Origin of the sequence: Bacillus silvicola, assembly GCF_050524305.1 — a bacterium.
Classification (GTDB): domain Bacteria; phylum Bacillota; class Bacilli; order Bacillales; family Bacillaceae_G; genus Bacillus_A; species Bacillus_A cereus_AT.
Genome location: NZ_JBNGVC010000017.1, coordinates 288356 through 346026, shown reverse-complemented (window position 1 = coordinate 346026; position 57671 = coordinate 288356). Strand labels below are relative to the sequence as shown.

Sequence of the window (57671 nt, the reverse complement as noted above, 5' to 3'; positions counted from 1 at the left end):
GCTTTTGCCGTCATATCCTTAGGGACATTTCTGTATCGATCAAGCTTCGTTCTTATTTTGATCTCGTCACTCCAGCCTGATGATCCTTTTGTATTCGTTGCTCTTACTCGATAAGAATGTTCTGTATCAGATGTTAAACCTGTATGAAGATAGGATGGTGCTTGCCCACTATCACTTGACTTAAACACATTTGTATGAACAATACCATCAATCATTAAATCATATGTTGTATTCGAGCCATCAACCTTGTTCCAATTTAGTTTAATGTCTCGATCAGTAGTGTTAGCCTCATCAGCTTTTATCCCTGATGGAATCGTTGGTACTTCTTTATCTACTACATCTTTCTTTTCGGTATTATCGAAGCCATCAACTGTAAATGTTATTTTATTTTTCGTAATATCTGTTTTTCCAACCTTAATATATAATTTTGGTGATGTAACAATCTCAGTCTGTTCAAATGGTGAGCCTTTTGTAGAATTTTTGTTCAGGTTGGGCTTTTCATTATAGAAGTACACGTTCTCTGAATTGTTATATTCCTCTTCATTCGTAACTTTCCTTAATGCAACATCTTTGTTTCCAACTTTAACCTTTATATCCTTTGGACTTACACGTGTATTGACAATCGCTTCTGTGCCCCTATTTTTAACCATCCCTTTATAGCCTTTTCCTTTTGCGATATCAACGGTTATAACAGCTTTTTCCTTGATTACCTTTGAAGTGACCTTCGTTGTTGTATTTTTCTTTTCCTTATACTCAACAGTTTTACCATCATCTTCATATAGAGTAAACTCTGATTCTCCCGATGGATAAACATCAAATATTCTATTTTCCGAACCATTTAATTCATTAATAGAATTATTTTCTGGTGCCATTGGAATAATTGCACCAGCCTTAACAAATACAGGGGTCTTCCACACTGGGGCATTAAAATTATGAAGGACCGAACCTCCCTGATATTGCTTACCTGTAAAATAATCGATCCAAACTTGATCTTTATCTGGAAGATAAATATCGTTCCTTACTTCAGCATCATTAGAGTTTCCATCATATATTGGCGCTACTAATAGATTTGGCCCCCACATATATTGATACTGTGTTTGTGTCCCGTACGTATATGGATCCTTCGGATACTCTAACATCATCCCTCGAACCATCGGCATGGATTTTGATGTAGATTCCTCAGCAATCGTGTAGATATAAGGCATCATTTGTGACTTTAATTTTAAATACATCCTATTAATCGATGTATAAGGTTCACCATAATTCCATGGATTTTTAGATTTACTGTAATCATTGCCTCCTGATGCCCAGCCATCCATATCAATTTGGATTGGCGTGAATGCCTTCCATTGGAAATCACGTGTCTGCACTTTTGGATCTCCGCCAAATATACCATCCATATCTGATCCAACGTTTGGATTTCCTGATAATCCTGCACCAATGTAAGTAGGGATATGCATTCTGATGTACTCCCAATTACCGCCATATTGATCACCTGACCATAATGTAGCATAACGCTGCGTACCAGCCCACCCATCTAGCGAAATAACAAATGGACGTGCACCACCTGAATTAGCATCTTTTTGAATTCCTTCTGCTGCTTGGCGTGTGGCATTTAAGGCCATAGAATATCCTTGCCAAACCCATGCAACATCCGTTTTTATTGCTCGAATACCAGCTTTAACTTCCCCGTCAAGGTCTCTGCGTAAAGGGCTATCTCCAGGTAAATTAGGGTCTGGATAGAGATTGCTTTGAGTCCATAAGCCTACCTCTACTTTTTGGTCATTTGCTTTATCAACAAATTGCTCCAAATTATCCAATCCGCCATACCCGCATCCATACCCGTCATTTGGTAAAATCCATCCTAAAGGCATATCGTTATCTGCATATTGATTTAATGTATTTACCCCATTAGTTAGGAGTGTTCGTTGGTCCTTATGACCATTATGAGTTCCATTAAAACAATCAGCATGTCCTAAATAAAAACCAGTTTTTGGCATGAGGGCCGGTTTCCCAGTTAATTCTGTATATTCGCCAATGATGTTTGGAAGGGAATCGTCTACAAAATAATAAGCATCAAATCTGTCTTCATCGTGAGTAAAGGTAGACGTTTTGGTAAAATCATAAACACCCGGCTTAAAAGTATTTCGCATGACTCCGTAGCCCTCAGTGCTTAAATAGAATGGGACTGGACTTGATGCAGCTCCTGCATCCCAACCTCCCCCGACTGCAATATTTATGGAATTATTCTTATGGGCATAAAACCCATTCTGTTGACCTCCACCATAAAAATATTCACTTTCTTTTGTGTCCAGGGTTTGAACAGTACTTCCACCCGAATGTTTTAGTGGTTCACTTTCACTCCAAAGAATCTTTGCTCTTTTTTTATCGTACAAGCTCATCTTTGAAGTAGCTTTATCTACTTTTAACTCTAAAGCATTAGTAGATATTTTATAGGCATTCTTATCTCTTTCATCGACCTTAATGTTAATTTCTCCATATTCCTTTTTGTAATCGCTAACATTTTTGTCGATAATTTTCGTCTCATGCTCAGGTTGATTAGGAGTTGGATATTCTTCAAAAACACCCTTTGGGTCCAAATGCAATCGAAAAACATTATTTTTTAGAAAGTTAATTTTTATTTTTTCTCCTGTTTCTAAGTCAAAGAATACGTTATTTCCTTCTTTCGTAACCTTAGTAATTTTACCTATAGTCTTATAGGTTTGATTGTCAGATACATTATTAATGGAGTACTCCTTTTTAATTGCAGTTGCAGATGCTGTTGGAAGCATAGTAAGCAACATACCCACTGATAAGGATAAGGTTACCAGTTTTTTAAACTTAGCTCGACGTCTTAGCATATTCTACCTCCGAATGTAATAATGGTTTACCGAAAATGAATACTAATAGTCTTTAACTCTTCGTATGGATAATTGGCGTACCAATTTCTAGTGGATCCAATCGCAAGAGAAGAAAGACAGTCCCCTTAAAAACTTAAAAGCTTGCAATTTATCCTGTTTATGAATAACGATCTTTTTTTGACTTGCAAAAAATCATTTATAACACTATCCCTTATATGTTTTTTTATCCGAATATATAGCAATTTTGAGTAAGACCTTTATAAAGTCTTAGTTTGAGATTATATATGGTGAAAGATAAAATTTGGTATACTGGAAGATTACGTAAAATTTATATTGATAGGGAATTTGTGATTGAGAAAGATTGTCGATGTATACTAGAGGAATGTGTTGTTATTATCAATTCAGCCCTTCGTTTCTTTTTTATTTGTAATGTCCTTTCTGCTTATTGGGATGCATTTTCTGTTTTATTTCTAATATAAGATTTATCATCTCCTCTGTTCTAATTATAATTAAGTGAATTTTCTAACATTTATAATATATAATAAATCGGGTTGATGGGTCAACCCTTTAATACAAACATTCTGATAGGGGGATCGTCACATCGCTATCAAGCTTAACAATTGTATCTTCCCGCGGATAAGGATTCTTTACGTAATGCCTGTCATGGTTTCGACTTCCTTATATGTATGTGTCTCAAGCAGTTTTAAATCATCTCAGATTCTCTCCTATTTGATACCGTAATAAAGCCTATACAGCCTATTTCTTATCAATTCATTAGCGTTCAATTCTTTAAAAACAAACACCCTACATTCCCTCCTATTATGTTACAATAAAACCACATATCAACATATTTTCACTTGTAATCTAGAACATATTTAAGATGAATAATAGAGGTGATTTAATTGGATAAAGACACCAAATACAAATGGATTACAATCAGAGTAATTATAGAAAAAATGTTGATTGAAGCCTTTATGTTAGGATTAATCACTTTCATTGTATATAACGTCATTAAAGACATATATTCTATCAATCTGTTTACATCAATATCCTCTATTCTAAAACCAATTCCTTCAGAAGCTCTAACTATTATTTTTATATTGATAATATCTAAAAATTTCAATAAGCGTTATAAGTTTCATAGAATGCTAGATGTTTTAGAGAATAGCAAAAATAAATATGAAAATCCAAAAGCTCGTATTGAATGGAGTATCGCAAATTTAAATGGTCAGATAGATTCATTGAAATTGAAGGTGGATATATTAAAGTCATTTTCTCCAATCCCCATTCTCATTCTCTTTATAGGCAATTTGTTTGAAAAAGGAACTTTTATCAACTTAAACTCCTTTAGCATAACAGTTTTAGTGATTATATTAGTTTATTTCGCTTGGTTAATGAATGCTTATAATCAATTTGTCACCATTAGAAAAGTACTTGTTCATTTTGAACAAGAAAAAATCAAATTAGAAAATAAAAATTTCTTTGATCAAAAAATTCGTACACCTAATTATCTTCATAAAGACTTTAAAAAACTTGAAAAAAGTTTAAGCAAATTAAGAAAACCTTCTTTTTCAACAGAAGAAAAAGATAACTCCAATTAAGTTTAAATAACATTTACAATTCTCACTTGTGGATTAAGAACAAAATCCCACCGGGAATTCCCAATAAATCTATAGCTTTTTATATCGGTAATAAAACATAGCTATACGTATTGAGCTCATCTTGTATACTAACCCTGAAACATCACATTTACCCTCAAATAGGCTTTTAAAAAGAGATAGAACTCTCTAATAAATAAAGATTCACAAATGCATACCATATTTAATCTATTCATTTTCATATTCCTGTAGTAGACTAAAAGAATAATTTTTAAGCTAAATTTTTTTATAATTCACAACAAAAATCTGGTCAAGATTCTAGTGAAGAAATTTCTTTTTTCCACTTTATAACATTTGTATAAAAAAATATAGAACACCCTATAAACACTTGATGTAACTAACTCTCCGCTCGATATTCCAGGAACGTAAAACATATGTTTCTTACCTTGAAAGGGTGAAGGTCGTGAGTCCAAGCCCCTACGGAATCATAACTTTTTAAGAGACCGTATTCTACAAGGGATTGCAGGTACTAATGTTTTATACTTTACACACCAAAAATCACCCTAGTGCTGCGGTCATTTACTTTTTAGGATACAAGTCATTCACGTCTTCTTATACGGCAAACCAAATTACCGATATAGGGAGGCGTTTTATTTTGTCTAGAACAGATAAAAAAGGAAAAGCAAGGTTAGATCTTACAAACAGTGAATTTACACAAATTGAAACTTTCACGTTCCAAGAGTTATTTAATATTTATATGTTCGCAAGAGAAACTAAAGCTCTTGCAAGAAGAACACTTGAAAATAAGAAGGGATATTTCTTAGTATTTCACCTATATTTAGAAGAACATCATGAAGATGTAACACCTAATACACTCGATACAAATACTATTAGAGAGTTTTTATATTAATTGAAGAATGACCACATTAAGTATAAAAATAACCATTTTGTTAAAGAAGAAAATAAATCTGTTGGTGGCGATGCCATATCCCCCACACCCCCCAAATTAGAATCTCTTAGTAGTTTTATAATAAAAAAGACCCCCTAACTGTAGGGAATCCCTAATAGATTAACTTTTAAAATGTATTAACACGAATTATCGCACTCCTATATAAGAAAGATGGAAAATTTCGTTAATCTTTAAGGATTCATTTCCCTTCCGATTTTCTCTTTTTTCGACAATCCTTGGCAGAAAGTAGAATTAATGATAATCACAGATTAAATATATTCTATCAAAATAAATAAACTGCGAAGTAAAAGCGATACGTTCTTTTACTTACACAGTTTATTGTACATGCCAACTAAATTTGTTTGCATGTTTTCTTTATAAAATAGTTCTCTACTTCAGGATTTTCAAAATAAACTCTACATCCACTTATCCCTCTAGTTAATAAGAGAGGCTCTTAATTAAAAGCCTCTGATACTCCAATACCTCCACCTTTAAACTTCTTAATATTATATACTGTGCAAGCGGAGCAGCCCATTTAGCAATGTATTCTTTATGAATCCATCTTGTACAATAGTTCTTTTTAATTGTATGCTTGAAATGAAAATGTATAAAGTATACAATTTCCTCTTTAAACAACGCTTTAAGGTATCCTACTACTGACTTTCTGTTTATCCTTGTATTCTTTACAATAGTATCGTTTTATGTAATTTTAGGATAGACTCGAAGGAATAACTGTGAGTATGTTAACAATGAATAAAACTAGCTAGGTAGGACTATAAAGGTTCTACCTCTTTTGTTTGTATTGATGAGGTGGAACAACACGAATAGTACCTAACTGAGTATACCCTAAGAGTATTTCACCTTCTCAGGTAGAGCTAAATAGTTATAGTTTATACCCTTTATAGTTCCTATGTTGATGTACTGAAAAGTGACCACATCGAGGCGGGGGTTTTACTATTTAGTAGCACCTGACAGTTACTTTAATTGGTTAGAGATTACACCTCGCTCACTTCCTTTTAGGTACATCGCTCCACAGGAAGAACCAACTCCCTATAGCTACAACTAACAAGGCGACCGACCGAGCTAGCAAAGCACTTGTTCATTACCATCTCCATAATATCCATTATTTCCCTACCTCCCAGTTGCTACTTTATAAGTTGTTCTCTTGTAGGTACTTACATGATACACTCTAAATCGTATATTCATCCCAGTTAATTTATTTTCAACATATAGAGTTTTGTATTTCTTATTAAAGTTAGCTATAAAGTTCATTGCATCAGCACCTATGAGAACGACTCTATCGTCACCGATATAAAACTCAATAGCAGCCTGATCTAGATTATCGTGCTCGTTAACCCACTTCTTAAACCACTTAAACATTTTATATTCCCCCTCTTAGTTTTCATAAATAGTTATTCTATTTATTCCCAAATTTTTCCCTATCAATACCACCTGAGGAAGCTAACTTTTGGACGTACTCTACAAGCTCCTCACGAGTACTAGCTCAGTAAAAAGAAATACAAATAACTACTGAGATAGCCAATAGAGAAGTAACTACCTAGATATCCTCCTCGGTGAAACCGAGAGTAAGACTAGGTAGTAAACTACAGAGTTACCATCTCAGGCTTTTGTATTTATGTTTTGAGAAGTTAAGAATCTATGAGGGCGAAAACTGTGGAGGTCGTAGCAAAAGAGGGCTAACTAAATATTAAAACTACTTTAGTATTTTCTGTAAGAAACTCTAACTAAAGTGGTTCTCAATGAGGATAATAACTTGAGAGCCTTGATACATATAATTTTTACTGATCCCAAACCTCTACAGTCCACTGGGAAGTTCTCTTGACAGGGTGGAGGTCGCTGGTTCGAGGCCAGTCGGGATCATACTGATAGAAACCGTGTCAAATTAACGTTTGATGCGGTTTTTATTTGTTTAATCTCACACTCTACAACAGCTGTGGTCACAGAATTGGTCACATTATCTACAAAATCTCTTCTATTTTATTAACTGCATCTTCTTGCATCGTTGGCAATACATGTGAGTAAGTGTCTAATGTAATTTTGATATTACTGTGTCCTAACCGTTCAGAAATCACTTTCACATTCACACCTTTAGCCAATAATAGAGTTGCATGTGTATGACGTAAATCATGAAAGCGAATCTTTGGCACAGCTGCTTTCTGAATCAAAACGTTTAGACTTCTTCGAACATTAGCAGGATTAATTGGTGTTCCAGAAGGAGTACACATCACCAAGTCATTGTCTTGGTATTCCTCACCTTGACTCAGCTTCTCTTTCAATACGACTGCTCTATGTTTCTTTAGCTTTACTACTGTTGATGCAGGTAATAGTAGTATCTTTCTTAAACTTGATTTTGTCTTTCCTCCAAGCTAGAACGTCTTCCCATCGTGACTTAACGTTTGGCTAATAGTTAAATGTCCCTTTTCTAAATCAACATCTTTCCACCGCAACCCTAGCAATTCACCTTGTCGCATTCCAGTCACAAGAGCCATATGAAAGACAATGGAATACCTGCTATCCTGCGCAGTTTTTAAAAACAACTGTACTTCCTGTTCATTCCACACGGTTAACCCTTCCTTATCGACTTTAGGCAACTTTGTTTTAGCTGCAACATTTTTACTTATTAACTCTAAATCTATTGCATGTTCAAGTGAGTTCCGAATGATATTGATTATCTTCTCAATTGTTCCCCTCTTTAAACCTTCGTCTCGTAGTGAATTAACGTAGTTTTGCATATGCAATGATGTTTTAACTTGGCTAGTTTAATATTGCCTAGAGAAGGAATGATACGGCTATTTAAGTATCCTTTCAGTACTCTTGCTGTCTGAATACCGACACTGTGCTTCTTCGTATTAAACCCACTCTCAAGATATTCACCATAAAGTAGTTTACTAGGTTCTACATATGTCCCTGTATGAACTTCTGAAAGCATGATGGTTGTATGAGCAATAGATAGTCCGCGTTCTTCCATCATTTCCACCAAATCACGAAAACTGAGGCTGTACCGTAGGTAACATCTCACGGTTAATAAAATAATATCAGGCTGATAATGTTTCCATTTGAATTCTACTGGTGTTTTCATACCGATACACGTCCTTTTTAGTTTAGTAGTATCAGTATGTCCAAGTTTACTAGATTTCTTGCACCAGAACCTCTCAGCATTACTTGTATTTATGAGCTTAAAAGAAGATCCCCCCAGATTACTGAAGGAGATCTTCTTTTGTATTCAAATAAATACAGTTATTATATCTAACTTAGATTTAGTTAATATTAAAGAGTTCTATTTAAAGTAGCATGCATTATAATAATATCTTTCGGATTTCTTCTATACTTAAATCTATGAATTTCGCAATGTCTTCTAATGGCATGCCATTCTTATGTATACCACAAATTAATTGGGCTTTACTTTTTTCTAGCCCCTTTTCCAGACCTGCTTCAAAACCTTCTTTGAGTTAGGAAAATAGTAAACAATTTTTCGAAATAGTGAGGAAAATGGAGGGTGATGTTGAATATTTTTTATTTTAGTGATTATTCAAACTATTAGAATAATTTTCTAGAAACATATCACAATTTAACCTATAATAGTAACATTCAGCTTTAAAATTGAGGAGGGATAAAAGGAAATTTAGTCTTTGTGTTTCAAAATAATGGTTAAACAAAGACTGTAACTTCAAGAAATGACAAGCAAAGAATTTAGAAATCGAGGGGGGAAAACGAATTGAAGAGAAAGAAACAACATCACATGCGATTATTTAGTATTGTAGCAGCCTTGATTATGGTATTTTCATTATTAACACCCGGACTTGCGAATGCTGAATTAATTGAGAGATCATCCCGTTATGTAAATGATTCTGAAACTGCTGCGAAAGAAAAGATGAGTAATCGTTTACTAGCTAAGTTTGAAAAAGATGACAGAGTAACCTTTTTAATTAAATTTAAAGAAAAAGCAGATACAACAAAAGCCATAAACCAAACAAAAGATATTGCGAAGAAAGAAAAACTATCTGCGAATAAAGAAAAGTTTATGCAACGCTCTGCAGTTGTTTCTGAATTAAAAGCTACTGCACACGAAGAACAACAAAGCGTTGTAAAATATCTTGAACAAGAAGTACATAGAGGGAATGTCGAATCTTTTAAGTCCTATTTTATCGTCAATGGTATGGCTGTTACAGCAACGAAAGAGGTAGCAAAAAAGATAGCAGCCTTTTCTGAAGTTGAAAAAGTATTACCAAACGAAACAAGACAATTATTTGTTTCAACAACTAAAGAGAATAGTCTTAATTCAAATCTAGCAAATGTAGAGTGGAATGTTGAAAGAGTTGGAGCTCCAGCTTTATGGGAAAAGGGGATCAACGGCACAGGTGTAGTTGTAGCAAGTATTGATTCCGGCGTTCAATGGGATCATCCCGCATTAAAGGAAAAGTATCGAGGCTATAATGCAGCAACTGGAGAAGTTAATCACGACTTTAATTGGTTTGATGCCACTGCTGGACGATCTGTGCCATATGATGATTTAGCACATGGCACACATGTGACTGGAACAATGGTCGGTAGTGAACCTGATGGATCAAATAAAATAGGAATAGCACCCGGTGCAAAATGGATTGCTGTTAAGGCATTCTCAGAGACTAGTGGAAGTGATGCGAATTTATTGGCGGCTGCAGAGTGGATTTTAGCACCAACAGATTCAAAAGGGAATACTCGAGTTGACATGGCGCCAGATGTGGTTAACAACTCATGGGGTGGCGGACCGGGACTTGATGAATGGTATCGAGATGTAGTAAAAGAATGGAGAAATGCTGGGATATTTCCCACATTTTCAGCTGGAAACACGAGCATGACTAATAATGGCGGACCTGGATCAGTCGCCAATCCAGCAAACTATCCTGAAGCATTTGCGGTGGGAGCAACCGATAGTAATGATATAGTTGGAGATTTTTCATTACGCGGCCCTTCACCATATGGGGAAATAAAGCCAGATATTTCAGCGCCTGGAGCAAATATTCGTTCATCAATACCTCGCAGCGATTACGAAAGTGGATGGGATGGCACATCGATGGCGGCCCCCGCTGTATCAGCAATTGTAGCATTATTATATGAGGTTGATGCAAGTTTATCAGTTGATAAAATAGAAGAAATTTTAATAAAAACAGCAATGCCTTTAACAGATAAGGAATATCCAGAATCACCGAATGATGGGTACGGGTATGGATTAGTCAATGCATACAATGCTGTATCATCTATTAGAGAAGGTCTGGGGATTTTGGAAGGAAAAGTGGTTCAAACAAATGAGGGTTCAGATTTGCCGATAAGAGGTAAAGTAAGTGTCCTTGAAAACAGACAGTACGTTAACACAAACCCTGAAAACGGCGCTTATAAACTCGCACATGCTATCGGTAATTATACAGTCCAAGCTGAAGCCTATGGATATCAATCTAAACAGCAATCAGTAACATTCGAAAAAGATAAAGTACTACAAGCAGATTTCACATTGAAAGAAATCCCTAAAGGAACTGTAAGTGGTGTCATTACGGATGAAAAATCAGGGGAAGCTGTCGAAGGTGTGACATTACTCCTTATTGAAGATGCCAATATTGCACCTGTGTCGACGGATAAGGACGGTAGATATACTCTCACAGCTTACGAAGGTACTTATACATTGAGGGCAATGAGAAGTGGCTATCACAGTCAAGATGTTAAAATCACAATTAATGGAGATAGCCACGTAGATATCGATCTTAAGCCTTTTTTCACGTATCCGGGTGGCGAAATTGGTTATGACAATGGAATTGTTGATGCTGCCAGTATGTATTTTGGCGGTGGAGCTGGATGGGCAGTAAAAATGTCATTGCCAAAGGATAAGAAATCAGCCATTGTCACAGATGGTGTGTTTCGCTTCAAGAACAAAAAATACTCAGACACGGTTGGAACGGAATTTAGTGTGGAAGTATGGGATGCTTCTGGAAGCAATGGATTACCGGGTAAGAAACTTGCTGGACCGATAACTGCTGAAGCCGTATTAGATGATTGGACGGTAGTAGATTTAAGAGATTACAATATCAAGGTTGATGGAGATTTTTATATGGTATATATCCAAACACTGAATTATCCAATTGCACTTGGTTTAGCAACTGATAATGGTAACCCATATATGGAGAGAAGCTATCAATATCTTGACGGTGAATTTTATCCAGCATTTGTTGAAGACGGTAACTATATGATTCGTGCCCGTGTAAGTTATGAAGTAGACACTCCTGTTATTACTTCTCCAAAACATGATGAAGTATTCAAAGACAAAAACATCATGGTAGAAGGGACTGCCTCACCGACAACAACGATTAAGTTGATGAATAATAATAAACAGGTAGGTACTGCAAAAGTTGGTGATGACGGAAAATTTACAATCCCAACGAAAATGACAAAAGGTGAAAATAAATTAGTAGCAGTCTCAATGTTAAATGGTAAATTGACCGGAGAATCGGATCCAGTTACCGTTTCACTAATAAAAGAGAAGCCCGTCATTAAAGATTTAAAACCAGCAATTGACCAAAATGTGTTCCCAGGTGAGAAGGTAGAAATATCTTTCCAAAGTAATGTAATAGGCGGCGAAGCAAACTTTGAAGTGAAACTCCCTGCTCAAAAGAATGCGCAATCTTCTTCTAAAAATAAAATAGAAGAGGTAGATCCAGGAGTTTATAAGGGCGTTTGGACCGTTCCAGATGTAAAGATTAAAAATGCTATTATTCAAGTGGAATTAACAGATGCCGATGGAAATAGAGTCACACAGAAAGCGCAAGGTAAACTAACTATTAATTAACCTGAAGTTGAAGAAGTGAAAACTGGCTGGAATTTTGAGAACGGCAATTGATATTACTATGATAATAAAGGTAGTAAAGTAACAGGCTGGCTGAAAGAAGGAGCAAAATGGTACTACCTAGATAAGAGCGGAGTTATGCAAACAGACTGGGTAACGATTTCTGGAAAACGATACTTCTTCAATAGTAGTGGAGTATGGGTTAAATAATCCGACATAGTTAAACTGAATGATAAAAGAGAGATTACAATTGTGAAGTTGTAGTCTCTCTTTTTGTGATTTAAATTAAGGTGCTACCCCTAGTATCAGTATGTCCAAGTTTCAGAGGTTAGTTACATAAGTCTTATACGGGTATGTACGAGATAAGTCCAAAAACGGCCATATAGATGGATATTAATGTAAAATTATTTTTTGGGAGGTCGCTGCATGTCTATAGATGGCCCCTATTGTTCTTTACCTCATGCACTTTTTCGATATGATCAACTGTGTTCCAGTTAATAGAAATTCCGCCCCAGCCTACATACTTCATATCAATTTTCACTTTCTCACCCGTTTTAAATACTTGCCCTTTTGTTAAGAACACGTCAATAATGTCTTTCTTCCCATTTAGTGATGGTTACTCAACTACGACGTATTTAGTAGCACCGTCCCCCTCATCTTCCATCGTTCCTACTTTTGATACTTCACCAATCACATAATCAGATTACCATAAGCAAACAGAAAAATAGATAAAGCCCTCTATTATACGGGGCTTGCAATTAAAGAGGGTTTTAATCTATATATTTTTCAATCGTTTAATTTTTACTCTTTTCATAATCTGAATTTCCAGTACCTTGTTTGCTGCAGCTGCCTTGGCAATTATTTTCATTTTCTTCTTGTTCAATGCAGGCAATATAATTAACTCTATTGTATGCGCAAGTATTCTTATCCTTTTATCCGTCCTATCCATTTTGGTTGGTAGAAAGGAATCGAAATAAAAATCTTCAGCTAAAAAGGGGTGCTATCGCACCGTAGTGGGCTTTCCAGTTCGGAAAATCTGTAATTGTTTTTCGAAGTGAACGATATGGCATCCCTTCTTGCATTTGGGATGTATAAAGTTTACTCCAATAATATAAAAAATTGGTGGTTCTGGAGCAAAAACGATTGCAAGTAACATCGTTTTTGCTCCAGAACCTTTATTTTCATCTACTCCTTTTCTGGCCAAATTTTCGCGTTTGGTTCTAATAACCACTTGTGGTCTTCCTCCATGATACGATCATTCCATGGATGATTCTCGAGATGTCGAATCATCCAACAAAAATACATTGCATATCCAGGCGCAGTTGCTTGCGGGTGGTCTAGCTCACCTGGAATCGTAATAAAGCTATTATGTACGACGCGATAAGCATCCTCACCAACCATTGCACACCCAAATCCCTGTGGCTTGTTAAAGCGATAATAATATACCTCTGGTTGGTCGTGATGATGTGGCGGATAACTGGACCACCGCCCTGGATAAGAAATAACTTCTCCTACTACCATATTAGAATATGCCGCATTGTTATAGTCAAAAATTGTACGAATAACACGCTGCGCTGTTCCCTCCCATACCCCTTCTCCAGCTACAACACTTTGGCAATCATTTGGAGTATACAACTTGGACGCAAATTCTTCGTCATTATCCGTTTTTTGAACAAGTACTTCACTGTCTGAAAGAGCAGTAATTGTAACCTTTACATTTTTCGCCACATGCAAACACCAAGGGTTTTCTTCAAAAACAGACTGCCTTTGAATAACTTGTTCCATTCCTTCCCACTCTAAACGTATTGCCCCTTCTAGTAACAGTACTGCCGTTTCATTCTTATTATCAAATAGCAGCTCTTCTTTTCCACTAGACATCTTATATATGCCTATATACATTAACATATCACTGCATTGACCGTTCATTTCTGTTAATACATTAAACCCTTCTTTTAATTCGCCTAATTTTCCTAACATGACATTCTCCCCCTTGTTAAATGGATACTCTATAATTCTCTACCTTTTTCAGCTAACTAAATTTCGAATTTCTTCTAATATTAATGAAGAAAGCTTTTCTGGTTATACTCTGTTTTCACTTCCGAATATTCGCATATGATTTTTAACGTTTTCGTATGCGGCCTCAATAACATCCTGATGGTACGTAAAGTAATCTGAATAAGGAGTATTTAGAGCAGCAGTGTTAACCGCAGCAATTACATTCTGAAACGTGGCTGTTGCTACATTAATTTTACGAACACCATGTTGAATACATAGCTTGAAATCTTCTGGACTAATGCCAGAACCACCATGTAATACTAGTGGAATACGAACTACCTCATTAATTTCTTGTAGGCGGTCTAATCGTAAATCAGGATCTCCATTGTACATACCGTGCGCATTTCCAATCGCAACAGCTAACGCATCTACGTCTGTTTCTTCTGCAAATTGTTTTGCTTCTTTAGTACTTGTCAGCAACATTTCAATATCTTCTGATCCGTCCTCACTACCACCAACTCTGCCAATCTCAGCCTCTACTGTCGCTCCGTACTGTTTCGCAAGCTCTACAATTTCTTTTGTCTTTTGGATATTCTCTTCTAACGGATAGTGAGAGCCATCAAACATAACCGAACTAAAACCAATTTCTAACGTCTCTTTAATCTTTTCAAACGTCATACCGTGATCAAAGTGAACTGCTACTGGGACAGTCGCCTTTTTCGCCGCAGCTACCATCAAAGGACCAATCAGATGAATTGGCGAATGATTCAAACGAACTTCCGCAATTTGTAGAATAAGCGGCGAACGCAACTCTTCAGCTGCTTTAATAGCTCCCATTACCATTTCCATATTAGCGACACTGAAAGCTCCGATCCCATAATTCTCTTGATTTGCCTTTATTAAAATATCTTTCATTTGAACTAATGGCATTACACATTCACCTTTTTCAATATTATTTATTACATGAATAAACAAACGTCTCGTCTTTTTACTCCTTATGCAATCTCACAATGCGGAAACTAAAGACCTGCTTTCTCTTGTATAAATCTCCGGGCTTTTAATGCGTATTCAAAAGGATTCGCTAAAGCCGGGTCTTGCTCTGCTTCTACCACAAACCACCCCTTATAATCAGAGTTTGCAAGGATAGTAAACACTTCATCAAATACAATTACGCCATCTCCGGGAACTGTAAATGCACCATTCTTCACTGCCTGTAAGAAGCTGAAATTGTTTTCCTTTACAGCATCTACTACTTCCTGGCGAATATCTTTTAAATGTACGTGTTTAATACGAGGTAAATATTTTTTCAAAATATAAAGCGGCTCTTCTCCTGAAAAAACAAGATGACCTGTATCAAAAAGCAGGGATACAAGCTCTGGATCAGTCATATCCATTAACTTTTCAATTTCTGCCGTTGTTTGAACACCCGTCCCCATATGATGATGGTATACAATATGTAGCCCCTTTTCCTGAGCCAATTTACCGAGGTGATGTAACCCATCCGTAAGCTTATCCCACTCTTCTTCTGTAAAAATAGGCTTGTTTTTAAATAGCGGTACATCCATTAAACCTTGAATACTATGTCCTTGCTCTGAAACAACGATGACTTTTGCACCCATATCATGCAAAAAATCTCTATGTTTAATAAAAGCTTGTACTGTCTCTTCAAGCGGCTTTGTTGTCAAGAACATACTAAACCATGCGCTAGCAATCTCCAGGTTTCGTAATTCCAAAGATTTTTTCAATACAACTGTATTTCTCGGGTATTTATTACCTACTTCACTTCCATTAAATCCAGCTAGTGCCATCTCACTAATACATTGTTCAAACGTATTTTCTGCTCCTAGCTCCGGCATATCATCATTTGTCCAAGCAATTGGTGCAATTCCAAGCTTAATTGTATTTTCTTTAAACATCCCCTTGTCTCTCCTCTTTGCAAAATGTTATAGAATTTCGTCAAATTCTCTTATCTGTTCGTTAAAAAGAGAGCTTCCTAAACAATATGCATGTAGATAAAAAGCTCCCTTTGTGTCCTACTCTAATAAGATCTTGCCTTTTGCAAGTTACTTACTTTATCCTCATATGCAGCTTGTACACTTTGACTATTAGATACTTCTGCAACACCTACATGCCACCATGACTCGTATCCATCTGTCATTGTTTTTGGTAATACTTTAATATCAATCAATGTAGAAACCGTTTGGTTTTTCGCATCTTTAAGTGCTTCCTGTAATTGTTCTATCGATGTAACACGATACGTTTTCACGCCATATCCAGCCGCGCTAGCTGCAAAATCAATTTTCATAATAGCACCGTTTAACTTACTAGTTTCCTGGTTTCGGTAGCGAAACTCTGTTCCGAAGCTTCCCATTCCGTTGCCCATTTGTAAGTTATTAATGCAGCCAAATCCGGAGTTATCAAACAATAAGACGTTAATTTTCTTGTTTTCTTGAAGACTTGTGACGAGCTCAGAATGAAGCATTTGGTAACTACCATCCCCTACCATTGCATATACTTCCTTCAATGGTTCAGCTAGCTTTGCACCAAGTGCGCCCGCAACCTCATAGCCCATGCAAGAGTATCCATACTCCATGTGATATGTATTTGTTTTTCTCGATACCCACATTCTTTGTAAATCACCCGGAAGACTGCCTGCCGCACCAACGATGATTGCATCTTCATCAAGTAATGTATTGATTTGTCCAATGACTGCAGTCTGTGTTAATTGTGTACCAAGTGCGTCCACATACTCATTTAAATTTTCATCAAAATGACCTTCGACTTCTGGCGTGAACTCTTGACCTGTAAAGCGAATATTATGTAGACGTGCTAATTCTGTTTCCCAAGCCTCTTTTGCATCAGTGATTTCTGCTGTATAACTAGATCGATAATCAATTGCTTGCAGTTCATCTATTAGAGCAAGAAGCGCTTCTTTCGCATCAGCTATAACCTTCAACGCATCGAGCTTGTTTGCATGAAATTCTGAAATGTTGATGTTTAAAAATTCAACTTCCTCATTTTGAAATAATTGTTTAGATGCCGTTGTAAAATCAGTAAATCTCGTCCCGATTCCAATAACAAGATCCGCTTCCTTTGCAATTGTATTGGCTGCTAAATTTCCAGTTACCCCAATGCCGCCAAGATTATATGGATGACTGCTTTCAATCGCGCTTTTCCCAGCTTGCGTCTCTCCAAATGGAACGTGGAATGTTTCAGCAAACTGTTTAAGTTCCTCTGCCGCTTCTGCGTACCTTACACCACCACCGCAAATCATAACTGGCTTTTTCTTTCTCTTAATCATTTCAACCGCATCCGCTAAGCTGGCTTTTGTAGGTAGACGACGTTCAATTCGGTGAACACGTTTTTGGAAGAAGTAACTTGGAAAATCCCACGCTTCCCCTTGAACATCTTGTGGTAAACAAATTGTTACAGCTCCTGTATCTGCCGGATTCGTTAAAACACGCATTGCCTGAATCATAGCTGTCATCAATTGTTCAGGACGATTTATCCGGTCCCAGTACTTACTTACCGCACGAAAAGCATCGTTCGTAGAAATAGATAAGTCATGTGTTTGTTCAATTTGTTGAAGTACAGGATCAGGTTGTCTCGTTGCAAATACATCACCTGGAAGTAGTAAAACGGGAATATTATTTGCAGAAGCCGTTGCAGCAGATGTAATCATATTTGCTGATCCAGGGCCAACAGAAGAAGTACATGCCATAATTTGTTTTCTATGTTTTTGTTTTGCAAAGGCCATCGCAGCATTTGCCATCCCTTGTTCATTTCTCCCTTGATATACTTCTAATTCCCCTGCGTCTTCTTCTAAAGCTTGACCTAGGCCTACTACATTTCCATGACCAAAAATCGTAAAGATTCCCTTAATAAACTTTTGTTGCTCTCCATCAAACTCTACATATTGCTGATTCAAAAATTCCACCAAGGCTTGTGCCGTCGTCATTCTAACAGTTTGCATATTGTTTGCTCCTTTCTATCTCTATCAGTCATTCTGCATATGAAAAAGGAGTATCAGGAATTTGATAGACTCCTAATACTTCTTTCTTATGTTTTCATACTTCCGTTACTTTCGCTTACGAACAACTAGAGAGATTCTACTTCTCTCTTAATTATTACTTTTCCCAACGAGATGTAAGCATTTTCTTTCTTGTATAAAACTCAACGCCGTCAGTTCCGTTCGCATGAAGATCACCATAGAAAGAGTCTTTCCAACCGGAGAACGGGAAGAATGCCATTGGTGCTGGAACCCCAACATTCACACCTAACATGCCTGATTCAATTGTTTCACGGAACTGACGTACACTTGCTCCGCTATCTGTATAAATGCAAGCTCCATTTGCAAATCGAGACTCATTCGCAATTTCAATTGCTTCATCCAATGATTTCACACGAACAATTGATAGAACAGGAGCAAAAATCTCATCTTGCCAGATTTTCATTTCTTTTGTAACATGGTCAAAAATTGTTGGCCCAACGAAGTATCCAGCTCCTTTTACAGCTGTATCTTCGCGTCCATCACGAACTAATGTAGCGCCCTGTTCTACACCTGAATCGATGTAACCAATTGTGCGCTCTTTATGATTATCACGAATAACTGGTCCTAAAAATACATCTTCATCAAGACCATTGCCGATCACAATTTTATTTGCTTCTTCTACTAGTCTTCCAACTAATTGATCTGCAATTTCTTCTTCTACTGTTACAACAGAAGCAGCCATACAACGCTCACCAGCTGAACCGAATGCAGCACTAATAATTTGCTTTGTTGCTAGTTCAAGATTCGCATCATTTAATACAATGGAATGGTTTTTCGCACCTGCTAATGCTTGAACTCGTTTTAAGTTTTCTGTTCCTTTTTTGTATACATATTCTGCAACTGGCTGAGAACCTACAAATGAAATTGCCTTCACTAATTTATGTTCAAGAAGACCATTTACTACATCGTGTGCACCATTGACGATGTTTAATACACCTTTAGGTAAACCAGCCTCTTCAGCTAATTCGGCTAATTTTGCCGCTAGAAGTGGTGTGCGCTCTGAAGGTTTTAACACAAATGTATTACCACAAGCAATCGCAAGTGGGAACATCCAGCATGGAACCATCATCGGGAAGTTAAAAGGTGTAATTCCTCCTATAACCCCAATTGGATAACGATACATACCAGACTCAATACCTGTCGCAATATCAGGTAGCTGTTTTCCCATCATTAATGTAGGAGCACCCGCTGCAAATTCCACGCACTCAATACCACGAAGAACTTCACCGTAAGCTTCGTTATAGCTTTTTCCATTTTCAATCGTAATAAGTTTCGCTAACTCTTCCCAGTTCTCTACTAGTAATTGTTGATATTTAAATAGAATACGAGCACGTTTTGGTACAGCTGTTTTAGACCAATGTTTGAACGCTTCATTTGCTGCTAGTACAGCTTGTTCAACATCTTCTTTTGTTGAAAGTGGTACTTGAGCGATTACTTCTCCTGTTGCAGGATTATATACAGCTTCCATCTTAGTTGAAGAGGATTCTACCCATTCGCCGCCAATATAGTTTTTTACAATTTGTGCTGTTTGTACTGTCATATTCATTCTCTCCCTTTTATGTAATCTAGAAGCGTCCATAGGATACGCCCTTACTTGATTATTAGTTAATGATGTTTCTATACAATTTCCTCAGCCGTTTCCATAAATGCAGAAATCTCTACACTTGTTGGCATTGCATCAGAACAGCTATGCTTGGAAATAACAATGGAAGCTGAAGCGCCTCCTAATCGCATCGCTTGAGGAATCTCAAGCCCTTGCATTAAGCCGTAAATAAACGCAGAAGCATACGAATCACCAGCACCAAACGTTTTGAGTACCTTAGTTTTAAAGATACCGCCGCGGTGAGATTGACCGTCTCTTGTATAAGCGATTGAACCATTACCGCCGTGCTTTATTACGACGATTTTCGCATGATGAGAAAACCATCTCTCAGCCGTAACTTGATCATTGGATTGTTCGTAGTTTAATAGTTTTTCCATCATATCGAATTCTTCACGCGTTCCAATAATGACATCAGACTTTTCAGCAGCTAGATTGTAATACACAGCCGTTTCAGCCTCTGACTGCCATGTATAAGGACGGTAATCAACATCAAAAAATACGACTACATCATGCTTACGCGCATATTCTAGCGCTAAAAATACCGCCTCGCGAGAAGGACTTTTCGCTAAAGCTGTTCCTGAGATTAAGAGTGCCTTTGATTGTTTAATATAGTCCTCATATACTTCTGTTGGATCAAGATTTAAGTCTGCGACATTGTCACGATACATTAAAATACTGCAATCTTCAGGGCTTTTAATTTCTGTAAAAGCTAGACCTGTCACTGCACCAGTACGATCAATACATATCTGATCTGTATTTATATTGTTGTCCTTTAGATACCCTGTAATAAAGCGGCCCATTTGATCATCGGACACTTTTCCGATAAATCCCGTTTGTAAGCCAAGACGTGCCGCACCAATCGCGATATTTGCAGGAGACCCTCCCACATACTTAGTAAACGTTCTTGTTTCTTCCATAGGGCGTTGTGTTTCATTAGCATTTAAATCAACGCATAAACGTCCAACCGCAATTAGGTCTAATGGACGATCTTCTTTAAAAATAAGTGGATTCATTGTTACTACCTCCCGTGCATTATGTAAAGGTAAATGATATGGTTAAGAAATTTTATGGCCATACTATTCACGGCTCTTTAACTATCCATAAGTAAGCGCTCTCTTTATTGGTTTAAAGCAGGCTGTTTATGTTCAATTTGAACAGGTTTTCCAGTTAGTAAAGATTCCTTCGCAGCTTTCGCAATTCGTTCTGCCTGTAACCCATCATTACCACTACAAATAACAGCTTGTCCTTCTATAATTGATTTTGTAAATTGTGTTACTTCTTCAGTGTAAGCCTGCGTATAGCGCTCTAAGAAGAAATAAAGCGGCTTATCTTTTACAACACCTTCTGTTTTCGATACTTGTACTGTTGTCGGACAGCAATTATCCGCAGCGACCGCTCCTTTTTCACCAAATACTTCAAGACGCTGGTCATATCCATAAACAGCTTGGCGGCTATTATCAATTACCCCTAAAGCTCCATTTACAAATTTTAATGTGACAATCGCCGTATCAACATCATTTACTTCCTGAATGGACGGATCAATTAATGTTGTACCATATGCAAATACTTCAACAACTTCACTATTCATCACATATCGAGCCATATCAAAATCATGAATCATCATATCCATAAACAATCCACCTGAAGAGCGAACATATTCTATACTTGGCGGTTGTGGATCTCTAGACGTAATTTTTAAAATATGTGGCTGTCCCACTTCGCCTTGTTGAATAAGATCATAGACTTTTCTGAAGTTAGGATCGAAACGACGGTTAAAACCTACTTGAAGAGATACGCCTTGTTCTTTTACCACTTCTAATGCTTCTAATGTTTCTTCAACCGAGAAACTAACAGGCTTTTCACAGAAAATATGTTTTTTCGCAAGAGCCGCTTCTTTAATAATTTGCGCATGTGTATTTGTTGGTGAACAAATAAAGACAGCATCAATTTCTGGATCTGCTAATAACTCCTGATAGTTAGTTGTCAAAGTGGAAATCCCTTTGTCTTGAGCCCACTTTTCTAAATGACTAATCACTACATCTGAAACCGCTTTAATTTTTACTTGTGGCATAAGCTGTAAATTATCAACATGCAGTTTTCCAATTCGTCCAGCACCAATAATCCCAATCGTTAAAACATTCATATGATTTCTCCCTCTTTATTAAAATTTAAGAAACGAAATGAAAGTGTATTAGGTTTAGCACATTAAATTTAGTTAAGCGCTTTCCCTATTTTTCTTCATTATACACACTTGATTCTAAATTTAAAACATTTTTATTTTTTTAAATACTTTTCTTTTCATCCGAATTACAAATTCCCTCAATAAACGTACTACATCCAAATACAAAGTAAAAATAAGAAACAAATAATCTAAACAGCTACAAATATACTCTTTTAAAATACTGATATAACAAAGAAAATCAATCCTTTAAAATACTAACATCCCAGCTATAAGTTATTTCTTTCTATTCATACTCACGTTTATTTTAGTGTCCAATACGTAAATAGATTGCATCCTATGAAAGAAAGTTGTAAATTGTCAAAAAATTTCATTGACGACCTCATAATGTAAGCGTATACTTTTTTTATCAAAAAGAATTAAGCGCTTAACCAAAAATAATCTATCGGTGGTGGGAGAATGAACGCAATTAGTTCAAACAAAACATTTATGGACAAGATTGGTATCCCTTCTAATTTAACTTGGGGATACATAGGGATTATTGTTTTTATGATTGGGGATGGTTTGGAACAAGGATGGTTATCCCCTTATCTCGTTGAGAATGGCTTAACGCTAGAACACGCTGCTTTTCTGTTTACCATTTACGGAATTACTGTATCTGCTTCTTCCTGGTTTTCGGGGGTATTTGTACAAATGTGGGGACCAAGAAAAGTAATGACGTTTGGTTTAGTATCATTCATTTTAGGCTCCATTGGGTTCATCGGTATAGGAATTCAACATATGAATTATCCCGTTATATTACTTTGCTACGCTCTACGAGGATTTGGTTATCCCTTATTTGCTTATTCTTTCCTAGTTTGGGTATCTTACAGTACTCCTCAACAAATGCTTTCAAGAGCAGTTGGTTGGTTCTGGTTCGTATTCCAGCTTGGACTTAGTGTTATCGGGGCCTTCTATTCTAGCTATATGGTTCCTAAAATCGGGGAAATCGCTACTTTATGGAGCGCCTTAATTTTTGTTGTCGTCGGGGGATTATTCTCTATTGTTGTAAATAAGGACAAATTTAAAGCACAAACCGTAAGCTCTAACAAATCAAGTGAATTACTAAAAGGCATTACCATCGCATTTGAAAATCCTAAAGTTGGTATAGGTGGTATTGTTAAAATTATAAACTCGGCCGCTCAGTTTGGATTTGTTGTTTTCCTGCCTACTTATATGATGAAATATAATTTTACGATGACTGAATGGCTACAAATTTGGGGCACTCTATTCTTTGTAAATATGGTGTTTAATATTATTTTTGGTATTGTTGGAGACAAGTTTGGCTGGGTAAATACGATTAAATGGTTCGGAGGAGTCGGTTGCGGAATTGTAACTCTTGCACTCTATTATGTACCACAAATGGTAGGACATAATTATTGGGCAATATTATTTGTTGCATGTTGCTATGGAGCAACACTTGCTGGTTATGTACCCCTTACAGCTTTAGTACCATCTTTAGCTCCCGAAAATAAAGGAGCCGCAATGTCTGTCTTAAATTTAGGTTCCGGATTATCAGCTTTCGTTGGACCATTAGTTGTAACTGCCTTCATCGGACCATTAGGTGTAGGCGGCGTGATGTGGATCTTTGCTGGTTTGTACTTCTTTGGTGCATTTTTAACTCATTTCCTTACTATTCCAAAGGAAAATGAGATGAAACAGGATTTAAATACGAAAAGCGGAGAGCAATTCTCAGTATAAACTCTAAATAATAAGAAGGTCATCATAACTACACTTAGTTACGATGACCTTCTTTTTGTTACATTCAAGTAGGCTATTAAAAAACCTATCATGTAATATCCTTTACTGATGATCGCTCTACTAATTGAGGAATAATAGTAATTTTTTGCTTAGCATGTGCCTTCATTTCCATCGTTTTTAAGAGTTGTTCAAACGTACAGGCTGCCATTTGTGTAATCGGCTGTTCGATCGTCGTTAATCCTGGATCTGCAATCTCAGCATAGATGGTATTATCAAATCCGATAATTGATAAATCTTCGGGAATCGAAAGTCCTTGTTTTCTTGCTTCATTCATAAGACATATAGCAATTAAATCTGTACAAGCAAAAACCGCTGTAGGTCTGTTAGGCAAATTAAGTAATTCTTTACTAGCACGTTTGCTGTCTTCAACTGTAGAATAGCAGCTAATAATAGCAGCATCATCTAACGAAATCCCTGAATCCGTAAGAGCCTGCTTGAAACCATTTAGTCTCCTTATGCTACTTTTTCTATCCTTCTCCATCATAATCGTTAAAGATGTATGGCCTTTCTGCGTTAAATACTGTCCAGCTAGATAGCCTCCCCTCATATCATCAGTTGTCACAACATGAGTTGTGATAGAAGGATGATCTACGGTAAATAGTACAAGTGGCAAATCTCGGTTCACGATTTTTTTTACAAGTTTATAATCATTTAGCTCCGTCGCAATGATAATGCCATCTACTTGTTTTTTAAATAGTAAATCAATGTATTCATGTTCACGTTTTGTTTGATGGTCTGTACTACATAAAATCAGTGTATACCCTGATTCTCGTGCACTATTTTCAAAAGCTCTTGCTACTTCTGCAAAAAAGGAGTTTGAGATATCTGGGACAAGTACCCCAATCGTATATGTTTTTTTACCTGTTAACGCTGCCGCTACACTACTTGGCTGGTAATCTAATTCATCCATTACTTTATTTACTTTGTTTATTGTTTTTTCACTAATACGCCCAGTTTGATTAATTACCTTGGATACAGTCGCGATTGATACACCTGCTTTTTCAGCAACATCATAAATTGTTGGTTTCACTTTGATTGTCCCTTCTTAATCATCTTTTTCTATATTTTATCATAAATAGATTTTACTTCTTGGTACACAAACGGAAATCTTTTAAAATTTGTAAGTACTTCTATCTTCAGGCGTAGTTCCCCTCATTTCATAACAACTTGCTCAAAGTGGAGATTTCAACTGATAAATATCATTAAATATTAAAAATAAAGTGATTTTGGATGAAACATCTGATATAACACTTCCAAGTGAAAAACAGTACCTTAACCAGCAATATAAAAGGAGCATGTAACATGTCCATAACCTGATGGCACATTATCAAAGTCATTGATATACTATAATTGGTTCTGGTGCAAAAATAAAATAAAAGAGAATAACGCGCATATATTCCTAACGGAATCGTATCTTATGCTGCAAGTTCAAACAATTGATGGATGAATTCTTTCTGATTTTGGACAGACTGGTCCCGTAAATCAAGCTGTTCTTTTTTAATCATATGCATGGCTTCTACTCCAGAAAGAATGGATTTAGCTGTGTCAAAATATTTGAACCCTAGCATAGAACGGATTCGCTTCTTTATAAAGCGATGATCTTGTTCTACTATGTTATTCTAGTACTTTTGTTGTCTAAGTTGCATACCATCAGGTATGCTTTTTTCTTTTTTCAACTGTTCAATTGCTATCGGATAAGCTGGATTCTTATCGACTGTTATCACACGTGGCTTTGAAACATGAAAAGACCGCAAAGCTTTCTTGAAAAAGCGCTTTGCAGCCTTCTGGTCTCTTGTTTTATTTAGGAAAAAATCAATTGTGTTTCCTTTCGAATCAACAGCACGATACAGATACATCCATTGACCTTTTACTTTGATATATGTTTCATCGACTCTCCAAGAGTCATTTGTTTGTTTGAGGTGACGGCGGATTCGTTTGTCCAATTCAGGACCATACTGATGAACCCAACGCATAATCGTTGTATGAGAAATGGATAAACCCCGTTCTTCTAGCATTTCCACCAAATTACGAAAACTGAGGTTGTACCGTAGGTACCATCTTATCGTTAACAAAATAATATCAGGCTGATAATGCTTCCATTTGAATACATTTTCCTTTTCCATAACAATTACGCACCCTTTTTAAAGTAATAGTAACAGTATGTCCAAGATTTATAGATTCATTGCAATTGTCCTTAAGTTTTTGCACCAGAACCAACTTGTTGATGCTTTCATTTCCCTCTACCCCCTTGAATGAAACTCAATATTCCGTAAATACTATAGACACATGGTTATCTTTCCTCTGTTTTTCTTGGGTGAGCAGTTAGCTTTTGCTAGCTGCTCTTTTATTCTTTTCGTATTGTTGCTGCCATAAAGTATGGAGGACCATTCTTTCCATATTTCATTACCTCGTCAACATCCTGCAATTGTTGGATACCTTCCTCATCGTTACGATCACCAGGAATAATAATTGATGTGCAATATAATGGTGTAACTGACTCCTCATCATAAATTTTCTCTTTATCGTACATATCAATCCATTCCCCTTTGTATTAAAATGAAATTTTTGTACATAGTCATTCTTATTTAACAACAATATGTCTAAATTGATATTTACACTTATGCATCAGTTCATAAGCCGCTTCTAATATTAAAGAACTTCATAGAATACAATACAGGACAAGTTTTCTTACAAACTGGTCCAAGTAAAATTTAAAAGAAGGTGAATAACAAATGGCTATCGTACCTCCATTTATAGCTTCTAGAAGATTTACATCCACACTAGGTGCAGGAACAGGGACAGGTGCTGCGTTTGCAATTGCTGCTACGGCTTGTCTAAATGATGCTGGTGCAGCTGCTACAGCATTTCCAGTTTTTACGTATTATAACCTTTATGTGAATGGTGTGCTTCAACCAGGGGGAAGTTCTACTGTTACTACTGGTGCAGCTGGTGCAATCACAATTCCAGGAGGAGACACATTGGATCCAGGAATTCCAATTACCGTTGAATTTATCGTAACTTAATCCACATTTTTTACTTTTGGACAGATTTCTTTATTAAGGAAATCTGTCCTTTTTTTAACTAATAGTAATGAATTGCAGAATAATTGAAGCTCCTTGTACTGGAGCTTCGGGGGCTAACAAAGTTAACTGTCCCGTTACAACCTGGTATGAAGTTAGTGGCTGAAGAATTCCATTTATAAATAAATTAATATAGGAAACATCACTTGGTGACAATATCTGCGTTGTTCCATATTGAGGTAAGCCATCAGCATTTGTATATATGAGTTTTTGTCCATCTGAAAAAGTAAAATACAATACATTTGTCGTTTGTATCGCTCCAGTTGGACCTGTTACTCCGGTTGGACCCGTTGCCCCAGTTAGACCCGTTACTCCAGTTGGACCTGTTACTCCGGTTGGACCCGTTACTCCAGTTGGACCTGTTACTCCGGTTGGACCCGTTGCCCCAGTTAGACCCGTTATTCCAGTTGGGCCTGTTACTCCGGTTGGACCCGTTACTCCGGTTGGACCCGTTACTCCAGTTGGACCTGTTACTCCGGTTAGACCCGTTGCCCCAGTTAGACCCGTTACTCCAGTTGGGCCTGTTACTCCGGTTGGACCCGTTACTCCGGTTGGACCCGTTGCCCCAGTTAGACCCGTTACTCCAGTTAGACCCGTTACTCCAGTTGGGCCTGTTACTCCGGTTGGACCCGTTACTCCGGTTGGACCCGTTGCCCCAGTTAGACCCGTTACTCCAGTTGGGCCTGTTACTCCGATTGGACCCGTTACTCCGGTTGGACCCGTTACTCCAGTTGGACCCGTTACTCCGGTTGGACCTGTGGTTCCCGTTGGGCCTGTGGTTCCCGTTGGAAAAGTAATGGATGGGAGTGGTGGGAGAGTCGGCCCTATAGTTGCAGGATTTATAAACCTTTGAGTATCAGATAACCTTCTAAATCGATTCATATAAAAACCTCCTTCCTTTCATATTTATTAAATGTAAAATTAAAGGAATTGTTAAACCCGGATTCCTTCCTCAAGCTTTATTACTTTTTCTTTTCATTAGACAACTTACATTTTAAAAAAATCCGCATATAATATCATACACCTAATCACTTTATAGTTTTGGTCCAAAGAGCACTTGTATACGGTGTTCTTTTACATTATTCCCTTTACTACTAAAATAAGATTTTTGTTCGACATCAGTATATCTATACATACTGAAATCAATAATTGGACTTAAGTACTAGTACTTAAGTCGTTTCTAATATTAAAGAACTTCATAGAATACAATGTAGGACAAATTTTATAACAAACTAGTTCTAGTAAAAATAAGAAAGGGGTGAATTACAAATGGCAATAATACCACCATTTATAGCTTCCAGAAGATTTATTTCTACAATAGCTGCGGGTACAGGTACAGGTGCTACGTTTGCGATTGTTGCTACAGCTTTCACTAATGATACAGGTGGAACCTCAACATTCCCAAATTCGTTCACATATTATAACCTCTACATCAATGGCATACTTCAAGTAGGCAATACCTCAACTATTACTGTTGGTCCTTCTTCAATTACCATCCCTGGCGGAGATGCACTTGATCCAGCGACTCCAGTTACAGTCGAGTTTATTGTAACTTAATCTATTTTTTATTTTTGGACAGGTTTTCCTAATAAGAAAACCTGTCTTTTTCTACTAAAATGAAGTTTTTATACGCTTTTACACACATTTAAAAATAAATTCATATGATATTACATATTCCTCTCTTTTACAAAATGGATCTTGGTCAGAAGAGCACTTTTACGAAGTGCTCTTTTCTCATGGAATAAAAACTTGTCACATTTAAACCTGACAAGCATACGTTATTGTATGGAGACTCTCCACTCATAGCAATCTACCTTTCAAAGAGCATACTTATTAGTGTGCTCTTTTCATTTGCCACTGTTGCGATAGGTAAGACTTTGAAGTTATCTCCATCTTTTCCCCCGCTTAACACTGTACGTGCGACTTTCATCGCATACAGCGTCCCATCTTATTCTTCTATACTAAAGCAACTAGATTACAAACAATTTTGTACTCACCAACGTATTAATTCCCCTTTCTTACGAAAGGTCACATCATCTTACTCGATCCTGTGAGTTACATCTAATTGATTTAGTTTTCAAAGAACAAGACTAGGGACTATCCCTCCACATTCGTTACATGCTTCTTCGGTACTATGCCCCCACCTTCACAAGAATGAAGCAATTTCGGTTCGTTAGAACCTTATATGCACCTGTCTGCTAGTAGGCTTTGATGACAGTTTCTTGCTTACCACGTTCCAATTGACTTAGCTATACATATATCCTTAGGTGCTTGCTTTAAGCCTGTTATCTTTACACCTTCATCGTTAGATGTTCCGAATTTCATATCATTTACTCTTACTTTTCGGTAGATAACGTCGTCATTGACGACATACACATTTCTAATGTATTAAGCGTTTAGACCCGTACATTCGCAAGTTCGCCAGTCCATCTGGACATTCTCACCATAGATATTTTGTAGCATCCCGACCTATCCATCACCATATGATTTTTCACTTAGGTTTTGTTCAGCCGACTTCACCTAGCTTCATACAACTTGTGACTACTATCACGCCTTGCATGTAGGAGTATCAGATAAGTAGTTTCAGCTCAACCTGACGGCTTTCATTCCTACTTTCAGTCAATCAGTTGTTGTTATCAAATTGATAACCCTCCTATTTCGTGTTTGCACACTTATGAGGAAACGTGTCGCACAATTAGCGCTTTTGTTATAATTTATGAACATATTTTAGACCTGAAAATCCTACCGAATATTTTTAGGATAAATTTACCTGGTGAATTATCAGAAATTCCGCGTTATTCTGAACGTGTTGAATAACCCAATACATTCAACAATGCTCCTGATTGCATACTTAGTATGCATCACCTATACAGATACCTTAGCTAATACGTCCCCCTAATCGTCGTTATTGCTAAAGTATCTTTTATACGCCCTGTGTGCAGGGCTTTTTTATTTCAGTGATGATGCTCTTTTTCCCATCTCATTATCGATGCTTTTAGTCCAATTTTTTAATAAAATTCAAATTTAATTAATATCCGCTATCCTGTCTCTCAAAGTTCTCTGCATTCTTCTCCTTATACGAATCAATAACGTCCTCATAAGTAAATCCATACAAGTAGCAAATACGAAAGAAAATACCAAACGTTCTTCTCAAATGTCCCATCGTTGTAGTTAAATCTCTGTACTGACACCATGCTCTTTTTGCAGTCAACACATCTTGCATATACCATTCGAACAGCATATTTACATTGCTCGTATCTTTTCTCATAATTGATTGCATACTGAATGATGGAATAAATTCATGTCTCCATGTACATTTATCTAATTCAATTACAATGTTCATAAGAAAATGAAGACCATCGATTAACTCTTCTAATAGTCCATTCTTAGGAATTCCAAATCCTGTGCTCCACATCTTAAACGCCCGAGTTTCATTCCATGCTTCACTGATCTCCACCAGTAATGCACGAAACAGCATATCCATTTTGTCATTCCCTTTATATCCAATTCGTTTATCCAGTTCTTTTTGCATTTCAAAAAGTTCCGTAATATAAAAAGTTTGTTTCTTCTCTTCTGATGTAATTGTGTGTAATTAAATCATTATAAGTTCACTCCAAGTTTGTATTTTAGTAAGAATATAGTCACACTAATTAAAAGCCAGCTGACTAAAATAATTGCCATTTCCTTTTTAAAGCTCACTCTTCTCCCTCAAACGAGCATTCGAACAAATCTCGAAGCCCGTCCTTGGATTTATAAATACCTCTATCAATCAGTTGATCTATGATGTGTTGATGCAAAATTACCCCACCATGTCCTCGACACAAAATTGTAGTTCCATACTTTTTGTAGGAAAGTAATTTACTGGAGCATCTTTCTCATTAATTGTTACACAGCCTAAAACACCATCAAATTTATTATCTTCAGTCTGAACAGAAACGAATGTAAAGAATGGAAATGCACACGGTATAGCTGTCTATGATACTTCTTCTCATGCACAAAATAATTTAAATCATATTGTCTTAGATAATAACGAAGTAGCAAATTTGAAATTAGGACTAAGTGAAGCAATTGCTGTGAATGGTAATGTAGATTTTTTTGAAGTTACCAATAACAAAGTACATGATAACAACATTGGAATTGTTCGTAACAATATTGGCCATCACAATTCATCCATCAATAATCCTAGTTATAATGAATATTCAGCTGATGGTATTTACGTGGATGGTGGGAAAGACATTATCATTGAGCAAAATCAAAGATACGAAAACGACCTCGGTATTGAAGTAGCTAGCGAACATGCAGGAAAAGGAGCAAGTCAAATTACTGTTAGAGATAATACAATATCCAACAATATAATGAGCGGCATTGCAATTGGTGGATATGACAGTCAGCAAGGATATGCCAAAAATAACACGATAACTAATAATATTATTTATAAAAATGATACAAAAGATCAAGAGAATGGACAAATTGAATTAAATCACGATATCCGCAACAATGTAATTACCAATAACCACATCTATGCAAGTAATAGCCGTATTTTTATTAGCAATAATTTTAATAAAAACACCGGAAACAAAATTGATTACAATTATTACCATTGTGAGTTCGATTAAAATAATGGTTTTTGGCAATGGAAAAGAAAAATGTATAAAGGATTTTCATCTTATCAAGCAAGTTTGAATCAAGAAGGAAATGAACAACATAGTGTATTTAGCAAATTACTCCTTCATTCAAAGCAATTATAAACTAGAACAAATCTACTAAAACATCTTTTTCTTATCTCAATTCCCCTACCCTTTAAAGTCAAGGACAAATTAAAAGTTGTAGTTTCAATTGAAACTACAACTTTTCCATTTACATAAGTTTGATAAGCAGTAATATAGTATTTCCTATCTTTACTATTGTGTACTTTATTCAGTAAAGAACTATTTTATCTTTTTACACTACAGTTAAAGTAGATCCCCTCAAATACCTTAAAAAAGACCGCAGCTATTAAGCCACAGTCTATAAAATTCAAAAACACATCGCAAACTCAAATTTTACGGAAAATACACAGAAACCGCCCTTAAAGGCAGTTTCATATGCAGCAGTGTATTCTAAAAAAACGAAACCTATTTTACCAAAAATTTTTCTAACTTTTTATCGATGATTCTCTATATTTCCATACGTTTCATATGACTTTTACTGTACCATCTCACTATTAACAAAATAATGTCCGGCTCATAATGCTTCCACTTGAACAAATCTTTTGTTTCCATGCCGATCACACACCTTTATTGAGTAGTAGTATCCGTATGTTCAAGTTTAATAGATTTTTTGCACAGAACTATTTTTCTTATATTTTTTTAATAACCCTATTAAGTTTTTTGTAAAATTCACCTTTTGTTTTCACACGATTAAACTGATCCGGATTAATATTAGCTTTTTGCGAGAGTGCTACAATCTCTTCTTTTGTAATTGAATCTTTAGTATTTATAGACGCTATATTTGTATATTTTCCATCTTCTGTTTTTGGAATTTCTAAAATCCCTTTATTTACAAGATCCACTACAGCCTTATGCTCTGAAGAATGTGTTTCTACACCAGTAATTTTCCAATTATGCATAACTTTTGGCGTGTATACACCATTCTTTACTTCTTTTAAATATGTAATAGCAAGGTTACGGATGGTTCCACCTGTTTCTCCGAATGCATTCTCTTGTTTAGATGACCAAATTTGTTCAAACTTACGTCCCTCCAAAGCTCCTCCTTTTGCCTGAAGAGCCTCCATTCTATATGCATTCATTCCCAGCGTCATAACATCGTTCATTTCGATTGGTTTATTTGTACGAATAGATCTTAAATTTGTAATTCTACTTCCATATGGTTTTGTTAAATCAATTTCATATTTTACGCCCCCAAAGAAATCGTTCGTACTGTATTTAGACGCACGGCGGGTTTTATCAAAGCTAACTGTTACATCTCCGGCACGAGATGAGTTAAAATACCCTGCCGCCCATTCCATGTAGTCTTTTAAATCTTTTCCAGTTATCTTATATACTGTAATTTCTCCCAATGCATATTGATAATTATACGCAATATCTTTCTTCTTAATAGGACCTACATCCAAACGGGCATAATCGTTATCAATTTGATGGGCTACTACATCTGCTTTGCTGTAATAGAGCATGACTTCATGAAAAAAATCTGATAAAGGTGTCTCTTGTATTTGCACACTTGGAATACCTTTTATTTCATTTTCAGGAACAAGATTTCTACCCTTTAATTGAGCGACTACAACATTTGCATCTCCTCTCGCATACTCGTGAAAAGGAGTTAATGTTTCTTCTAGTGTAGGATCAGATAATACCGTTGTTCCATCAGCATTTTTTACAGGTATAGCGGTAGCTGTTTTATTTTTTAAAACCGGCTTTCCATCTTGCTTTGTAAAAGTAAGGTCAATACGTGAGATATGCGTTCCATATTTATCTGGTTCTGTAATAATAACACCATTTACAACTTCTTTTTTTACAAGTTTATGCATATGAGCTGCAAAAATGGCGCTTAGTTCCGGACAAGCATTCGCAATATCTTGAACTCCAGTACCAGGGATTCCATTCTCATTTTCTAGGCCCATATGCATAACCCCTACCATTACATCTACTTTACCTTCTAATTCTTTAATTGCCTTTTTTGTCTCTTCTACTGGATTTTTCACCACTAAACCATCCAAATGATTTGTCCCTTTTTCAAAGTCACTAATCATTGGTGTATTCATACCAATAATCCCGACTTTAATTCCACCTTTTTCAACAATCGTATATGCAGGAAGAAAACGCTCTCCATTTTCCTTGTAAATATTTCCTGCTAACGTCTTTCCCTTATATTGCTCACTAACTTTTTTCAATGTATCTAATCCAAAGTTGAATTCATGATTTCCAAATGCCCACGCATCATATCCCATTGCGTTCATCGCTACCATCATTGGAGATTGTGGCTTATCATTGAATAATTCTACCGAGTTACCTTGAATTGTATCCCCTGCATCTAATAATATGGTATTTGGATTTTCTTGACGTACCTTCTCTATAACCGTATAAAGTTGCGTTAAACTTCCACTCGTATTTGCCCCATCAAGTGCATAATCCCAAGGCATAAATCTACCATGAATATCTGCAGTACCTAACAATGTAATATTAACATCAGATTCCTCAGCCTTAGAGATAGCTGGTTTGACTGTTACTGCCGTAACTAGAAGCATAAGAATAATAAAATAACATACATAGTTCTTCCATTTCATTTTTTGCATAATAACAATATTTCTCCCCTTTTTGTACCGTCATAAAGTTGCTTGAACTTTAAAAATGTAACTTATTATTTGGAAAACTTCAACTGTAAAAGATAATTTTGGTGCTGGTTCTGTTGCAAAAATAAAAGAGAGTAAAGTATATACCCCTAACAGAGTTGCACTTACGCCACTCGTCCAAACAATTGATGGATAAATTCTTTCTAATTTTGAACAGACTGGTCCAATAAATCAATCTATTCTTTTTTGATCACATGAAAACAGATAATAAAGGTATTTAATTTAGGTGTTATAAATGCAATTACCACATATCATTATTAAACTAACAAATGAAAGTGAAGCAACAAGAAGAACAGCAAAAACAACAAGAACAAGAAAATCAAAATAAACAAAAAGAAGCAACTCCTCAGCAAAAAACAAATCAAGCATCAGAACAGAATGGCACTTGTAATATTTGTCACTTTACCTATAAATTGGCCACAGTTGGAAGCATAAGTTGGCCAGAAAACACTTGTTTTCGCAGATAATAATCTAATTATTCAACGGAATTGGAAGTATAAATTGGCCGTAAGTTAATTATTAACCCATAAATTGGCCGAAAATTTTAATAAGAAGCATAAAGTTAACAAGAGGTAAGGTGTTTTTATGCTAAAAAAACCTAGATTATCAATAAAACCTTCACTAAAAATAGCACCAACAATAACCGAATCTCTTACGCTAATCCTAATTCTATAAATAAAAAGTCGATTTCCTGTACGTTAAGAAATCGACTTTTTAATGAGTAATTTAATGTCTTTATTAGAAATGAGCTTGATTAAATTAAATCCAAAATATCTTTTGGGGTATTTAATACATAATCAGCTTTTTCAAAACCTTCTTTTGTCTTTGAGCCCCATAAAGCGAGTGCGAATTTAACACCAGTACTTTTCGCACATTGCATATCGTATATAGAGTCTCCAATGTATACTGCCTCATTATTAGGAACATCTAATTGTTTCAAACAAGCTAATAATGGTTCAGGGTGTGGTTTGTGTTTATCCGTATCACACGCACAAATTGTATGTTCAAAATGACCGCTTAGACCAAATGGCTCGAACTCATCTATTAATTCTTGCTTAGTTTTTGATGTAACAATACCAAGCTTTAATTTACTAAGGGATAACTCTTTAATAATGCTTTCTAATTCTTCAAACACGGAGACTTCATGAGAAAAATCTAGTACAGATTTGGCCCATTTCGGATGAACAACGTCTATATTTTGTACATTTAATTTTTTTAAGGTTTCTTTTCCAGGAATCCCTAATGCAAATCTTAAATCTTGTAACGCATAATCTTCCTTTAGTTCTTCTTTTAAAACTTTTTGTAAGGATTTTAGTATTGCTTTTTCTGTGTCTAAAATTGTGCCGTCTACGTCAAAAACAAGAGATGTTATCAAAATAAATCCTCCCTATTTTTTAATCTTCACTTGCAATTACTACTTCAACACCGTTTTCTTTCAAAGTGTTATATAAATCATTAGACATAACTTGATTTGTAATGAGTGTGTCTATAGATTCAAGCGTTAAACCCTTATAATTTCGTCGCTGATTCCATTTAGTGTGATCTGCCACTAAAATAACTTGATCAGCATGTGTTATTAATTCACGCTTGAAATAAATATCTTCTTCAAAACCATAGTATATCCCGTCTTCTGTAATACCTGCGGTTCCAATGAACACCTTGTCAAAGTGATAATCTTTGAGTTTTTCAGTGGTAGAAGTCCCCGTAGTATGTCGAGAAACCTTATTTAAAGTTCCTCCCAAAAGGTGAATAGTCGTATCTTCAGATTGAGCTAACATATAAGCAGTATCAATCGAATTCGTCACAATAGTTACGTTCTTTGATTGCAAATGTTGCGCTACAAAGTTGACTGTTGTTGAAACGTCTAAATAAATCATGTCATTGTTTGCAATTATATTTGCAGCTTTCATTCCAATCAATTTTTTCGTTGCTAATTCAGTCTGTGACCGCTCTTGATAAGTATCAATTTTCTTATGAAAAGTAGCTAAAGCTACTCCACCATAGGTTCTAACTATTGCTTTATTTCTTGACAGTTTTACTATATCTCTTCTTGCAGTATCTCGTGAGATATGAAACATTTCACACATTTGTTTTATATTCATGGTTTTATGTGTTTCTAAATAATTAAGGACTCGTATCAATCGTTCTTCTTGATTCATAAATAACCTCCTTAAAGGAATTTTAAGTCAAAATAAGTTAATATTCAAGTGATTTTAAGTCATATAATATAAAAATATCTCTGAAACTAAGTAGTTTCAAGTAAAAATGGTAAAACTTTATATTAAAGCCTTTATAATTTCAAGCGATTTTATGAATGATTTAAAAGTTTATCCTGGAATCATAAGTTGGCCGTAAACTAAAAGAAGCATAAGTTGGCCAAAACGGCCATCTTATGCTTCTTTTTACAATATTAAAGGTAATAAAAATAGTAAAGGCGAAAAGATTTATCATATGCCTGGTCAACAGTTTTATGATAAAACGAATGCTGAGGAAATGTTCTGTTCAGCAGCTGAAGCACAAGCTGCAGGATATAGAGCATCAAAAAGATAGCACTAAAAAAGCCGTCTCGATTTGAGATGGTTTTTTCTATCCACTGCTTCCCTCCTCACTATCTACACAAACTCCATGTTGCTGTCCAATCCTGACTCCCACTCTTCGCATAGCATGCACTAAAAAGGCGGTTCATGCTTAATATGTCAAACTATTATTACGATCGTTCACATAAGTGCTGCTGGAAAAGTGTAAAAAGTGCGACTGTGAATGTCATTGTGAGCCTCGCTACCAAACGTATACATCAGGCCTTTATTCCGTAATGCGAACACGGACTTCATCCAAGTTTCTGCACTTAATCAAACAGACGAACCGCAAACCGTAACTATAGCGGTTCAGAATTACCAAGACACTTGCGATGGTGACATATACCCATCGTATGGATACCTTTGTGGCGAGTTAATTAACGAAGGCGGTTCAGATATTGAAGTATGTAACGGCAACGAAAGTGGATGTATTTATTGCGAGCCGGAAGGAATCAATCAGTTTGTTGGACCGGCTACATTTACGATTCCACCTCGGCAGTTGTATAGCGTAAGGGTGTTTATCCCAGCTGACCCGCTTATACCGGTAGAACCGATATACGTAGTTTGAGTTTCATTTTCGGTAGATCCTAGCAGACCAAGTGACCCTTTTTATCCCACCGCCCCTGGTCACCCTGTTACCATAAACACATGGGGCATTCAGGCGTGATTCAGCAAGGTAATACGGTTTTGAACGGGCAGTTTACGAGGTTTCCAGGCGAACTTTTTTAACATAATAAAACAAGAGCCGTCCAATTAAGGACAGCTCTTATTTTACTTCACATACACAAAAGATTCATTTGCTGTTACATAGTATGTTTTTCCTTTGCTATTGTGTACTTTATATTGTGACAATCCATTGACAGTTACTTTCGCATCAATCGTGAATCCTAATCCTGCATCTACTACTCCGGCAACATCTTTATCCTGCCAAGATGGAGATTCATAGAAACGTAAATTGTCCACTTTAGAAATAGCTCTTTTACCAGATATAGTAGAAGCTTCCTCACCATAGTAACGAATGTATGAAGAATCATATAAGGATGTTTCTTTAAGAATTACTACACGAAAAAGACATTGTTAAATTTAAGCAAGAATTTTTTCCTTATTACTCTCAATACCATGAAGAATCCCTTTATATTTTCTAGAAAATATAATTGATAACATTACATAATTAAAAAATAAGCTAATAAAAACACCAAATATATTCAAGTTAAACACATAAATGGTAATAACCATCATTACAAAAGTAATTAAATTTATTATAGCTGTTTTTATTAAAACATAATTACTTTGCCCTATAGCTTGTAAAGCATATTTATAAACATTATGTAACGGATTAAAGATATTAGCTATTATAATAAAGGTAAGTATACTTGCAGCATAATTAATTAAATTTGTATCATTTGTAATAAAGGCTACAACCTCATATTTTAAAAATACAAAAATAATACTTAAAAACATGTAAAATACCATAATAAGTCCTAAGGTTACCCTAGGAAGTTCCTTTAAATCCATTAATTGTTTAGATCCGTACCTTTCACTAACTAAAGTTAAAATGGCAGAAGAATACATATACATTGGAATTAATATAATACTTAAAATTTGAGAAACTAATAAATATCCTGATAATTGTATATCTCCTGTTCGAGCAATCATAGCATTTACACCTATAATGAAAATACCGCCTTCTAAAATCTCTTGACCAACTAGAGAAGTGCTCTTTTTACATAAGAACTTTAAATTATTAATATATATTTTAAAGTTTAGAAAAGTAATTTTTAATTGTTTTCTACACAAATACATATAAAAAAATAAATTTATACTTAAAGCAATTATAGTTGCTATAGCCGAACCACTTATTCCTAATTTCGGAAAACCAAAGTTACCAAAAATCAGAAGATAATTTAATATTACATTCAAGATTGAGGCCACCGTTGAACCAATAAAAATCCATTTAGTTTCTTTTATTATTTTAAAGAAAGTCGAAAATGTAAATAATAATAATTGAATTAATATATATACACTCATAATAGTTAAATATTGAATAGAGTCCTCTAAAATATTTCCTTCAAAACCAAAAACTATAGATAATAAGGGCCTTTGAAATATGAGTAATAACAACGCCAAAGAAATACCTATAATTATATTAAGAAAAATAGAAGATATAAAATAATTATTAAATGATTTTATATCTTCTTGTCCCATGCTTCTTGATCCATAAATATTAAAGGAAACTGACATTACTCCTAATATGCCTGCAAATGTGAATAAAAGTGAACTCACTACACCAATAGCTCCATAAGCTTCAACAGAGATTCTCCCAATCATTGCTTGATCTACTAATTTAATTAATAACCCAGCTATTGAATTCACAACTAGTGGTATAGCTATATGATTAATTTCTTTAATGCTGTTAAGATAATTAAACCTCATGCTGATAGCTCTTTATAAATATCAGATTCAATTAAATTAGAAGATATAATACTCAATAAAGGGAAGTCTAATAAAAATTCTTTTATTGTCTCTTTACTCATATCTTCAGTTATTCCATATTCCTCTGATATTTTATCAGAAATGAATTTAAAATCTTTTCCTTTAGAAATATAATATAAAATTTCTGCACCTATATAGTTTGTTACGTAGTATTCTAGGGCAATTGGATCAAAAAAAACATATTTATCGCCCTCTTGTCTGAATATTATATTTTTCTTACCCTGAATAATAAAACATTTAATTTCATCCATTTGCTACACTCTCCTCAAAAAAGCAACTATTATCCGAACCATATATTGAGTTTGTTAAATTAAAGGCAGAAGATCTACATCCACCTCCACACCACTTATGACTACAGGTACCACATTTACCATTTATATTATCAAAGGATATATTTCTTAACTTATTGAAAACAGAAGATTCATTCCAGATTTCCTTAATTGATGTACTTTTTATGTTACCAGCTCTAAATTGATCAATTCCCATCATTAAATCACAACCAAATACATCACCATTATATGCAATAGAACAAGCTTTCACACCTGCTTGACATGATATTTCCCTTTCCTTTGTATGTATATCCGTTAAGTTCAGATCTTGATCCCAAACAGATAACAAATCTAAACGATTATAATGTTCTAAAGGAAAATAATATAACCAAAACACAGGACTTTCATTAGGTGGAATTATTTTGAAATTTAATTTGATATCCCCTCTACTTTTCATTTCAGATAGATTTAAAAACATAGGATACCAATTATTCTTATCCGCTAATATACTTCCATCAGAAGCTCTACCTGTTGGACAAACTACCATGACTGTCATATAAGTTATTCCTAATAATTCATTCAGTTTAATTGTATTAATAAGGTCATTAACGTTGGTTTTATTTAACGTAAAAAGAGTAGATACTGGTAAATTATATTTTTGTAAATTTTTAATACCTTTAATTGTCTTTTTAAAACTACCATGACCACGGATTATATCGTGCACTTCTGGACAACTTCCATCTAAAGTAATACATATTCTATCAAAATCAAATTTTGATAATTTACTTGCAACTTTATCACTTATTAAAATTCCATTAGAATTAATTATTTTAGCAAATTTATATTTTTGAGTTGCACTTAATATCTCAAAAAAATCATCTCTAATAAAAGGCTCGCCACCAGTTAAGGAAATCCTATGAACGTTCATATCATCTAAGTCTTGAAATAAATTATTTAAATGATTTAGATCCATCTCCTCATTTTTTGTTTCAAATGGACTAGATGATGCATAGCAATAATCACATTTTAAATTACATCTATTAGTAATACTTATATCTACTAAAGAAGGAGCCGAATAGTAATTTCTCACAAAAACACTTCCTTTCATATACTAAAATTTGATGTAAACAGGAGTAGATTAAATTCTACTCCTGTAAATGTAAATTAGTGTTTTCCCCAAACGCTTTGACGAATAGTTACAGGTTTTTCAAATTCCTTTTTCATATCAAACATCTCCTTTAGAAATAATATTATAAATTTATTAGATTAGAAATTATCAATTGTGAATATTTACCTATTCGCAATACCACTATAACATGGCTTCTACAATATAATTGTTGATAATTTCGAATATTCCGCAGATAGTTCCAACACAAATTCATTCATTATTTTAAACTAAAGTTTTATTAATTATATTTACCCTTCTTTAATTGAATATAGGTAACATAATTTCTTTTGTAATTCTAAATTAGTGTTTTCCCCAAACGCTCTGACGAATAGTTACAGGTTTTTCAAATTCCTTTTTCATATCAAACACCTCCTTTAGAAATAATATTATAAATTTATTAGATTAGAAATTATCAATTGTGAATATTTTCCTATTCACAATATCACTATAACATGGCTTCTATAATTTGATTCTTGATAATTTTGAATATTTCGTGTATAATTCCGACACATATCCTTACATTGTTTTAAACTGGAGTTTTATTAATCATATTCATCCTTCTTTAAATGAATATAGGTAACATAATTTCTCTTGTAATTCTAAATTAGTGTTTTCCCCAAACGCTCTGACGAATAGTTACAGGTTTTTCAAATTCCTTTTTCATATCAAACACCTCCTTTAGAAGTAATATTATAAATTTATTAGATTAGAAATTATCAATTGTGAATATTTTCCTATTCACAATATCACTATAACATGGCTTCTATAATATAATTCTCAATAATTTTGAATATTTTGTGTATGGTTTCGATATATAATCATATCTTGTTTTAAAATAAAATTTTATAAACCTTGCTAAAGGAAATAAAACATTTTAATTATTGACGAAAAAAAAGAGAATGCCCCATCATTAAACAAATCGTGCCTCTGTTTTTACAGAGGCTTTTGTTATACTCTTTTTCATCTCTTAAATTTGAAGGGTTTCTTTTACATGTATAAATAAATTTTCTAATAAGCCTGGTGTAGATTCTAATCCCTCCTTTTCACTCTCTTCTGTTACAGCACTTACAAACTCCCACATTACTTGTGGCCTAATAGTTCTACAAATCGTTTTTCACGCATTTCAAATGTTTTTATCTTCATTTTGAACACCGCCCTTATTTAATACTTTTCTTTCCTGATAATAGTAATACCCGCGTTATTATCTCTTGTCAGTAGATTACAATATTATGTATAATGAAAATATCATTTTCCCAATAAATGTTAATAAAGAGATGCTATAAGTACATACAAAACGTATCATCAGCAATCGATATATTAACAGATTTATTCTATGTATACTCAGATACATACATAGGAATCAAAACTATGGAATTTTATGTACAGATTGAATTAATACAAGATGGAAGATTGGTAGCAAATGTACTCAAGGAAAAAAGAGTGTTCGATTTGATTAATGTTATAAAACTACTTGAAGTGACATCTACCGAACAAATTGAAAACATATTCAGGGGGAATTTCAAATGAAAACATTTGGTAAAGTATTATTAGCAGGAACATTGGCTCTTGGCGGTTTAACAGCAATGAACGTGGAAACACCCAAAGCTCAAGCAGATGGAGCGAGCGAATTTTGCCGATACATTTGTGGTCCTAAAGAAACGTTGAACAATTTCACAATTCAACTTTCAAATACAGAATACAAAATGGGACAAAATATTATCCTACGAGCAACAAATGATAATGCATATGATGTACATTACCAAGCATCTGTAGAAAAACAATACGATACTGGTTGGGATTATTATGACGCTGATTTTCGCTATGGTTCACTATTACCAGCTGGAACAAACGTATATGAAGATTTTGATGCTGAGACTGGCAATGGTGGAGCAATTTCTGAACCAGGAACATATCGCATGAAAATTGAAGTAACGCATGCTAATGGCCACGTTGACACAATGTACACAGCGCCAATTACATTAGTAAATTAAATAAGGAGTTCGCTTCACATCTTATAGTATATATTTTAATAATGTCATTAAATATTTACATGGACATAATGGATAATGAAAGGAAGGTTTATACCTTCCTTTTTCTTATATTTTAGAATAAATAACGTATCCCTCCTGAATGTTGTATATAAAAAAACAAGGCAACACCTGTCATGATAATTAAAAATACTTGATAATAATCAATCATCTGTAATACCCCCTTCATACAAAAATAAGCTCAACAAAATATTCACTTAATACACATGTAATAAGGTCAAACAATGTAAAATTCAGCTACAATCTCATTCATAATTTTTAAAATTAATTCTCTCCTTCTTTTAAGAATACTTCTAAACTTGATAGATTACGTTATATCGCTACTCTTGTATGCAGAATTACATATCAACCTCCATTGAAAAACATTCTCAATGTAACTATAATGGTTTCAGGAGGTGATATTTTCACTTCCTTTTCAAATCTCACAATATATTAAAGGAGGAACTAGCATTATGAAAAAAGTTATTTTAGCAGGGGCACTAGGAATTGCAGTACTATCAGGTATGAACTTACCAGGAGCAGAGGCACCAAAAGCGAGTGCAGCAACTACAAATTTAGAAATTCAAGAAGTTACAAAATATTACTCTATGAGTTCTTACGAAGTGTCTCAAAAGGAAACATTTAATCTCAATAAAGGAGAAGAACTTACAGTCTTTGTACAAAATTCTGGGTTTCCAATTTCTTATACGGTCTTTGATGCAGATAATCAAATAATGGGCACCTACAATGCTAATTCACCATATGGTCGCGTATTCAAAGCACAAAAAGATGGTAATATTTCTGTACAATTTCAAGCGGGTGCAAATTCTTCATACATGAAGAAGATGAATTTCACAGCTAAATTTGCAGTTTCTAAACTTAACTAACAATCAAAATTTCATTATCCTCTTTCAAAAAATTAAAAAGGTATATCCCTTCAACGGGATATACCTTTAACTTTAGTGAATTTTATATTGACCAGATAATTGCTCTTGCGCCATACGCACTAAACGTTTGGTAATTTCTCCACCTACTGAACCATTCGCTCGTGCTGTTGAATCCGGTCCAAGTGTAACACCAAACTCCTGAGCAATTTCATACTTCATTTGTTCAATTGCACTTGCTGCAGCTCCTACCAAAATCTCGTTTGAATTATTATTTTCGCGAATTTGCATTTCTTACACACCTCCATTGAATTTGGTAATATCATGCTCTATTTCCAGAAAAATATGTAAAAAGATCAAAAAAAAGACGCATTAAGGTGTCTTTTTTCAATATGTTTTTATCAGAGGCAAAATAAAAAGCAAAGCCTTTTGGCTACGCGCTTGAAGAAGGAGAATTCTTTCGAGGAATTCGTTAAAACAAAAAGAACTTGTAGGAATCTCTACAAGTTCTTTTTAGTTTCAGGTGAATATACGAGACAAACTATCTTACAGATTCATCATAGAAACTACAGGGGTAATGCTTTGACAAATATATTATATAACAAATATTAACAGCCATAAATTTCAATTTTGAAAATTATGTGAATTAAGAACGAAATTAGCTTTTTTCTTAACTATTATTAATTTCGTTTACTACTAACTTCTTTTTCCTTAAATAAACTGCTCGATCCGATTTTTTTGCAACTTCTTGTGAATGCGTAACTACAATTACACATTTATCCTCTTGATGAGCGAGCTCCTGGAACAACTCAATAATCTCATTTGCTGTTTCTCCATCAAGATTTCCTGTCGGCTCATCCGCAATCAATAAATCGACATTGCAAGATAGTGCTCGAGCAATTGCTACACGTTGTTGTTGTCCACCACTTAGTTGCAAGACATTTCGTTTCGCTTCTACTTCTGTGAGCCCTACCTTCTCTAATAATTCTAATGCTCTTGCTTTTTTATTTTGTACCTTCACACCTGTAATTTCCATTGCCGTTAGTACATTCTGAAGAGCGGTCATATAGGTAATCAAATTATAAGATTGGAAAATTACGGATACATTTTGATTACGGTATCGATCCAAACCAATTTTTCGAATATCCTTGCCATTATATAGTACATAACCGTTTTTAGGTATGTCCAGCCCACAACCTAAGCTAAGAGTTGTGGTTTTGCCAGATCCAGAGGGCCCTAAAATCGTGTAAAAATGCCCTTTTTGAAAAGAAAAATTAACATTATCTAGTATCGTTACTTTTTTCCCGTTACTTTCATAATAATAATCTAGGTTTTTAAATTGTAAAATCGTCTCCATATCGAGCCTCCTTATTCATCTTTTAAAAGAATTTGTTTTGGATTTAAGCGTAGAATAGATAATGCTGGAAGAAGCGTTGCTAATATAGCAATAGCTAGTCCAATTCCCCCCATTTTTCCTACATCTTCTCCCGTTACACTTACATCAATTTTATCAATTGGATCTTCGTTTTGGTTTTGTGGAGTACCACCAGCTCCAACCATCATTACACTACCATTTTGTGAATTGTCTTTTTCTTCGCTTGCTGTAGCAATTTCACTCGAAAGTAAGTTATTCCCTACGAATTGAGAAACTTTAGCTCCTGTTGTTAGGGATAATCCTAACGCTAAAATAGCAATACATACTACTTCTACTACGAACTGCGCCATCAGTTTCCATTTTTTCTCTCCAATGGACAATAAAATCCCCATTTCCTTACGACGTGCTTTAATCGATAACATAATGATTAATCCTAAGATAATCGCACCTGCAATAGATACCATATAGATAATCATTTGAGACGTAGAAGCGATATTTTCGATAGGGCCAATCATTTGTTTGTACAATGAATCTTGTGCATCTAACTTAAAATAATTAAAATCAATATCAGATTTTTTTGCTTCTTCTTTAAATGCATCAATGTCTTGTGGATCGTTCAATAAGTACACAACTTGAATACTACTACTCATACCTTCATCTGTTTCTAATTTTTTCAAAGTAGAGTAAGGCATATATAGTTTATTAGCTGGATTCATCATAGGAGGGGGATTTTGACCCATTGGTTGCTCATTCGTTTCGTAAATACCGATAATTTCAACTTCAAGAGTTTCCTTCTTATCCCCTGATTGAACTTTAACTTTATCTCCTACTTTCAAATTGTTTTGTTCCGCTAATCGTTTTTCCATTAAAGCTACATTCTGATCTTGCATCTGTTCTGTAATTGGTTTTCCATCAACGATTTTACTTTTTCCATTTTTAAAACTTTCTTGTAATAAAGTCTTGCGAACTCCTTCTATCATAAGAGAAGAATTCATATCTATTTCTGAACCTGAACCTGATCCTCCCACCATTGCAACGTTACCTTTTCCTTTTCCTTCTCCTTCTGAAGCTCCTACTAATTTAAACCCATCCGCAATTCCGAAATTATTGGTTATATAATTATAGTCTTTTACATGCTTGGACTTCGCTAATTGGTCAGCTTCTTTTGTGTTGAGCTTCGGCGGCTTAGGCATCTCGCCAGTTTCCCTAGCTTGTTGACCTAATTTGTCAAAATCAAGACCTAAAGTAACATCTGCACCTAGTTTTTTTCTTGCTGCATCAGCAGCTTTTTTTGATGCATTTTGGATTGTGAATCCTGCCAGCACTAAATTTGTAACAATCAGGAAGACTGCCATCAAAATTAATGATGTTCCTATTCTTTTTTTCATACTGAGAATTGCGCGTTTTATAAAATTCATTTTTCCTAACCTCCTTGATAGCTGTTATTCTATATACGCTATCTAGAGTTTGTATGGAGTTACTCAGTAGTTTATCTAGAGATATATGGAGTTTATGTGTACTTATTCATTGACCTTAGCAAGAAAAACTGGAACACAAATTAGAATACGCAATCGATTTTGAATATTGGTAGAGAGCCAGTCCATTAATATGGAGTGAGGACGAATGGAATGATCGTACATATAAAACTAGTAAAATAGAAAAAACCACCGAAAGGTGGCTGTTAAGCGGTACGTGTTTGTTCCATTAATTTCACGGTTTTTGTTAGTTTTTCACCATTTCGATAAACGGTTACTTTAATTGTATCTCCCAATTTTTTCTTTTCATATAAATATTTACGGAATTGAACGACATTTTCTATTTTTTGTTCATCCAATGCAATCACAACATCATACTGTTGTAAGCCGCCCTTTTCTGCTGGTGATTGATTTGAGATATTCCCCAACACGGCACCATTTGATATCTCTTTTGGTAATTTTAATTGATTACGTGCAGAATCTGTCATTTTCTCTACATCAAATAACTGTACACCCATCATTGGACGTTTAGCTGTTCCCTCTTTTTCAAGAGACCCTAGGATTGTTTTGGCTATATGAATCGGGATTGCAAATCCAATTCCTTCAACAGCTTGTTGTGCAATTTTACTCGAATTAATTCCAATGACTTCACCCTGTTCATTAAATAAAGCTCCTCCACTATTCCCAGGATTAATAGCTGCATCTGTTTGAATTACCTGTGCTTGCCAATCCACTTGTTGATTTCCAAGTGTACTAACAGGTATTTCTCGTTCCTTGCTACTAATAATCCCCTTTGTTACAGTACCTTCTAGCCCCAATGGATTCCCAATGGCTATTACCGTTTCCCCTGTACGAATTTTTTCTGAGTCTCCAAGTGTTGCCACTCTTTTTACATCTGTCCCGTCAATTTCTAATACCGCTAAATCTAATAATGGATCTGTCCCTACTACTTTAGCGGGAACCTTTTTACCATTATTCAATTTCACTTCTACATTATTCGCACCGTCTATCACATGATTATTTGTAACAATGAAAGCCTTATTACCGTTTTTTTTATATATGACCCCTGATCCCGAACCTGCTTCTTCTGATTGATCTTGCGTATTAAATGCATCTGCATTTTGTTTATAGTTAATGACACCTACGACAACTTCTTTTGCAGATTCAATCATATTTTGAAGGTTGCTCACATCTTCTGGTTTGTAAGAGGTCGGCGTAACCTGATTTACTTCGTTATGTTTAGGAGATTGGTCTACATTTCCTTTGATTTCATTTATATAAGGGATGGTCAATCCAATGGTAATTACACCAATCATTGCACCAATTATTCCTGTGAAAAAATACCCTGTTTTTTTATAGGCTTTATTCCCATTGTTTTCTGTTTGATTTGTATCATAATGTCCCTTTGTGAACATCCCTTTCTCCTTTAATTTCAATTGAATATTTTTATCTTCATATTTGAATTACGATGTATGAATGTGATATTTAAGAATCACCATTTCAAAAAAAAATTTCACCTTTAGGCATGGTTCAGATATAAATTAACTGTTTTTTCGTAGGGGTAACATTATATTTGAATTTTTCTATAAATACATGTATGACGATATTCAAACCCACCTCGAGCTGGTCTCTAAAAAAAAGAGCCTATTCGGCTCTCATCAAATCAATTATTCAATGTACATAGCATGTTATACGGGTATTGGCACAAAGCAGCAAGAAGGAATCATAACCTCAATTAGATTCTTTACTCTTTTGTTATAAACTTAGAGCCGAAAGTTCTCGTGAGAATGGATGGTAATAGGTTTGCGTGTAAATAAGAAGGAAGGGATAAAAATTGATAGATTGTGTAAGTCGTCAACATCATGTATCATTCCTTTCTATTTGATACATGTAGCATACAAACCTAATCTGTATTCTATATGGAGTTAATCTAGAGTTATAGTAAAGATTTTCAGTACCTCGTTATTGAATGCAAAAAAAAGAATCAATTTGATCCCCTCTATTTTTGTTCACTAGACTTATATAGTTTTCTTTTATTTACACTTGTGTATTTATTTAAGCACGGCGCTAATTTCAATTTTTGTTTTTTCTCTTTTATGCGACCATTATTCGAATGATTGGCCATCCACAGTTGTACATCTAATAAAGAAAGAATGATGTTTGCTTCCAGTGACATCTTGATTACCTCCCTCTGTCTTGTTATGTATATAACCTATCTCATGCATCTGGAGCTGATTTGAAATACATGTAGTTTTCTTGTGAAGTTTTTATCGTGTTTCTAATACGTCTCCACATCAACTCCAGACTGGAAGGTTATAATGACTACAAGAGGTGATATTATGAAGAACTATCACATTTTGGTGGTAGAAGATGATCAAGAAATACAAGAATTAATCAAACAATTTTTAATGACACAACAGTATAAGGTTATAGTTGCATCAGATGGATTAGAGGGCATGAAACAATTTAATAAGCAGTCCTTCGATTTAATTCTTCTAGATGTGATGATGCCAAACCTGAATGGATTTGAAGTTGCCAAAATGATTCGAAGTCAGTCAAATATACCAATTATTATGCTAACTGCGCTAGAAGAAGAACAAGATCAAATGAAAGGATTTGATCTTGGAATCGATGATTATATTACGAAACCTTTTTCTTTTCATGTTTTGATGAGACGAGTCGAAGCAGTACTGAGAAGAAGTAATAATCAAAGTACGGATAATCATTTTGTATTTAGAGAACTACATGTCGATGGCGATGCATATAAAGTATATGTAAATAAAGTTGAGGTTCCCCTAACGACAAAAGAATTCGAAATTTTGCAACTACTACTTCAAAATGAAAAAAAGGTACTCACAAGAGAAAATATCGTAGAAAAAATTTGGGGATATGAGTATGCCGGAGACACACGAATGATTGATACGCATATGAAAAACATACGAAAAAAATTAGATATACCCTACATTAAAACAGTAAAGGGCATTGGTTATAAAATCGATGAATAGGATTGTAAAGATCATGAAGATGAAGAGAATTACCTATAAACTCTTTATGACTACATCCCTCATTTTGTTAGCCTTTGCAACCTTAATTTATGTAACTTTATACTTCTTTCTCCCTAAATTTTATGAGAAATACAAAACAGATCAGCTTCAAACGGGAATCGAAGAAATAATTGATAAATCTAAAGATCTTACGCTTCAAAATGCAACACCACTTGTTGATGAATACGCACAAAAAAATAATGCAATGATCTACCTTCAAGATAATGAGGGAAGGGTTATTTATAATCCTTTTCTTCAAAGTACTATTCAAGGGAGTACTATTCAAGGGGGTACTGTTCAGGGGGGTACTCCAGCAAAAGGTTTTGTTACAACAGTACCAATAAAGGGTTTGGCTCAATCTCGTAATTCATATGAGGCTACCAAGCCAATACAATTCCAAGATGTTAACTTAACGCTTGTGGTGTTCGCAACATTTCAACCGATCGATGAAGCTTCACAGGTCTTGGTACGTTTTCTACCCTTTATTAGTATCATTGTACTGGTTATTGGTTTAGGAAGTGCTTATTTCTATTCAAGGTTTATTACAAAACCACTTATTTATATTAATGAAGGTGCACAAAAGATGGCAAACTTAGATTTCTCCGAAAAAATTGAGGTTCGTTCTATGGATGAATTAGGGGAATTGTCCAATAGCTTGAACGATATGTCCATAAATTTACAACAAGCAATTTTTGATTTACAAAAAGCGAATCAGCAATTGAAAAGTGATATTGAAAAAGAAAGGGAAATAGAAACAAAGCGACGGGAATTTTTTGCTATTGTAGCACATGAATTAAAAACTCCTCTTACTGTTATGAAAGGTTACTTAGAAGGGATGATATATAATATCGGCCCTTATCAAAATCGTGACCAATATTTAAAGAAAAATCATCAAATAATTGGAAGTATGGAACAACTGGTTCGCGAAATTTTAAGCACATCAAAACTAGAACAACATACCTTTAAACCACAAGTAGAAGAAGTAAATCTTTCGAAGTTAATAGGTACAATCATAAAAGACCTCGAATTTTTTGCTTCTCAAAAAGACATTCAAATAATAAAAGAAGTCGATTCTGACATTTTTGTTTATACGGATTGTGTTCTTTTAGAAAAAGCTTGTAAAAACATCATTCATAATGCAATTATGTATTCACCACTTAACGAAAAGGTCTATATAAAGTTAAGCCAAAAATCTAAGCAAAACTATATCGAAATGCAAGTCCTTAATACAGGTGTCGAAATTAAAGAAGAGAATATACAACATATATTCGAACCCTTTTATCGAATCGAAAAGTCAAGAAATCGGAATACTGGAGGGAGTGGCTTAGGATTATATATTGTAAAACAAATTTTCGAATCTCTTTCTATCACGTATTCTATGAATAATACCAAACAAGGCGTACAATTTTTGGTTACCATTCCATTATCCATCAAGTAAACAACAAAAGAGTCTCGATCTTATTTCATCCTATAGAAATAAGATCGAGATTTTTCATATAGGATACCGTCACATTGATAAATATAATCACCTAAAATATAAGTTATATTCTAATATTTTATTGCTGATAACTGACGGTATCATTATATTTCATTCTGCAGCTTATTTAGAAGAGTTATGTACATTTCGAAGAAGTTCTTCAATAAGTTTTGTTTTTTCATTCACCTTTGTGGCATATGTGAAATCACCATAACAATATGGATACCTAAAATTATTTTTATTTCCACCACAAGTGTACATCGCTGGATTTTGATCAACTTTCATCTTAGAAAACTTTTTAGCCGAATCTTCCGAGTGTTGTTTAACTTCTTGACTGGCAATAAAATCAATATACCCTGGTCCCATATTATAGCTTTGAATAATTGCATCCATGCTAACATCTTTTTCCGTTCCATATTTGTACATTTTAGCAAAGTGTTTTACCCCTTGTTCAATGCTCAAGCTTGTCTCTTGAATTTCATTTGGCTTTAATCCAAGTGATTCAGATGACTGCATAGGGTCGTTTCCCTCACCTTTACTCTCTTGGTACATAATTCCTAATAAAACTGCTGTTTTCCCTCCTAAATTATATTTTTCTAATTCTTTTTTCAAGGTAGGTTCATATTGCAATACACGTTTTTCGGTAGCGAGCGCTTTATTTTGTTGAACATTAGTTTTATGATTAATATATAGTATTCCAAGCATTGTTCCTAAACCTAAAATACTAATAAGGAATACTTTAATAATTTGTTTTTTACTCATATCCTTCATATATTTCTCCTCGTATAAGAAATTCAATTTTTCAATGGCGGTTGGTTATTTACAAAATATATAATAATCATCTATTTCTCTGCCCCTTTCAGACTCAAATTTATTTCTTTTAGGTTTAAAGTTTAATATAGAAGTTTAAAGATAAGATAAAGATAAGATAAAGATAAGATAAAGATAAGATAAAGAAAATATAAAGTGCATCTTTTAAAGTACTTTAAAAAGATATTGGTACAAACGAATATGTGGGACAAGTTGTAGATATGAATGGATATAGTGATAATCGAGAGGTTATCATACAAGTTATTAATTATAGAGATATCATTCTAGAAGAAGTTTTACTATTTCATGACTTACTTTAAATTTACTTTGCTCATTTACTGCATTTTAACAATCCTCATCACACATGACTTAATATATTATTGAAAAGAAAAAAGCTCTGCACTATGCAGGCTTTCTTTATGATTTCACCGCTAAATTATTCATAAAACTTTCTATAGAATTCGCCTGAAATATACGTAAATGAGGAGATTGGACATCGTAATGTTTGTCAGTAATGATAAGGATTGAAGGAAAGAATTTAGAACTTTTCGGTTGCCAGGATTCATTGTGCCATTCTTGGCTATGGAAGTATAACTCATATCTGTTTATCTTATCTTGCATTATTTTTTTACTGTACACTGACTTTTGAACTTCAATAAAGAATGGCGATCTACGCCATATTGTAAAAGCATCCGGCTCCATATATACTTTCCCATACTTTGGTTCAACTTCAAATAGTTTAGGATTTTCATAATGAACGAGTTGTTTGTATACGTCCACAATACCAAGGAAATGAGGAATTTTTTGACTTGTCTTTCTGATAGAACTTGGCTGCGGAAAATAAATGTATGGGTGCTGTAATACGTTAGCATCAACATAGCCGTCTCTTCTTAATCGTTTCATAACCGTATTACAACAAGTTACCGCATTCTTTAAGCCTTGAAAATGCAAGTCAATAATATCGTCACGGGACATGCATCTAAATCGCTTCAAATCATTCAAAATTCCTTTATCTCTACTCTTCATCATCTAACACCCCAAATAACGGAATTTCTTCTTGCGATGAATTCTGGAGTATTTTCTCCTCTTTAGACATGCGATATGGTTCAACAATTTGTTTCGCCTTACTTAATTCCAAATAAGGAGCTTGCACTTTCTTTAATCCATTTCGTTTTAAAATCATTTGTCCTGATTGCTCTAAATGCTCTGAACCAGGAGTACCCATGATATTACTATTAATTGCACTATCACATTTAAAGCCGATTCTTACGGTCATATTGAGCTTTAACTTACCATCTAACACTTTCGCATCTGGCCGCTGCATACTAAGCATAAGAAACACCCCAAGTGATCGGCCGACTGCTGAGATCTTTTCAATTGTAGTCATACACTCTTTTTCATCTTTTAGCATGGCCACTTCATCAATAGCAAGTAGAATATATGGTTTTTGATGATCAGGATTTAATTTGTTGTACGCATCAATATGATCAACTTCATATTCTTCCATAAGTTTTCTTCGTTCTCTGATTTCCTTCCATACCTTTTGAAGCATTATTTTCATTTCAATTTCTTCCATACAAACTTCTTTCACATGCTTCACCCTACGCAAAAAATGAAATTCAGAGTTTTTTAAGTCACCAAGGTACAAATGCAACTTTTCAGGAGAAACATATTGAATAAGTGTGGATAATACAACACGTACCATACTACTTTTCCCGCTTCCCGTTTCTCCTGCTATTAATAAGTGTGGTGTATTGGAATCAACCATATCGTACGTAATCGTTTTTCCGAATTGGTCCCGGCCAACCACAACAGGAAGACGGTATTCTTTTAATAATGGCTGCCATTCTTTATAACAGTAATTGTATGGTTTTAGTCCAGCATCTGAACGGAATACATGTAGTACAAACTTTTTCACATCCCCTTCAACCGTAATATTCCGTCCTAATATTTGTTGAAAACAAAACCACTTCTTTTCAATCTTCTGTGGATCTAATCCGTTTGGTATAGTAAAAACATACCTCACGCTTTCTGCTGAAGAAGAAACATTATGTACCTTTGGATAAATAGGCACTTTTCCCCCACGCGTTTGATGTTCCGTATATAAACCTGCTTTTCCGAACACCTCCATAAGCTGATTCCTTAACCTTTGCGTACGAAGCCACTCCTTTATAATCCCCATTACTCCCTTCCCTCCTTAAAACATGATTACGATACGAACAAATACATATCCAATCAAGCAAACTCCACCAATTCGCGTTCCGTGATAAATACCTTCACTTACAAATTTAGCTGCTGATATATAGTCATGTCGCACCAAGTATTTTTCTAACATGACTGCTCCGATTAAAATCGTTCCCATAACTCCTAATGCAATGTAAGTATGTAATACCTGATCCGACATATGAAGGAATGCGAAAGGACTTAATGAATTGTATTTACGGATTTTCTGTTCTTTATCTTTGTATGACCGATCCATAAACTCGCGAAAAGGAATTATTTCTTTCCTAACACGCATTTAAATGCCCCCTTTATAAACAGAATTTAGAATGTAGATATTACATAGCTTCATCTACTTAATACCGTGGTAGTTTTACCTTGGTAGAAATCTTGATAAATACCGTGGTAGCTGCTTTGATACATCATATTGTGGACAGCTTGTACATTATGTAAAAAACTTTTGCCGTCTATGCGAATAGTTTTTTACATTTATGTCCACAATGTTGAAAATAGGTTCAGGAGGGATTTAAGTGTTTTGGAAATTCGGAGGGAAAAACCGAACGAAATTAGGTGATTTTTTAGATCGGAATGGCTTCACCCAAAATGATTTAGAAAAGACCGCGAAATTAAGTCGTCCTACAGTTTCAAAGGCGTGCAATGATAAAGAATACATACCTAGTCCAACTGTAATGAAAAAGATTTTAAAAGTTATTAGGCAAATAAAACCCAATGTTAAATCCACCGACTTTTGGGATATGTAAAAACTGGCTAACTAGAGTCAGTTTTATTTTTTTACAAAAACCACTTCATAAAAGAACGTACATCCGTGTATAATAAGAACAAACGTTCTGGTTAAAGAAGGCATATCGGTGTATGATTACTCAATCTTGCCAAATCGAATTGTTTTATGTGTAGATCTTCGTAGCTTTTATGCAAGCGTGTCCTGTATCAAGACGGGCTTAGACCCACTGCATACTAAATTAGCTGTAGTAGGAGATGTGAACAGGAGTGGCTCCATTGTTTTGGCTGCAACACCACCATTAAAGGCATTAGGTGTTAAGAAAATGGCAAGGTTGTATGAAATACCACGGCGTAAAGACATTCTTGTTGTAAACCCAATTATGGGTACTTATATCAAATGCTCAAATTACATAACAGAATTAGCTTTACAATACGTTCCGATTGAGGATTTTCACCAATACAGCATCGATGAATTCTTTATGGATATTACAGATAACATCCATTTATTCGCCCAAGACCCATACGAATTCGCTATGAAATTCAAACGTGAAATATACGATTATACACGAGTTGAATGTACCATTGGAATTGCTCCTAACCCATTAATGAGTAAGATTGCTTTAGACATTGAAGCTAAGAAGAACAAAGACGGGATTGCTTTTTGGAAGTACGAGGATGTACCTACCAAACTATGGAGCATACGCCCCCTTAATAAATTTTGGGGCATATCATATAAAACAGAAGAAAAATTAAATCGAAAGGGAATACACTCTATTGGAGATTTAGCCAATTATCTCCTTAAATACTTAAAACAGAGCTTTGGAAAGATTGGAGAAGAATTACACTTACATAGCCATGGAATTGACTTTAGTCGCATTTCAGAAAAATATGTTCCTGCCACAACTTCTATTGGAAAAAGCCAAATTCTAATGCGTGACTACACAATAGAAGAATTTCCGATTATTTTACTGGAACATATTGAAGAAGTTTGTTATCGGCTTAGAAGACAAAACAAACTTGCCCAAACCGTTCATTTTTCTGTCGGTTATAGCAAGAGTTATACCGGTGGTATTAGAAAAACACATACTTTAAATCGCCCAACAAATTTAACGATGGATATTTATCATATCTGTACATACTTTTTACATCAGCAATATACTGGCAAACCCATTCGCAGCATAAACATATCCTTAACAAACCTACTTCAAGAAGGGGAAGAACAAATTTCTCTTTTTGATAATGTCGCGCAACGAGAAAAAGAAATGAAGTTAACAAAAGTAATGGATGAAATACGTACAAAATTTGGGAAGAACAGTATTTTACGAGGGATTTCCTACACGCATAGCGCTACAGCTAGACACCGAAACACACTAATAGGAGGACATAAATCATGAGTAACGCTAATATGCCAAAAGGGAGAGGAATGGTCAAATGGACTCCATTCGCAGCAATGCCTGAACAGTTTGCTGGTATTCGTGAAATCATTAAGGAGAAAAACAAAGTAACTCGGCCGATCTTAACCACTGAAGAAAAAGAACTGATTGAGAACATGTTGTTATGTTCCTTATTATCTGAAGAAGAAATACTAATTATATATTATGAGGACGGTTATTTACTCTCTAACTATATGACTGTTGTTGGTATTGACCAGCAAAAAAGTGCTGTCATATGTGCCGATGCTTTTTATAATAAGATGACACTACGATTTTCTAATATTATAGACGTTAAATTGAATAGATTTAAGTGATCAGGTTTGAATTATTATAAAGGAGTGTATAAAATGCAAAGGAATCAGATAAGAAAGAATACAGCAAGAACAGTTATTCATAACGATATAAATAACTATCCCCATTTAAATATACCTATGATTATCAATAAAAAAGATGGAATGATTTACGAGGTTTTAAGCGCTGGTTTTCATAATAATGATGCAGTAGGAATGATAACAACGGACGGTTTCGCTACAAATAGGGTAAATACACCGATTGTATCAGTAAAAAACAATGATGGTAGCATTCAAGTATACCGCTTACCTTTAGATTTGGAATATTGGGTACTTTCTTGCATGCTTACTGCTTCAACAGGAAAAAATGCGTTCCCCTGTAAAGTTGCTTTTGGAATAATTGATACTAAATTTCATGTGGAATTCAAATGAAAAGGAGTAATATTTTTTTGCTCCTTTTGTTGTTTTAGAATAAAGTTTGTTCAAATTAATTTTCGTACATCTTAATATAAATTTATCCCAAAATTCGAAAGTAAACTTTTGAATAGAAATTTACTTTCAATTTCACTAGAAAAAAGCCAAAAGATGACATTGAATAAGTCATCTTTTGGCCTCAAAATATCTATAAAAATTTATTATTTTTCCTGATTTTCTACTTTTTCAGTTTTAGAACTGAATCCACTTTTAAATCCATCGAAAAAATCACAACCACTTAATGAAAAAACAAATACACATAATAGACCTATCATAATACCTTTTTTGTAGTTCACCCTATAACATCCTCCATAAATACAACTTAATATTGTAATTATAATATATAAATTAGAAATATCTATGAAAATAACCTTAAATAATTAGATTGTTGTTATCATTTCTGAAAGTAAACTTTTAGATATTTGTTTACTTTAGAATTCCTATAAACATTGACTTCACAACAAAACCCTTGATATCCTCAAAATACATAATAAAAGTATACATTCGAAACGGCATAACAAAGGAGTTTAATCCCTCAAAAAAAGATGAGTATCTCATCACTATTGAGATACTCATCCAGAGAAAGCATAAATTAACTATTAGTATTTAGCTCCTTACT

General features: G+C 34.7%; 48 protein-coding genes and 12 pseudogenes (2 of these 60 running past the window's edge). 19 read left to right on the top strand and 41 right to left on the bottom strand.

What is annotated here, in order from left to right; translation table 11 throughout:
- On the bottom strand, nt 1–2861 hold the 5' portion of the coding sequence (locus tag ACP6L7_RS33160; RefSeq protein ID WP_240523216.1) for a TIM-barrel domain-containing protein. Its footprint begins 1090 nt before the window's first position; only the first 2861 of its 3951 coding nucleotides appear in the window; its start codon is at nt 2859–2861; the stop codon falls past the left edge of the window.
- Between the two features lie 647 nt (nt 2862–3508).
- A pseudogene (locus ACP6L7_RS33155) lies at nt 3509–3568 on the bottom strand (recombinase family protein); the annotation flags it as partial.
- A gap of 195 nt (nt 3569–3763) precedes the next feature.
- On the opposite strand from ACP6L7_RS33155, the gene ACP6L7_RS33150 reads away from it, so the two are divergent.
- Together ACP6L7_RS33150 and ACP6L7_RS33145 are read left to right on the top strand one after the other, a co-directional pair.
- Nucleotides 3764–4462, top strand: a complete 699-nt coding sequence (locus tag ACP6L7_RS33150) for a hypothetical protein (protein ID WP_097833350.1) — start codon at nt 3764–3766, stop codon at nt 4460–4462.
- Nucleotides 4463–5114: 652 nt separating this feature from the next.
- Entirely contained in the window at nt 5115–5369 is a 255-nt protein-coding gene (locus ACP6L7_RS33145) for a hypothetical protein (RefSeq protein ID WP_240523217.1), read from the top strand.
- 1170 nt (nt 5370–6539) lie between these two features.
- Here the strand turns inward: ACP6L7_RS33145 and ACP6L7_RS33140 are convergent.
- The 4 genes and pseudogenes from ACP6L7_RS33140 to ACP6L7_RS33125 form a co-directional block, all read right to left on the bottom strand.
- Entirely contained in the window at nt 6540–6788 is a 249-nt protein-coding gene (locus tag ACP6L7_RS33140; protein WP_097833351.1) for a polyprotein, read from the bottom strand.
- A gap of 599 nt (nt 6789–7387) precedes the next feature.
- Nucleotides 7388–8364 (bottom strand): annotated as a pseudogene (locus ACP6L7_RS33135) (site-specific integrase); the annotation flags it as partial.
- Nucleotides 8356–8508: pseudogene (locus ACP6L7_RS33130) on the bottom strand (IS6 family transposase); the annotation flags it as partial. The pseudogenes ACP6L7_RS33135 and ACP6L7_RS33130, both read right to left, overlap by 9 nt.
- Before the next feature lie 217 nt (nt 8509–8725).
- Nucleotides 8726–8863 (bottom strand): annotated as a pseudogene (locus ACP6L7_RS33125) (Rpn family recombination-promoting nuclease/putative transposase); the annotation flags it as partial.
- Between the two features lie 281 nt (nt 8864–9144).
- On the opposite strand from ACP6L7_RS33125, the pseudogene ACP6L7_RS33120 reads away from it, so the two are divergent.
- The 3 genes and pseudogenes from ACP6L7_RS33120 to ACP6L7_RS33110 form a co-directional block, all read left to right on the top strand.
- A pseudogene (locus tag ACP6L7_RS33120) lies at nt 9145–11154 on the top strand (S8 family serine peptidase); the annotation flags it as partial.
- A 1152-nt stretch (nt 11155–12306) separates the two neighbouring features.
- Nucleotides 12307–12381: pseudogene (locus tag ACP6L7_RS33115) on the top strand (glucan-binding protein); the annotation flags it as partial.
- Nucleotides 12379–12450 (top strand): hypothetical protein, encoded by a 72-nt coding sequence (locus tag ACP6L7_RS33110; protein WP_430529743.1) that lies wholly within the window; start codon nt 12379–12381, stop codon nt 12448–12450. The pseudogene ACP6L7_RS33115 and the gene ACP6L7_RS33110, both read left to right, overlap by 3 nt.
- A 220-nt stretch (nt 12451–12670) precedes the next feature.
- Here ACP6L7_RS33110 and ACP6L7_RS33105 read toward each other — a convergent pair.
- From ACP6L7_RS33105 to iolG, 8 genes and pseudogenes are all read right to left on the bottom strand, one after another.
- Nucleotides 12671–12940, bottom strand: a pseudogene (locus tag ACP6L7_RS33105) (hypothetical protein); the annotation flags it as partial.
- 485 nt (nt 12941–13425) lie between these two features.
- On the bottom strand, nt 13426–14217 hold the full coding sequence (locus ACP6L7_RS33095) for a 5-deoxy-glucuronate isomerase (protein WP_430529718.1): 792 nt from the start codon (nt 14215–14217) through the stop codon (nt 13426–13428).
- Between the two features lie 102 nt (nt 14218–14319).
- Nucleotides 14320–15165 (bottom strand): class II fructose-bisphosphate aldolase, encoded by an 846-nt coding sequence (locus tag ACP6L7_RS33090; RefSeq protein ID WP_430529717.1) that lies wholly within the window; start codon nt 15163–15165, stop codon nt 14320–14322.
- 89 nt (nt 15166–15254) lie between these two features.
- On the bottom strand, nt 15255–16151 hold the full coding sequence (gene iolE, locus ACP6L7_RS33085) for a myo-inosose-2 dehydratase (protein ID WP_097833357.1): 897 nt from the start codon (nt 16149–16151) through the stop codon (nt 15255–15257).
- Nucleotides 16152–16273: 122 nt separating this feature from the next.
- Nucleotides 16274–18208 (bottom strand): 3D-(3,5/4)-trihydroxycyclohexane-1,2-dione acylhydrolase (decyclizing), encoded by a 1935-nt coding sequence (gene iolD / locus ACP6L7_RS33080; RefSeq protein WP_097833358.1) that lies wholly within the window; start codon nt 18206–18208, stop codon nt 16274–16276.
- 154 nt (nt 18209–18362) lie between these two features.
- Nucleotides 18363–19826: a CoA-acylating methylmalonate-semialdehyde dehydrogenase gene (locus ACP6L7_RS33075; protein ID WP_097833359.1), complete on the bottom strand. Its 1464-nt coding sequence runs from the start codon at nt 19824–19826 to the stop codon at nt 18363–18365.
- A gap of 77 nt (nt 19827–19903) precedes the next feature.
- The gene (gene iolC / locus ACP6L7_RS33070; protein ID WP_097833360.1) at nt 19904–20902 is read right to left on the bottom strand and encodes a 5-dehydro-2-deoxygluconokinase; all 999 of its coding nucleotides are present in this window, start codon (nt 20900–20902) and stop codon (nt 19904–19906) included.
- Nucleotides 20903–21006: 104 nt separating this feature from the next.
- Nucleotides 21007–22032 (bottom strand): inositol 2-dehydrogenase, encoded by a 1026-nt coding sequence (gene iolG, locus ACP6L7_RS33065; RefSeq protein WP_430529716.1) that lies wholly within the window; start codon nt 22030–22032, stop codon nt 21007–21009.
- Between the two features lie 495 nt (nt 22033–22527).
- On the opposite strand from iolG, the gene ACP6L7_RS33060 reads away from it, so the two are divergent.
- On the top strand, nt 22528–23808 hold the full coding sequence (locus tag ACP6L7_RS33060; protein ID WP_097833362.1) for an MFS transporter: 1281 nt from the start codon (nt 22528–22530) through the stop codon (nt 23806–23808).
- An 88-nt stretch (nt 23809–23896) separates the two neighbouring features.
- Here the strand turns inward: ACP6L7_RS33060 and ACP6L7_RS33055 are convergent, their stop codons facing one another.
- From ACP6L7_RS33055 to ACP6L7_RS33045, 3 genes and pseudogenes are all read right to left on the bottom strand, one after another.
- The gene (locus ACP6L7_RS33055; protein ID WP_097833363.1) at nt 23897–24898 is read right to left on the bottom strand and encodes a LacI family DNA-binding transcriptional regulator; all 1002 of its coding nucleotides are present in this window, start codon (nt 24896–24898) and stop codon (nt 23897–23899) included.
- A gap of 385 nt (nt 24899–25283) precedes the next feature.
- Nucleotides 25284–25991: pseudogene (locus ACP6L7_RS33050) on the bottom strand (IS6 family transposase).
- Nucleotides 25992–26212: 221 nt separating this feature from the next.
- Nucleotides 26213–26398 carry a hypothetical protein gene (locus ACP6L7_RS33045; RefSeq protein ID WP_097833365.1) on the bottom strand — a complete coding sequence of 62 codons (186 nt, stop codon included), beginning with the start codon at nt 26396–26398 and terminating at the stop codon, nt 26213–26215.
- 202 nt (nt 26399–26600) lie between these two features.
- Between ACP6L7_RS33045 and ACP6L7_RS33040 the strand changes: the two genes are divergently transcribed.
- Nucleotides 26601–26891: a DUF4183 domain-containing protein gene (locus tag ACP6L7_RS33040; RefSeq protein WP_097833366.1), complete on the top strand. Its 291-nt coding sequence runs from the start codon at nt 26601–26603 to the stop codon at nt 26889–26891.
- 54 nt (nt 26892–26945) lie between these two features.
- Here ACP6L7_RS33040 and ACP6L7_RS33035 read toward each other — a convergent pair whose 3' ends face one another.
- Nucleotides 26946–27830, bottom strand: coding sequence for a DUF4183 domain-containing protein (locus ACP6L7_RS33035; RefSeq protein ID WP_430529715.1), 885 nt, complete (start codon nt 27828–27830; stop codon nt 26946–26948).
- Between the two features lie 387 nt (nt 27831–28217).
- Between ACP6L7_RS33035 and ACP6L7_RS33030 the strand changes: the two genes are divergently transcribed.
- A complete protein-coding gene (locus tag ACP6L7_RS33030) occupies nt 28218–28505 on the top strand; it encodes a DUF4183 domain-containing protein (RefSeq protein WP_016079318.1) in 288 nt (95 codons plus the stop codon).
- A gap of 1471 nt (nt 28506–29976) precedes the next feature.
- Here ACP6L7_RS33030 and ACP6L7_RS33025 read toward each other — a convergent pair.
- A complete protein-coding gene (locus ACP6L7_RS33025) occupies nt 29977–30531 on the bottom strand; it encodes a dUTP diphosphatase (RefSeq protein ID WP_179864564.1) in 555 nt (184 codons plus the stop codon).
- A gap of 349 nt (nt 30532–30880) precedes the next feature.
- Here ACP6L7_RS33025 and ACP6L7_RS33020 point away from each other — a divergent pair.
- Nucleotides 30881–31701 (top strand): annotated as a pseudogene (locus ACP6L7_RS33020) (right-handed parallel beta-helix repeat-containing protein); the annotation flags it as partial.
- Nucleotides 31702–32122: 421 nt separating this feature from the next.
- Here the strand turns inward: ACP6L7_RS33020 and ACP6L7_RS33015 are convergent.
- A pseudogene (locus ACP6L7_RS33015) lies at nt 32123–32218 on the bottom strand (IS6 family transposase); the annotation flags it as partial.
- Nucleotides 32219–32286: 68 nt separating this feature from the next.
- Complete coding sequence (locus ACP6L7_RS33010; protein ID WP_430529714.1) at nt 32287–34239, bottom strand: bifunctional metallophosphatase/5'-nucleotidase; 1953 nt, start codon at nt 34237–34239, stop codon at nt 32287–32289.
- Between the two features lie 326 nt (nt 34240–34565).
- Here ACP6L7_RS33010 and ACP6L7_RS33005 point away from each other — a divergent pair, with 326 nt between their 5' ends.
- On the top strand, nt 34566–34763 hold the full coding sequence (locus tag ACP6L7_RS33005) for a hypothetical protein (RefSeq protein WP_141536805.1): 198 nt from the start codon (nt 34566–34568) through the stop codon (nt 34761–34763).
- 287 nt (nt 34764–35050) lie between these two features.
- Here the strand turns inward: ACP6L7_RS33005 and ACP6L7_RS33000 are convergent, their stop codons facing one another.
- Entirely contained in the window at nt 35051–35671 is a 621-nt protein-coding gene (locus ACP6L7_RS33000; protein ID WP_071772098.1) for an HAD family hydrolase, read from the bottom strand.
- 19 nt (nt 35672–35690) lie between these two features.
- Nucleotides 35691–36455, bottom strand: a complete 765-nt coding sequence (locus ACP6L7_RS32995) for a DeoR/GlpR family DNA-binding transcription regulator (protein ID WP_071772097.1) — start codon at nt 36453–36455, stop codon at nt 35691–35693.
- Nucleotides 36456–36702: 247 nt separating this feature from the next.
- Between ACP6L7_RS32995 and ACP6L7_RS32990 the strand changes: the two are divergent.
- Nucleotides 36703–36846: pseudogene (locus ACP6L7_RS32990) on the top strand (sunset domain-containing protein); the annotation flags it as partial.
- 797 nt (nt 36847–37643) lie between these two features.
- On the opposite strand, the pseudogene ACP6L7_RS32985 reads toward ACP6L7_RS32990, so the two are convergent.
- The 7 genes and pseudogenes from ACP6L7_RS32985 to wgkA (ACP6L7_RS32955) all read right to left on the bottom strand — a co-directional run.
- Nucleotides 37644–37907: pseudogene (locus ACP6L7_RS32985) on the bottom strand (N-acetylmuramoyl-L-alanine amidase); the annotation flags it as partial.
- A gap of 48 nt (nt 37908–37955) precedes the next feature.
- Nucleotides 37956–39305 (bottom strand): tryglysin-associated MATE efflux transporter WgkD, encoded by a 1350-nt coding sequence (gene wgkD, locus ACP6L7_RS32980; RefSeq protein ID WP_097833390.1) that lies wholly within the window; start codon nt 39303–39305, stop codon nt 37956–37958.
- Complete coding sequence (gene wgkC, locus ACP6L7_RS32975) at nt 39302–39616, bottom strand: PqqD family peptide maturation chaperone WgkC (protein ID WP_071772095.1); 315 nt, start codon at nt 39614–39616, stop codon at nt 39302–39304. The genes wgkD and wgkC overlap by 4 nt, the downstream gene beginning before the upstream one ends.
- Nucleotides 39609–40724 (bottom strand): radical SAM/SPASM peptide maturase WgkB, encoded by a 1116-nt coding sequence (wgkB, locus tag ACP6L7_RS32970; RefSeq protein ID WP_001247066.1) that lies wholly within the window; start codon nt 40722–40724, stop codon nt 39609–39611. The genes wgkC and wgkB overlap by 8 nt, the downstream gene beginning before the upstream one ends.
- Nucleotides 40725–40798: 74 nt before the next feature.
- Nucleotides 40799–40858 carry a tryglysin family RiPP peptide gene (gene wgkA, locus ACP6L7_RS32965; RefSeq protein ID WP_423176837.1) on the bottom strand — a complete coding sequence of 20 codons (60 nt, stop codon included), beginning with the start codon at nt 40856–40858 and terminating at the stop codon, nt 40799–40801.
- Between the two features lie 244 nt (nt 40859–41102).
- Nucleotides 41103–41162 carry a tryglysin family RiPP peptide gene (gene wgkA, locus ACP6L7_RS32960; RefSeq protein ID WP_423176837.1) on the bottom strand — a complete coding sequence of 20 codons (60 nt, stop codon included), beginning with the start codon at nt 41160–41162 and terminating at the stop codon, nt 41103–41105.
- Between the two features lie 244 nt (nt 41163–41406).
- Nucleotides 41407–41466: a tryglysin family RiPP peptide gene (gene wgkA / locus ACP6L7_RS32955; protein ID WP_423176837.1), complete on the bottom strand. Its 60-nt coding sequence runs from the start codon at nt 41464–41466 to the stop codon at nt 41407–41409.
- A gap of 859 nt (nt 41467–42325) precedes the next feature.
- Here wgkA (ACP6L7_RS32955) and ACP6L7_RS32950 point away from each other — a divergent pair.
- Complete coding sequence (locus ACP6L7_RS32950) at nt 42326–42793, top strand: hypothetical protein (protein WP_071772092.1); 468 nt, start codon at nt 42326–42328, stop codon at nt 42791–42793.
- Between the two features lie 509 nt (nt 42794–43302).
- Nucleotides 43303–43716: a hypothetical protein gene (locus tag ACP6L7_RS32945; protein ID WP_097833392.1), complete on the top strand. Its 414-nt coding sequence runs from the start codon at nt 43303–43305 to the stop codon at nt 43714–43716.
- Between the two features lie 72 nt (nt 43717–43788).
- On the opposite strand, the gene ACP6L7_RS32940 is transcribed toward ACP6L7_RS32945, so the two are convergent.
- From ACP6L7_RS32940 to ACP6L7_RS32920, 5 genes are all read right to left on the bottom strand, one after another.
- A complete protein-coding gene (locus ACP6L7_RS32940) occupies nt 43789–44004 on the bottom strand; it encodes an alpha/beta-type small acid-soluble spore protein (RefSeq protein ID WP_001167057.1) in 216 nt (71 codons plus the stop codon).
- Between the two features lie 379 nt (nt 44005–44383).
- Nucleotides 44384–45070 carry an ABC transporter ATP-binding protein gene (locus ACP6L7_RS32935; protein WP_002150937.1) on the bottom strand — a complete coding sequence of 229 codons (687 nt, stop codon included), beginning with the start codon at nt 45068–45070 and terminating at the stop codon, nt 44384–44386.
- Between the two features lie 11 nt (nt 45071–45081).
- A complete protein-coding gene (locus tag ACP6L7_RS32930) occupies nt 45082–46506 on the bottom strand; it encodes an ABC transporter permease (RefSeq protein WP_097833394.1) in 1425 nt (474 codons plus the stop codon).
- A 263-nt stretch (nt 46507–46769) separates the two neighbouring features.
- Nucleotides 46770–47978 carry a S1C family serine protease gene (locus ACP6L7_RS32925; protein ID WP_430529713.1) on the bottom strand — a complete coding sequence of 403 codons (1209 nt, stop codon included), beginning with the start codon at nt 47976–47978 and terminating at the stop codon, nt 46770–46772.
- A gap of 584 nt (nt 47979–48562) precedes the next feature.
- Nucleotides 48563–48739, bottom strand: a complete 177-nt coding sequence (locus ACP6L7_RS32920; RefSeq protein ID WP_176539491.1) for a hypothetical protein — start codon at nt 48737–48739, stop codon at nt 48563–48565.
- A gap of 163 nt (nt 48740–48902) precedes the next feature.
- On the opposite strand from ACP6L7_RS32920, the gene ACP6L7_RS32915 reads away from it, so the two are divergent.
- Nucleotides 48903–49568 carry a response regulator transcription factor gene (locus ACP6L7_RS32915; protein WP_002150943.1) on the top strand — a complete coding sequence of 222 codons (666 nt, stop codon included), beginning with the start codon at nt 48903–48905 and terminating at the stop codon, nt 49566–49568.
- Between the two features lie 13 nt (nt 49569–49581).
- Complete coding sequence (locus ACP6L7_RS32910) at nt 49582–51045, top strand: sensor histidine kinase (RefSeq protein ID WP_098519755.1); 1464 nt, start codon at nt 49582–49584, stop codon at nt 51043–51045.
- 162 nt (nt 51046–51207) lie between these two features.
- On the opposite strand, the gene ACP6L7_RS32905 is transcribed toward ACP6L7_RS32910, so the two are convergent.
- The 4 genes from ACP6L7_RS32905 to ACP6L7_RS32890 form a co-directional block, all read right to left on the bottom strand.
- Nucleotides 51208–51855, bottom strand: coding sequence for a lysozyme family protein (locus ACP6L7_RS32905; RefSeq protein ID WP_097833396.1), 648 nt, complete (start codon nt 51853–51855; stop codon nt 51208–51210).
- Nucleotides 51856–52311: 456 nt separating this feature from the next.
- Nucleotides 52312–52887: a replication-relaxation family protein gene (locus ACP6L7_RS32900; RefSeq protein ID WP_097833405.1), complete on the bottom strand. Its 576-nt coding sequence runs from the start codon at nt 52885–52887 to the stop codon at nt 52312–52314.
- 22 nt (nt 52888–52909) lie between these two features.
- On the bottom strand, nt 52910–54076 hold the full coding sequence (locus ACP6L7_RS32895; RefSeq protein ID WP_430529712.1) for an FtsK/SpoIIIE domain-containing protein: 1167 nt from the start codon (nt 54074–54076) through the stop codon (nt 52910–52912).
- A gap of 15 nt (nt 54077–54091) precedes the next feature.
- Entirely contained in the window at nt 54092–54412 is a 321-nt protein-coding gene (locus tag ACP6L7_RS32890; RefSeq protein WP_097833398.1) for a hypothetical protein, read from the bottom strand.
- A 232-nt stretch (nt 54413–54644) separates the two neighbouring features.
- On the opposite strand from ACP6L7_RS32890, the gene ACP6L7_RS32885 reads away from it, so the two are divergent.
- The 4 genes from ACP6L7_RS32885 (at nt 54645) to ACP6L7_RS32870 (ending at nt 57010) form a co-directional block, all read left to right on the top strand.
- Nucleotides 54645–54875 (top strand): helix-turn-helix domain-containing protein, encoded by a 231-nt coding sequence (locus ACP6L7_RS32885; RefSeq protein WP_002150963.1) that lies wholly within the window; start codon nt 54645–54647, stop codon nt 54873–54875.
- A gap of 108 nt (nt 54876–54983) precedes the next feature.
- Nucleotides 54984–56249 (top strand): Y-family DNA polymerase, encoded by a 1266-nt coding sequence (locus tag ACP6L7_RS32880; RefSeq protein WP_430529711.1) that lies wholly within the window; start codon nt 54984–54986, stop codon nt 56247–56249.
- A complete protein-coding gene (locus ACP6L7_RS32875; RefSeq protein ID WP_430529710.1) occupies nt 56246–56602 on the top strand; it encodes a YolD-like family protein in 357 nt (118 codons plus the stop codon). Before ACP6L7_RS32880 ends, ACP6L7_RS32875 begins: the two co-directional genes overlap by 4 nt.
- Before the next feature lie 33 nt (nt 56603–56635).
- Nucleotides 56636–57010, top strand: a complete 375-nt coding sequence (locus ACP6L7_RS32870) for a hypothetical protein (RefSeq protein ID WP_430529709.1) — start codon at nt 56636–56638, stop codon at nt 57008–57010.
- 203 nt (nt 57011–57213) lie between these two features.
- Here the strand turns inward: ACP6L7_RS32870 and ACP6L7_RS32865 are convergent, their stop codons facing one another.
- A complete protein-coding gene (locus tag ACP6L7_RS32865) occupies nt 57214–57348 on the bottom strand; it encodes a hypothetical protein (RefSeq protein ID WP_430529708.1) in 135 nt (44 codons plus the stop codon).
- Nucleotides 57349–57644: 296 nt separating this feature from the next.
- A protein-coding gene (locus ACP6L7_RS32860) for a hypothetical protein (RefSeq protein WP_097833406.1) crosses the window boundary here: on the bottom strand, nt 57645–57671 show its 3' end. Its footprint extends 171 nt past the window's final position; 27 of the gene's 198 nt are visible here — the last part of the coding sequence; its start codon lies off the right edge, out of view — the gene reads right to left on this strand; it ends in the stop codon at nt 57645–57647.

Bases quoted from the DNA above. Each gene is read 5' to 3' on its own strand.
- ACP6L7_RS33140 (WP_097833351.1), bottom strand. From the start codon at position 6,788: ATGTTTAAGTGGTTTAAGAAGTGGGTTAACGAGCACGATAATCTAGAT.
- ACP6L7_RS33095 (WP_430529718.1), bottom strand. From the start codon at position 14,217: ATGTTAGGAAAATTAGGCGAATTAAAAGAAGGGTTTAATGTATTAACA.
- ACP6L7_RS33090 (WP_430529717.1), bottom strand. From the start codon at position 15,165: ATGCCATTAGTTCAAATGAAAGATATTTTAATAAAGGCAAATCAAGAG.
- iolE (WP_097833357.1), bottom strand. From the start codon at position 16,151: ATGTTTAAAGAAAATACAATTAAGCTTGGAATTGCACCAATTGCTTGG.
- iolD (WP_097833358.1), bottom strand. From the start codon at position 18,208: ATGCAAACTGTTAGAATGACGACGGCACAAGCCTTGGTGGAATTTTTG.
- ACP6L7_RS33075 (WP_097833359.1), bottom strand. From the start codon at position 19,826: ATGACAGTACAAACAGCACAAATTGTAAAAAACTATATTGGCGGCGAA.
- iolC (WP_097833360.1), bottom strand. From the start codon at position 20,902: ATGAATCCACTTATTTTTAAAGAAGATCGTCCATTAGACCTAATTGCG.
- iolG (WP_430529716.1), bottom strand. From the start codon at position 22,032: ATGAATGTTTTAACGATTGGGATTATTGGTGCTGGACGAATTGGAAAA.
- ACP6L7_RS33060 (WP_097833362.1), top strand. From the start codon at position 22,528: ATGAACGCAATTAGTTCAAACAAAACATTTATGGACAAGATTGGTATC.
- ACP6L7_RS33045 (WP_097833365.1), bottom strand. From the start codon at position 26,398: ATGTACGATAAAGAGAAAATTTATGATGAGGAGTCAGTTACACCATTA.
- ACP6L7_RS33040 (WP_097833366.1), top strand. From the start codon at position 26,601: ATGGCTATCGTACCTCCATTTATAGCTTCTAGAAGATTTACATCCACA.
- ACP6L7_RS33035 (WP_430529715.1), bottom strand. From the start codon at position 27,830: ATGAATCGATTTAGAAGGTTATCTGATACTCAAAGGTTTATAAATCCT.
- ACP6L7_RS33030 (WP_016079318.1), top strand. From the start codon at position 28,218: ATGGCAATAATACCACCATTTATAGCTTCCAGAAGATTTATTTCTACA.
- ACP6L7_RS33010 (WP_430529714.1), bottom strand. From the start codon at position 34,239: ATGCAAAAAATGAAATGGAAGAACTATGTATGTTATTTTATTATTCTT.
- ACP6L7_RS33005 (WP_141536805.1), top strand. From the start codon at position 34,566: ATGAAAGTGAAGCAACAAGAAGAACAGCAAAAACAACAAGAACAAGAA.
- ACP6L7_RS32995 (WP_071772097.1), bottom strand. From the start codon at position 36,455: ATGAATCAAGAAGAACGATTGATACGAGTCCTTAATTATTTAGAAACA.
- wgkD (WP_097833390.1), bottom strand. From the start codon at position 39,305: ATGAGGTTTAATTATCTTAACAGCATTAAAGAAATTAATCATATAGCT.
- wgkC (WP_071772095.1), bottom strand. From the start codon at position 39,616: ATGGATGAAATTAAATGTTTTATTATTCAGGGTAAGAAAAATATAATA.
- ACP6L7_RS32950 (WP_071772092.1), top strand. From the start codon at position 42,326: ATGAAAACATTTGGTAAAGTATTATTAGCAGGAACATTGGCTCTTGGC.
- ACP6L7_RS32945 (WP_097833392.1), top strand. From the start codon at position 43,303: ATGAAAAAAGTTATTTTAGCAGGGGCACTAGGAATTGCAGTACTATCA.
- ACP6L7_RS32940 (WP_001167057.1), bottom strand. From the start codon at position 44,004: ATGCAAATTCGCGAAAATAATAATTCAAACGAGATTTTGGTAGGAGCT.
- ACP6L7_RS32935 (WP_002150937.1), bottom strand. From the start codon at position 45,070: ATGGAGACGATTTTACAATTTAAAAACCTAGATTATTATTATGAAAGT.
- ACP6L7_RS32930 (WP_097833394.1), bottom strand. From the start codon at position 46,506: ATGAATTTTATAAAACGCGCAATTCTCAGTATGAAAAAAAGAATAGGA.
- ACP6L7_RS32925 (WP_430529713.1), bottom strand. From the start codon at position 47,978: ATGTTCACAAAGGGACATTATGATACAAATCAAACAGAAAACAATGGG.
- ACP6L7_RS32920 (WP_176539491.1), bottom strand. From the start codon at position 48,739: ATGTCACTGGAAGCAAACATCATTCTTTCTTTATTAGATGTACAACTG.
- ACP6L7_RS32915 (WP_002150943.1), top strand. From the start codon at position 48,903: ATGAAGAACTATCACATTTTGGTGGTAGAAGATGATCAAGAAATACAA.
- ACP6L7_RS32910 (WP_098519755.1), top strand. From the start codon at position 49,582: ATGAAGATGAAGAGAATTACCTATAAACTCTTTATGACTACATCCCTC.
- ACP6L7_RS32905 (WP_097833396.1), bottom strand. From the start codon at position 51,855: ATGAAGGATATGAGTAAAAAACAAATTATTAAAGTATTCCTTATTAGT.
- ACP6L7_RS32895 (WP_430529712.1), bottom strand. From the start codon at position 54,076: ATGGGGATTATAAAGGAGTGGCTTCGTACGCAAAGGTTAAGGAATCAG.
- ACP6L7_RS32890 (WP_097833398.1), bottom strand. From the start codon at position 54,412: ATGCGTGTTAGGAAAGAAATAATTCCTTTTCGCGAGTTTATGGATCGG.
- ACP6L7_RS32875 (WP_430529710.1), top strand. From the start codon at position 56,246: ATGAGTAACGCTAATATGCCAAAAGGGAGAGGAATGGTCAAATGGACT.
- ACP6L7_RS32870 (WP_430529709.1), top strand. From the start codon at position 56,636: ATGCAAAGGAATCAGATAAGAAAGAATACAGCAAGAACAGTTATTCAT.